This is a genomic window from Tsukamurella paurometabola (genome assembly GCF_900631615.1).
Lineage (GTDB): Bacteria > Actinomycetota > Actinomycetes > Mycobacteriales > Mycobacteriaceae > Tsukamurella > Tsukamurella paurometabola_A.
This window is the reverse complement of the sequence record NZ_LR131273.1, coordinates 1056473-1112728: the sequence shown is the minus strand read 5'-3', so window position 1 is coordinate 1112728 and position 56256 is coordinate 1056473. Positions and strand designations below refer to the sequence as shown.

The following is a 56256-nucleotide window of genomic DNA, read 5'->3' as shown; positions in this document are numbered from 1 at the left end:
CCATGATCAGCGGGAAGGAGAGCACGTAGAGGTACATCACGGGCACCTCGCCGGTGTTCTTCAGTCCGACGGCGTCGCAGTACTCGCCGACCCGCACGGGATCCACGTCGACGGTGAGCTCGACGGTCCGGTCCGGCAGCGGGGTCTCCGGCTTGAGCGGCCCCTGCTTGCCGATCACGGGCAGGATGCCGCGCAGCCCGCGCGTGAGCACGGACAGGCTCGACGGCGGCGCCTGCAGCACGGTGGTCTTGGTGCCCATGATCAGGCCCCCAGCAGGCTCTGCCCGCACACGCGCACGACGTTGCCGGTCACGGCCGCAGAGGCGGGCGAGGCGAAGTAGGAGATGGTCTCGGCCACGTCGACCGTCTGGCCACCCTGCTGCAGCGAGTTCATGAGACGGCCGGCCTGGCGGGTCGCCAGCGGGATCGCCGCGGTCATGGCGGTCTCGATGAAACCGGGGGCCACGGCGTTGATGGTGATGTTCTTCTCCGCCAGGACGGGGGTGTAGGCGTCGACGATGCCGATGACGCCGGCCTTGGTCGCGCCGTAGTTGGTCTGGCCGCGGTTGCCCGCGATGCCGGCGATCGACGAGACGTCGACGACGGCGCCGCCCTCGTTCAGCGCGTCTTCGGCGAGCAGGTCGTCGACCAGTTGCTTCGGCGCCTTGAGGTTGACGGCCATGACCGAGTTCCAGCGGCCCTCGTCCATGTTGGCGAGCAGCTTGTCGCGGGTGATACCGGCGTTGTTGACGACGATGTCGAGGCCGCTGTGGCGCGACTTCACCAGCTCGGCGACCTTCTTGCCGGCGTCCTCGGCGGTCACGTCGAGGGGCAGCGCCGTGCCGCCGACCTTGTTCGCGACGGCGGACAGAGCCTCGCCGGCGGCGGGGATGTCGGCGGCGATGACGTGGGCACCGTCGCGCGAGAGGACCTCGGCGATGGTGGCGCCGATGCCGCGGGCGGCACCGGTGACCAGCGCGACCTTGCCGGCGAGCGGCTTGTCCCAGTCGGCGGGCGCGGTGGCGTCCTTGTCGGTGATGCGGATGACCTGCGCGTCGACGTAGGCCGACTTGCCCGACAGGAGGAAGCGCAGCGTCGAGGCCAGGCCCGAGGCGCCGGTGGCGGCGTCCGGGTGCACGTAGACGAGCTGGGCGGTGGCGCCGTCGCGGAGCTCCTTGGCGACGGAGCGGGTGAAGCCCTCGAGCGCGCGCTGCACGATGTGCTCGTCGATGTCCTCGATGAGCTCCGGGGTGGTGCCGAGCACCACGAGGCGGGCGCTGTTGCCGAGGGAGCGGATCTGCGGGCCGAAGAACTCGTACAGCCCGACGAGCTCGTCGATCGACGTGATGCCGGTGGCGTCGAAGACCGCGCCGCCCAGCTTCTCGGCGCCGCGGGCGCCGCCGTTGTTGACGACGAGGTCGTAGTCCGCGAGCAGCTCGCGGACGGGCTCGACGAGGCGGCCCTTGCCGCCGAGGAGGACGGGGCCGGCGAGCGCGGGCTTACCGGCCTGGTAGCGGCGCAGGACGGGCGGCTGGGGCAGGCCGAGGCGGCTGGCCAGGAAGGAGCCGGGGCCCGACTTCACGAAGGCCGCGTAGAAGTCCGTGCTGGGTGCATCAGGCATGTGGGGTACCTCATCCGTGTGGGGTTCCGATAGGCTATCGACAAGCAACTTACTCCAGAGTAAGAATACTCGGTAGTAGCAACCCTCGATCACTGGGAGAAACCCGTGGCAAACATCGAAACCCGTCCGGTCGCCATCCTCGGCGGTAACCGGATCCCCTTCGCGCGTTCGGACCGTGCGTACGCGAAGGCCAGCAACCAGGACATGTTCACCGCTGCGCTCAATGGTCTCGTGAGCCGCTTCAACCTGCAGGGTGAGCAGCTGGGCGCCGTCGTCGGTGGCGCCGTGCTCAAGCACAGCCGTGACTTCAACCTGATCCGTGAGTCGGTGCTCGGCAGCCCGCTCAGCCCGTACACCCCGGCCTTCGACGTGCAGCAGGCCTGCGCCACCGGCCTCCAGGCGATCAACGCCGCCGCCCAGGGCATCCAGCTCGGCCGCTACGAGGCGGCCGTCGGCGGCGGCGTGGACACCACCTCGGACGCCCCGATCGGCGTCTCGGAGGGCATGCGCAAGGTGATGCTCGAGCTCAACCGCGCGTCGAGCACCGTCGACCGCCTCAAGCTGGTCGGCAAGCTCCCCGCCAACCTGGGCATCGACATCCCCCGCAACGGGGAGCCCCGCACCGGCATGTCGATGGGCGAGCACGCCGCCATCACCGCCAAGGAGATGGGTGTCTCGCGCGCCGAGCAGGACGAGCTGGCGTACCTCAGCCACACGAACATGGCGGCGGCCTACGACCGCGGCTTCTTCGAGGACCTGATCACCCCGTACCTGGGCCTGACCCGCGACGACAACCTGCGCCCGAACAGCTCGGTCGAGAAGCTCGCCACGCTCAAGCCCGTCTTCGGCGTCTCGCTGGGCGATGCGACCATGACGGCCGGCAACTCGACGCCCCTCACCGACGGCGCGTCGACGGTGCTGCTGTCCTCGGACGAGTGGGCGGCCGAGCGCGGCCTGCCCGTGCTCGCCTACCTCAAGGACGTCGAGTACGCGGCGGTGGACTACGTGGGCGGCAAGGACGGCCTGCTCATGGCGCCGACCTACGCCGTGCCGAAGCTGCTGGCGCGCAACGGGCTCACGCTGCAGGACTTCGACTTCTACGAGATCCACGAGGCCTTCGCCTCCGTCGTCCTCGCCACCCTGCAGGCGTGGGAGTCGCCGGAGTACTGCAAGGACCGGCTGGGCCTGGACAAGCCGCTCGGGTCGATCGACCGGAGCAAGCTCAACGTCAACGGCTCGTCGCTGGCGGCCGGGCATCCGTTCGCCGCGACCGGCGGCCGCATCGTGGCCTCGACCGCGAAGCAGATCAAGGAGAACGGCGGCGGTCGCGCGCTGATCTCGATCTGCGCCGCCGGCGGGCAGGGCATCACCGCCATCATCGAGGGCTGATTCCCCAACGGCACCTCGGGCCGTCCACGTGCTGCGAACGCACGTGGACGGCCCGACGTCGTTGCGGCCGTCCTACACTGAGGTCATGAGCGCGACGGACCAGACGATCGAGAAGATCCTGCGCGACTACGACACCATCACGGTGGTCGGGGCCAGCGCCGACCCGGCGAAGGCCGCGCACGACGTGCCCGCGTACATGCAGAACCGCGGCTGGCGGATCATCCCGGTCAACCCGCACGCCGACGAGATCCTCGGCGAGCGGGTGTATCGCACCCTGGCCGATGTGCCGGAACAGGTCGGCCTGGTCGACGTCTTCCGGCCCTCGGAGCAGACGCCCGAGATCGCGCGGCAGGCCGTCGCGGCCGGGGCGACGGCGCTCTGGCTGCAGCTGGGCATCCGTTCCGCGGAGGCGCGCGAGATCGCCGAATCCGCCGGGCTGCTCTACGTCGAGGACCGCTGCCTCATCATCGAACAGCGCCGCACGCGGATCTCCAGGAGGGGCGCATGACCTTCGGCATCGTGGTCGTCGCCGTGGTCGCGGTGGTGGCCGTGCTCCTGCTCATCGGCGTCGTGTGGTTCCTCCGCGACTCCAACAAGCGGATCAAGGACTTCGCCAACTCCGGCGACCTCATCCCCGGCCGCCCGGGCCGCGCGCCCGCCGAGTGGGCGAACGCCACCTCCACCGAGGCGCTCCTGCACCAGCGCACGCGCTACGCCATCGCCGACGTGCACCGCGGCGCCTTCGCCCCGGCCGTCCCGCCGCCCGCCGACTCCGCGATCAACGGGCCCGAGTCCGACCTCGCCGCCCTCGACGACGCGGTCTTCGCGCTCGACGACCGCATCATCGCCGCCGCCCAGCTGTCGGGCGAAGAGCGGACGAAGGCGCTGGGCGAGCTGGAACCCAAGGTCGCGGCCCTGGAAGGCCTCACCGGGAAGCTCTGGGAGGCCCCGTCCGCGCAGCGCCGCCCGATCCTCGACGCCGCCACCGCCACGCTCCTCCGCTGACCGACTCTGGGGCAGTAGTCGTTCCGAACAGCGATGCGTCCGGCGCATCCCCCCGTCCCCTGTCAGCGCCCGATGGCCGCCGCCCGCGGGCGACTCACCGCCGCACGGAACCGCTCCACCGCGCGGTGCAGTGCCCACGACAGCACGACGGTGATCGCGGTGGTCACCACGACGATCGGCCACGTCGAACCGGTGAACAGCGACCACCCGAACAGGTCGAGCACCACGAACTCCATGACGATCACGTGGATCAGGAAGAACTCGTAACTGATCGAGCCGAGCCACACCATCGGCCGCGAGCCCAGCACGCGCGACGGTCCCGTCGCGAAGGCCGCCACCAGAAGTCCCCCGATCAGGGCTTCGAGCAGGAACTTCGTCAGGCCCTGCGCGACGGTGGGCAGCCGCAGGTCGATCGGTCCGGCGAGGGGCGTGAGCAGGACGCCGTAGGCGGCGGCCGCCGCCAGCAGGAGCGGCCATCGCGGCAGCCGCACCCGGTCGACGAGCAGGGCCACCGCCATGCCCGCCGCGAACGCGGCGGCGAAACCCGGCGGCCAGGAGCGCGCGGTCTTGCCGAAGACCTCCGTGGCGATCGCCGGCACCAGCCACACCACCGAGACCGCGACCATCGCCGCCGGCACGATCCACGGCCGCCGCGTCCGCAGGAGCCACACCCCCAGCAGTGGGAGCACCAGGTAGACGGCGACCTCCACGCACATGCTCCACATCTGCGTCAGCCCGGTGTGCACGTGGCCCACCCCGTAGATCTGGGTGAAGGTCAGGTGGCGCAGGTAGGCGCCCCAACCGTGACCGTGCGGCGAACCGTCGGGCCGCCAGAGGTAGATCGCGTAGACGACGGTGACCACCGTCCAGTAGGCGGGCAGGATCCGCCACGCCCGCGCGACGGCGTACCGCCGCACGTCCGGCACCGCCCCTTCGGCCCGCGCACCGTCGGAAGCCCGGGCCCGCACCCACGGCCGCACCAGGAGGAATCCCGAGAGCGCGAAGAACACCGGTACGGCGGTCTCGAGCCGCGCGTACGCGGCGCCGAGGGCGTCGGGAGTGAAGTCCCCACCCCAGAACGCGGCGTGCGTGACGCACACCCCGAACGCCGCCAGCGCCCGCAGGCCGGTGAGGGCGGGGACGTGGCCGGGGCGCTGGGCGGGTGCGATGGTGCCTCAGATCTTGATCGCGGGGATGAGCCGGTCGAGGTTCCACAGCCGGTTCCGCCGCGCGGACAGGCACGACACGGTGACCGATGCGACCCACAGGAACAGCAGCACGGCGATCGCCTGCCACAGGCGATGGTCGATGCCGCCGAGGATCAACTGCCGCAAGCCGTTGACGCCGTAGGTCATCGGGTCGTACTTGTGCAGGATCTGGAAGGGTCTGGCGGTGGTCTCCACCGGATACATGCCGCCGGAGCTCACCAGCTGCAGCATCAGCAGCGCCATGATGAGCACGCGGCCCACCGCCGGCCCGACGAAGGCGTTCACCGCCTGGGTGAACGCGATGAAGGACAGCGAGACCCCCATCATGAAGAAGACCATCGCGATCGGATGGGCCACCTCGAGACCCAGGGCGAAGCGCACCACGCAGTACAGGATCACGGCCTGGAACAGGCCGATCGCCGCCGCCGGCAGGTAGCTCGCCATCACGACGCGGATCGCCAGCACCTCGGCCGCGATCGCGCGGTTCTGCAACGGCCGGAACACCATCCACAGCACCAGCGCGCCGAAGAACAGTGCCAGGGTGAGGAAGAACGGCGCCATGCCGGTGCCGAAGTTGGGGGCACGGTTCTCGTGCTGGGCGTCCAGCTGGACGGGGCCGCCGATGGTCTGCGCGACCTGCGAGGTCTGTTCCTGCGACCACTGGGGCACGGCGCCCGCGCCCTCGTGCAGCTTGGTCGCCAGCTCCTGGCTGCCGTCGCGCAGCGCCGTCGTGCCGGACGCGAGCCGGGTGGCACCGTCGGACAGCTGCGTGATGCCGTCGTCGAGTGTGGCATTGCCGGCGGCGAGTTGCTGCGCGCCGGAGCGGAGTTCGGTGAGCTTGGCGGTGAGGTCGCCGCCGGTCGCACCGATCTGCGCGAGCACGGTCTGCAGCGGGCTGCCCGGCGTGCGGAGCTGCTCGGTGAGTGTCGCGGCGCCGTTCGCGGCGGCGATGATCTGCTGTTTGGCCGCGGGCGTCACCGACGCCTGCGCGAGCTGCGCGCGCACCGCGCGCAGTCCCTCGGCGGACTGCCGGGCCACCGGGTCGGGGCTGGCGGCGAGCTGCCGGATCGCGGCGTCGATGCCGGCGAGCGCGGTGTCCTGCGTCTTGGCGAAAACGCCTGCCTTGTCGGCGGCCTCGACCAGCGCGGCCGCGCTCTGCTGCAGTTCCGCGGTGTTCCCGCCGAGCCCGGAGAGCGCCTTCGTCACGGCGAGCAACGGGTCGGTGGCCTGGGTGATGCCGTCGGAGAGCTGCTGTGAGCCGGCGCGCAGCTGCGCCGAGCCGGTCTTGGCGGTCCCGAGGCCCGTGGCGAGCTGGGCGGCACCGTCGTTCGCGGTCACGAGGCCGTCGTGCAGCTTCCCGGCCCCGTCGGCGGCCTGTTCGATCCCGGAGCCGGCGGTGATCATCATCGACAGCACCTGGTTCACGGCCTGCCCCGAGATGCGGGTGGAGACGGCGTTGAGAACCTGCGACATCGCCGTCTGCCCGATGGTGGAGCTGATGTAGTTGTTGGCGTCGTTGTAGACGGCCCGCAGCTGCGCCTTCTCGGGTTTGCCGCTCATGGGGGAGGCGATGGCGGCGGAGAAGTTCTCGGGCAGCTCCAGCATGAAGTAGTAGGTGCCGTCCTTGACGCCCTGCTGGGCCTCGGCGGGGGAGACGATGTTCCAGTCGAGGCTCTTGTCCTCGGCGAGCGACTTCTCCACCTCGGCGCCGGCGTTGATCTTCTGACCCTTGACCTCGGTTCCCTTGTCGGCGTTGACGAGCGCGACGGGCATCTTGTTGACGTGGCCGAACGGATCCCAGAAGGCCCACAGGTACAGCGCGCCGTACACCAGCGGCAGCAGCATCATCACGATGATCGCGGCGCGCGTGAGCCGGCTGCGGCCGAAGCGCTTGATCTCGGAGCCGAAGGCGAGGCCGGCGGCGATGGGGACGAGGCGGCTCTTCTTCTCGGACATGGGATCAGTCCTTCCGGGTCAGGGCGCGGCGGTCGTGCAGCGTGTGCTGCGGGGCGGTGCCGCCGAGGGGGTTGGTGACCCCGACGATCACGGTGTAGCGGGTGGAGATCGCGCCGAGCCGCTGCACGGCCTCGGCGCGTCCGGGATTGTCGCGGACCTGCTCGAGGTCGCCGACGACGAGGATCGGCCGGTTTCCCAACAGTGCCAGTGTGATCCGCAACAGGAACAGCTGCAGGTCGCTCAGCTCGACGATGCGCGTCTTCGGCCCGGGCCGGTCGACGTCGCCGAAGACCTGATCCATCTCCAGGCTGCCGGCGCTGAGCGGCACCATCGAGTACCAGGGCGCCAGCCAGCGCCGCTGCTCGGCGAGCACGGTCTCGACGGTGACCGACTCGTCCAGGTCGTCGATGTCCTCGAAGGCGGCGATGGCGCACTTCTTCCGGATCGCACCCGGGGTGGTCGCGCCCAGGGCGTCGACGGCCCCGTGGCTCGGCTTGAGCCGGCCGGCCAGCGTGAGGAGCAGGGCGTCCTGGTCGCGGCCCGCCGGCATCTGCACGGCGTGGAGGCCGGGGCCGAACGCGAGATCGATGCCCTGGAACAGCGGCCCGTGCTCCCCGTCGACGCCGAGATTCACCGCCGTGAGCTGTACGTCGTTCGGCTGGTCTTCGTCCATGCGGGGCACTCCGGAGGTCGTCGGCGCAGGTCGGTAGCAATCCTACGGTGGCTGCCCGACGGTGCGGCGCGCACGTCGGGCGCACCGTCGGGCCCGGGAACGGGTGAGGGCGCCCCGACCGGTGGTCGGAGCGCCCTCGGGTGCTCGTGGCTACGAGCCGACGATCAGAACGCGGCCTCGTCGAGGTCCATCGCCTGGTTGTCGATCGCGGCGATGACGTCCTTGGTGCCGGTGAGCAGCGGCAGCATGTTCGCGGCGAAGAACGTCGCGACGCCCACCTTGCCCTCGTAGAACGACTTGTCGGCACCGGTGGCGCCGCCGTCGAGCTTGGCCTGCGCGATGACGGCCTGGTGCAGCAGGCGCCAGCCGACCATCAGGTCGCCGAAGGCCATGAGGAAGCGCACCGAGCCGAGGCCCACCTTGTACAGCTCCTCCGGCTTCTCCTGCGAGGCGAGCGCGAAGCCGGTGAGGGTGGCGGCCATGGCCTGCACGTCCTCGGCGGCGGTCTTGAGCTGCGCGATCTGCGCGGCGAACGGGCCGCCGGCGTTGGCCTCGATGAACTTCGTGATCTCGCCGGCCACGTGGCCCAGGGCCGCGCCGCGGTCCCGGAGGATCTTGCGGAAGAAGAAGTCCTGCGCCTGGATGGCGGTGGTGCCCTCGTACAGCGAGTCGATCTTCGAGTCGCGGACGTACTGCTCGATCGGGTAGTCCTGCAGGAAGCCCGAGCCGCCGAAGGTCTGCAGCGACTCCTGGCCGAGCAGCGTGAAGGCGCGCTCGGAGCCGACGCCCTTGACGATCGGGAGCAGGAGGTCGTTGACCTTGTGCGCCATCTCCTCGTCGGCACCGGAGACGGGGGTCGCGGTGCGGACGTCCTGGTGCGCGGCGGTGTAGAGGTACACGGCGCGCAGGCCCTCGGCGTAGGCCTTCTGCGTGAGCAGCGAGCGGCGCACGTCCGGGTGGTGCGTGATGGTCACGCGCGGCGCGGTCTTGTCGGCCATCTGGGTGAGGTCGGCGCCCTGGACGCGCTGCTTGGCGTAGTCGAGCGCGTTGAGGTAGCCGGTGGAGAGGGTGCCGATGGCCTTGGTGCCGACCATCATGCGGGCGTGCTCGATGACCTTGAACATCTGCGCGATGCCCTTGATCTCCTCGCCCACGAGCCAGCCCTTGGCGGGCTTGCCGTGGCCGCCGAAGGTGACCTCACAGGTGGTGGAGGTCTTGATGCCCATCTTGTGCTCGACGCCGGTGACGTAGACGCCGTTCTCCTCGCCGAGGTTGCCCTCCTCGTCGAAGTGGTGCTTCGGCACGAAGTACAGGCCCAGGCCCTTGGTGCCGGGCGCGCCGCCCTCGGGGCGGGCCAGCACGAGGTGGAAGGTGGACTCGAACATGCCGTCCATCACCGCGGAGGTGATGAAGCGCTTCACGCCCTCGATGTGCCAGGAGCCGTCCTCCTGCTTGATGGCCTTGGTGCGGCCCGCGCCCACGTCCGAGCCGGCGTCCGGCTCGGTGAGGACCATGGTGGCGTTCCAGTTGCGCTCGGCGGCGATCTTCGCCCACTTCTTCTGCTCGTCGGTGCCCTCATCGAAGAGGATCTGCGCGAAGCCGGGGCCCGCGGCGAACATGAAGACGGGCGGGTTGGCGCCGAGGAAGAGCTCGCCGATGCCCCAGTACAGCGAGCGGGGCACGTCGGTGCCGCCCAGCTCGTCGTCGAGGCCGAGGTAGGCCCAGCCGCCGTCGGCGAAGATCGCCTGCGACTTCTTGAAGGCCTCGTTGATCTTCACCTCGTGGGTCTCCGGGTTGAACACCGGCGGGTTGCGGTCGGCCTCGGCGAAGGACTCCGCGATGGGGCCCTCGGCCTGCCGCGCCGCCTCGCGCAGCATCTCCTTGGCGGTGTCCTCGTCGAGGTCGCCGTACGCACCGGAAGCCAGCACCTCGCCGACGCCGAGGTCCTCGAAGAGGTTGAACTCGATGTCGCGGACGTTGCTCTTGTAATGGCCCATGGGGCTGTTCCACCTTCGTGATTTGAAAGCTGTCGGACTGTTACCTGCCGGTAAGTTACCGCTCGGTAATATGGACAGGATAACGCGCCCGCCCCGTGCGAACAAGTGCAAGCACCCCTAGGGCGCGATCGCCTGTTCCCGTCGACGACGTGCACGAACGGCCAGGTCAGTGCCCGTGCCGTGGTACGGATCACTCTCACGCCATTCCACGTGCTCCACCACCATGTCCTCGGGCAGTGCCTCGGACACCTCGGCGGCCCCGAAGGTCGGTAGGCCGGGATGGGTGTCCGCCTTCTCGTGTGCCAGCAGCAGGAGCAGCCCGCCGGGCGCCAGCGACCGTGCGACCTTGGCGATCGCCGCCGCCCGGTCCTCGGGATCGGGGTGCACGTACGCCCAGACGGCCAGGTCGTAGGGCTGATCGGGGATCTCGTCGACGGTGATGTCGAGCGGGGTCCAGTGCAGTCGCGCGCGGACGGTGCGCGGCGAGCGGGCCGCCACGGTCGCCGCCTTGTCGAGGCCGACGCGCGAGTAGTCGACGGCCGTCACGTCCCACGCGCGGGTGGCGAGCCACAGCGCGTGCCGGCCCTCGCCGGCGCCCACGTCGAGGGCGCGGCCGGGCGGCAGGATCGTCACCTGCTCGACGATCCACGGGTCGGGTGGCGTTCCCCACACCAGCTCGGTGGCACGGTAGCGGTCGTCCCACTCCTTCGCGCCTCGGAGCTGCTTCTCCCCGTGCGCGAGCTCGGCCGGGGAGAGCGGGCCGATGCCGCCCTCCTCGCGTTCCTCGTCGGTCCGGTCGATCCCGTCGGGGGTGGTGTCGGGCGTGCTCACAACAGGGCCTCCTTGAGGTACGCGACGTCGTCGGCGAGTCCCTCGGCCGGGGTCTCCAGGATGATCGGCGCCCCCGCGGCGCGGGCCACATCGGCCAGCAGATCGGGGTCGATGGTGCCGTCCTGGAGGTTGGCGTGCCGGTCGCGGGCCGAGTCGAACTCGTCGCGGGAGTTGTTCAGGTGCACCAGGTCGATGCGGCCGGTGATCGCCAGCACCCGCTCGACGATGCCCATCAGCTCCTCGCCGCCCGCCCATGCGTGGCAGGTGTCGAGGCAGAAGCCGGCGCCCTGGTCGCCGACCGCGTCCCACAGCCGGTCGATGGTCTCCAGCTGCCGCGCGATCGCTCCGTCGCCGCCCGCGGTGTTCTCGATGAGGATCGGCACGCCGAAACCGCCCTTCTCCTCCTGGCGCGTGAACAACTTGCGCCAGTTATCGATCCCCGCCTGCAGGTCTTCACCGTCGCGCAGGTGCCCGCCGTGCACCACCAGGCCGAAGGCGCCGAGGTCGGCGGCTGCGGCGGCCTGCTGCTCGACGGCCTTGCGGCTGGGCATCCGGAGCCGGTTGTTCAGGCTCGCGACGTTGATCACGTACGCCGAGTGCACCACGATCTCAAGCGGCGAGTCCTTGAGCGCCTGCGTCTGCGGGTGCGGCTCCGGTTTCTTCCAGCTCTGGGGGTCGGAGACGAACATCTGGATCACGTCGACCCCCAGCTGTTCGGCGGTTTCGACGGGGTGGGTGTCACTGCGGACATGGGCACCGATGCGCATGCGCCCAGCCTAGTGCGTCCGCGCCCGCGAGGCGTCGGGTCGGTGTGTTGTTCGGGAAAGCCATGCGCCGCGCGCATGGCTCTGTTCTCCCTGGTCAGAGGCGCGGATACGGGAGTCGGTCATGCGTCGGGCGCATGGCTCTTCGTCCTAGACCTCCGTGGTCCGACGGTGCGCACATCTTCCGAAGCGTTCTGCGACGAATCGGTCCGGCTGAGTCGCAGAACGCTTTGGAAGATGTGGCGGCGCGGGCGTCGGGCGGGCTGCCTGGCGCCCCTTCCGCCCGCCATCCCGCGGACTGCTGTCTTCGTGCCTGTGGAGGACCGCGGTCCTGTGGATGACGGCGCCTGTTCGGGACCGTCGTGGCCCGATCGCGGGAGTGCCGCGGCCTAGCGTGACGCCATGATGGTCATGCGGAGGACGGCGTGGCGGGGCGGAACCGCCGAGGCGTACGAGCGGTGGGCGCGGCTCGAGGACCGCGCGGCCGAGGAACTCGACGCGGCGCTCGAGCGGGCCGGCGCCGAGATCCGCAGCGGGGGAGGCGAGCTCGCGGCCCGCCTCGCCGCGATCGAGCTCCCGGCAGCGGTGCCGCTCGGCGGCGGGGGCCGGGCACCGTCGACCCCGGGGCGCGCGCCGGACCGCCCGGCGTCCGCCGCGCAGCGGGACCGGGAGAACCGCGCCCGCGTCGCCGCGGACCTGCGGGCGACACCGCCCGGGCCGCGCCGGCGGATGCTCGAGACCATCGACGCGCGGCTGCGGGAACTGGCCCGCGGCGGCGAGACGGTGCAGCTGTTCGAGTACGACCCGGACGCTTTCGGCGGCGACGGAGCGGTGGCGGTCGCCGTCGGCGATCTCGACACGGCCCGCGCCATCGGCGTCGTCGTCCCCGGCATGGGCACCACGGCGGCGTCGATCGGGGCGGTCACCCGCAACGCCGTGAATCTGCAGGTCGCGGCCCGTCGCGCGGACCCGACGACGCCCACGGCGACCCTGGCATGGATCGGGTACGACGCCCCGTCGGGCCGGGCGTCCGTCGCGCAGGTCCTCACCGGTGCCCACGCCCGACGGGGCGCCGCCGAGCTGCGGGCCGATCTCGCCGACCTCGCGCGGATGCGACCCGATGATCCGCGGGTCGTCGTCTACGGGCACAGCTACGGCGCCACGACGGTGGCGACGGCGGGCGCGGGCGGCGCGCTGGCGGGCACCGTCGATGCGATGGTTCTGCTCGGCTCCCCGGGCGCCGGCCCGGTGCGCTCCGCGGCCGAGCTGGGCATGCCGGTGTACGTCGCGCGCGATTCGGACGATCCGATCCCGCGGGTCGGCGCGACCGACGGTGCCGCACAGGGGCTTCGCCGGTGGTTCGGTGTGGAGCTGGGGCTCGGGGCCGATCCGGCGGCACCGTCGTTCGGGGCGACGGCGGTGGACGCCGAGGGACCCACCGGCTTCGGTATGGGGGCGCATTCGGGGTACTTCGACGAGGGCTCGCGGGCGCTGGACGCGTTCGCGGCGATCCTGACGAGAGGGGGAGCGGATGGCCGCCGATGAGGTCGATCCCGCGGAACTGGAGCGCGTCGCGGCCACCTGGGAGGACGCGGCCGAGGGCTTCGCCGAGCAGGCCGCGCGGTGGCGGGCGGCGACGGGACCGCCGGAGGTGCTGGCCTTCGCCGCCCGCGCGGCCGCGACGCTCACCGGCCATGCGGAGGCGGCGAGCGCCGCGGCGCGCGGGCTGCGGGACTACTGCGCGGCGGTCGCGGAGTCCGACGAGGACGGCGCCCGGAGCGTGCGGTGCGCGATCCAGGCCGCGGCGAGCATGAGCACCAGGCCGATCGCGGACGTCACGGAGACGCCGGCGTCGAACGCCTGACCAGCGGCCCGGACCAGGGCGTCGGCCGCCTCGGCGGGCAGCTGCGTCGCGACGTGGTGCGCCCCGGCGAGCGTCTCGCCGGCGTCGGCGGCCTGCTCGCCCGTGAGGCCCGCGGGCAGCACGAGCTTCGCGGCGTAGGCGCCGGCGAGGATCGAGCCGAGGACGGCGGTGCCGAGCACGGAGCCGAGCTCGTAGGCGGTCTCCGAGACCGCCGAGGCCGCGCCCGCCTTCTCCGCCGGTACCGACGAGACGATGAGGTCGTTCGACAGCGTCTCCGCGGCGCCGATGCCCACGCCCAGCATCGCGAAGGCGACGAGCACGGCGAGGGTCGAGTCCGGCGACGCGAAGGCGGCCACCACGCCGTACGCGGCGGCGGAGACCAGCATGCCGCCCACCACCACGGTCGACGGGGCGATCCACCGCACGACCCGCACCACGTACAGGCCCGCCACCATCATCGTGATCAGTCCCGGCACCAGCGCCCAGCCGGCGTCCATCGGGCTCATCCCGACCACCAGCTGGAGGTGCTGCGAGACGAAGAACATGAAGCCGACCAGCGAGAAGACGCTGAGCAGGTTCACCGCGACGGCGCCGGCGAACCGGCGATCCGTGAACAGCCGCACGTCGAGCATCGGGTCCGGGCGGCGGAGCTGTCGCCGCAGGAACAGGCCGGTCGCCGTCACGCCGAGCGCCAGCGCCGCCGCGACGACCACGAGGTCGCCGCCCTTGGCGAGGGTCTTCACCGCGTAGACGATCGGGGTCAGCGCGAGGAGCGAGAGCACGATCGACACCGGGTCGATGCGGCCCGGGTTCGGGTCGCGCGACTCGGGCACGAAGACCGGCGCCAGCACGAGGAGCGGGATCAGGACGGGCACGGCCATGAGGAAGACCGAGCCCCACCAGTAGTGCTCCAGCAGGAAGCCGCCCACGATGGGGCCGAGCGCGGCGCCCGCGGCGAAGCACGACGCCCACACCGCGATCGCCAGCCGCCGCTGCTGCGGATCGGTGAAGATGTTGCGCAGCAACGAGAGCGTGGACGGCATCAGCATCGCGCCGAAGAATCCGAGGCCCGCGCGGGCCGCGATGAGCGCGCCCGCGGTGGGGGCGTACGCCGCGACGACCGACATCGCCGCGAAGCCGGTGGCGCCCAGCAGGAGCAGGCGGCGCCGGCCCAGCCGGTCGCCCAGGCTGCCCATGGAGACGAGCAGGCCGGCCAGCACCAGCGGGTAGACGTCGATGATCCACAGCTGCTGCGCCGCCGTCGGGCCGAGCGTGCCGGCGATGGAGGGCAGCGCGAAGCCGAGCACGGTCCCGTCGATCGAGACGAGCAGGACGGGAAGCATCAGGACCGCGAGCGCACCCCAGTCGCGCACCGTGGCGCGCGCGGACGACGCGGTCGTGGTGGTGAGTGTGGTGGTCATGGCGGCACTTCCTGAGGAGTCGTGGATTCGAGGACTCCGTTACTGTACCAGCTGGACGGTATAGAAACGAGAGACCGCGATCACCCCTACGATGCGAGGTGTGCCACCCCCTCCCGCCGCCCGCGCCAAGCTGCTCGACGCCTTCGTGAAGATCCTCATCGAGCACGGCGAACGCGCCGCGACGCTCGAGGCCGTCGCCGCGGAGGCCGGCGTCAGCAAGGGCGGCCTGCTCTACCACTTCGGCTCGAAGAAGGCCCTGGTCGACGGGTTGTGTGACTGGCTCGACGAGCTCGTCGCCGCCGACGTGGAGCTGATGGCCGCCGCGCCCGAGGGGGCGGTGGAGTACTACGTGCGCACGTCGAACTACGACGATTCCGCGCTCGACCGCGCGATCGTCGCGGTGCTGCGGCTGAGTCAGGGGGCCGACGATCGCGCCGAGCGTGCGATCCGGTCGATGCAGGACCGCTTCCTCGCGACGGTGCAGGAGCAGGTACCCGACGAGGCCACCGCCCGTGCGGTCCTCCTCGTCGGCGACGGCCTCTACTACGACGCCGCCCTCAGCGGCGGCCGCCGCCGCGCCACGGACGCGCAGATGGCCGGCCTGCTCTCCGTCGTCGCCCGCATGGTCGACGGGGCGCCCTGACCCTCCGGCGGCCTCGTCCTGTTCGTTTCCCGCGACGGACGGGAGGTCGCTGCCGGCGACCTATGGATGGCGCGTCGACGTCAGCGCGCGCGGACCGCCCCGTCATCGACGGGGTCCCACACATCACCCGGCAGGTCGCCGGGGAGGTTCGGATTGCCGCGCCCGACGAACCGCTCGTCCACGCCGCGCCTGGTCATCGCGTCGTAATCACGCAGCGCCCCGAAGGCCCACGTGCCGAGCAGCGCGACCGCGACCAGGTTCACCGTCGCCATGAGCGCCATCGCGACGTCTGCGAGCATCCAGACGGTGTCGAGCTCGGCGAGGGTGCCGACGCCGACCGCGGCGAGCACGAGGGTCTGCAGGATCCGCAGGCGCTGCCCCTCGAGGCCGAGGAAGTTGAGGTTGATCTCGGCGTAGGAGTAGTTGCCGATGATCGACGAGAACGCGAAGACGAATACCAACAGGGCCATGGGCACCGTCGTCCACGTACCGAGGACGGCCGAGATCGAGTCCTGCGTGAGCACGGCCCCGCCGGACGCGGGCTCGCTGCCCGGCGTGTAGACGCCGGAGACCAGCACGATGAAGGCGGTCGCGGTGCACACGACGATGGTGTCGACGAAGACGCCGAACGACTGGATCAGGCCCTGCTTCACCGGATGGGAGACGGTGGCCGTTGCCGCGGTGTTGGGCGCGCTGCCCATACCGGCCTCGTTGGAGAACAGGCCGCGCTTCACGCCGTTGAGCAGGGCCGCGAGGATGCCGCCCGCGGTGCCGGCCAGGGCCTCGTCGAGCCCGAACGCCCCGGCGACGATCTGCCGGATCACCTCGGGGAAAGCGGTGATGTTGAGGGCGATGATGATCAGCGCGACACCGACGTAGATCAGCGCCATCACCGGCAACATCACCTCGGCCACCTTCGCGATGCGGCGGACGCCGCCGTAGAGGATCGGGGCGGTGATCACCATGAGGCCGACCGCGATCCACGCGGTGTCCATGTGGAAGGTGGCGGCGAGGGAGCCGCCGATCGTGTTGGCCTGCACCATGTTGAAGGCGAAGCCGAACGCGAAGATCAGCAGCACGGCGAAGACCATGCCCCAGCGGCGCGAGCCGAGGCCGCGCTGAATGTAGTACGCGGGGCCGCCGCGGAAGCTGCCGTCGGCGCCCCGCACCTTGAACATCTGCGCCAGCGTCGCCTCGACGAAGGCCGTCGCCATGCCGACGAGCGCGACGACCCACATCCAGAACACCGCGCCGGGACCACCGAGCACCAGGGCCACGCTCACGCCGGCGATGTTGCCCGTGCCGACCCGCGACGCGAGGCCCACGCAGAAGGCCTGGAACGACGAGATGCCGCCGTCGGCATCGGAGCGGGAGGAGCCGATCGCGCGGATCATGCTGGGGAGCAGGCGGACCTGGACGAACCGGGTGCGGATCGTCATGTAGGCCCCGACGCCCAGCAGGAGGTAGATCAGCACCCAGTTGTACAGGTTCGTACTGAGCCAGTCGATGACGGTGTTCACGTGGTCCACGAGCGGGGTCTCCGATCCTCGGGGCGATTGTTGCGGTGCCACGATGGTTTCACGCGCGCGACGACAGCCCCGTCGGGCCTCCGGAACGCGGGCCGGGCGCCGCCGCCACGCCCTAATTGAGTGATGCTCAGTAGGGCTTTACCCCGGCCTGACCAGCGGGTAGGTTGGACGCCATGCCATCGATCTTCATCTCCGGCGGTGCCTCCGGCATCGGCCGGGCCACCGCCCTGCGTTTTCTGTCCGAGGGGTGGACGGTGGGCGTCTACGACGTCAACGCCGCCGCGCTCGAGGAGCTGAAGGCCGAGCATCCCGCGATCGTGACGGGCACGCTCGACGTGACCGACTACGACCAGTGGGAGGCCGCGCTCGCCGACTTCACGCAGCACACCGGCGGGGGCCTGACGGTGCTCGACAACAACGCGGGCGTGCTGTTCGGCGGCGACCTCGAGGAGATCACGCCGCAGCAGATCAAGCTGCAGATCGACATCGACGCCCTCGGCGTCACGTACGGTGCCAAGGCCGCCCTGCCGTACCTCAAGGGGCAGCCGGGCGCGCACCTGGTGAACATCAGCTCGGCGTCGGCGATCTACGGTCAGCCCGGCATCGCCACGTACAGCGCCGCCAAGTTCTACGTCTCCGGCTTCACCGAGGCGCTGGAGTTGGAGTGGGAGAAGCACGGCGTCCGCGTCGTCGCGATCTGGCCGCTGTGGGCCAAGACGGCGCTCGCCGAGACCGACGCCAAGAGCACGCGCACCCTCGGCGTGAACATCACCCCGGAGGAGGTCGCCGAGCAGGTGTGGAACTCCGTGCACCCGGGGATCCAGCTGCCCTTCCTGCCGCGGATCCACTATTCCGTCGGAACCCTGACCACGCTGCTGTCCAATTCGAGTAAGTTCGCTCCGAGGTCGGTCGTGCGCCTGGTCAACCAGATCACCAGCCAGTAGTCCGCCGGCTGCAGTCCCCATCCGAGAAGGAGTCTCCACCACCGTGATTCAGACCACGATGCAGGACGGCGAGCTGACGATCGCCCGTCTCGTCGAGTACAGCCGCCGCGTCTTCCCCGAGGCGAAGATCACCACGTGGACCGGTGAGGGCCTGCGTGACCTCTCCTTCGCCGAGGTCGGCGACAAGGCCGCGCAGCTGGCCCACGCCCTCACCAAGCTGGGCGTCCAGCGCGGCGACCGCGTGGCGACGTTCATGTGGAACAACAACGAGCACCAGGTGGCCTACGCCGGCGTTCCCGCGATGGGGGCCGTGCTCCACACCCTGAACCTGCGCCTCTCGCCCGAGCAGGCCGTGTTCATCATCAACCAGGCCGACGACAAGGTGATCCTCGTCGACGCCTCCGTCGCGCCGCTGCTCGGCAAGTACCTGGCCGCGACGCCGAACGTGCAGCACGTCATCGTCGCGAACGGGCCGAAGGAGGCGCTTGAGGCGCCCGAGGGCATCACGGTGCACTCCTTCGACGAGCTGATCGCGGGCGAGCCCACCACGTTCGCATGGCCGGAGATCGCGGAGCGCGACCCCGCCGTCATGTGCTACACCTCCGGCACCACCGGCGACCCCAAGGGCGTCGTCTACAGCCACCGCAGCATCTGGCTGCACTCGATGCAGGTGAACTCGTCGTCGGGCATGGCGCTCGGTAACGCCGATTCCGTGCTGGCGATCGTGCCGATGTTCCACGTCATGTCGTGGGGCCTGCCCTACGCCGCGATGATGGGCGGCATCACGCTCATCATGCCCGATCGCTTCCTGCAGCCCGAGCCCCTGCTGCAGATCCTGGACGCCACGAAGGCCACCTTCGCCGCCGCCGTGCCCACCATCTGGGCCGGTGTCGCCGCGCAGCTCGCCGCGAAGCCGCAGGACATCTCCCACCTGCGCGAGGTCGTCGTCGGCGGCGCCGCGGTGCCCCCGTCGATGATCCGCACGTTCGACAAGCTCGGCACCCGTATCGTGCACGCCTGGGGCATGACCGAGACCTCGCCGCTCGGCTCCGTCTCCCGCCCGCCGTTCGGCATCGAGGACGAGACCGAGGAGTTCGCCTACCGCGTCACGCAGGGCCGCTTCCCCGCGTCGGTGCAGGCCCGTCTCATCGACGACGAGGGTAACGAGCAGCCCTGGGACGGTGAGGCTTCCGGCGAGCTCGAGGTCCGCGGCCCCTGGATCACCGGCGCGTACTACTCGCCCGAGGGCAACGTCTCCGACGAGTCGAAGTTCCACGACGGCTGGCTCCGCACGGGTGACGTCGCGTCGATCAGCCCGGACGGCTTCATGACGATCCGCGACCGTACCAAGGACATGATCAAGACCGGCGGCGAGTGGATCAGCTCCGTCGAGCTGGAGAACACGGTCATGAGCAATCCCACCATCGCGGAGGCCGCCGTCGTCGGCGTGCCCGACGAGAAGTGGGACGAGCGTCCCTTCGTGCTCGCCGTGGTCAAGGACGACGCCGACGCCGATGTCGAGAAGCAGCGCGCCTTCCTCGCCGACCTGCTGCCCAAGTGGCAGATCCCCGAGCGCTGGGCCTTCGTCTCCGAGGTGCCCAAGACCTCGGTCGGCAAGTTCGATAAGAAGCTCATCCGCGCCGAGTACGCCGACGGCACCTACACCGTGGTGGACTCGCGCGCCTGACGCGGACCCATGTGTTCGACGGGCCGTCGTAGCCGGAAGGCTGCGGCGGCCCGTCGTCTTTTGGGAGTTCTTACGAAACGATGAGCTGTCCCGGTGAGCGATCCGGATCGGCGGTCGCGCGTGCCACGCTGGACCCATGACCGAGGAGACCACATCACCGGCGGGGCGGCGCAGTCCGGCGTGGGCCGCCGCGCTGGCCGGTGTGCTCGCCGGCGCAACGGGGCTCGCGGTGGCGGAGCTCGTCGCGGCCGTCGTCGCGCCCGACGCCAGCACGCTGTTCGCGGGCGGGGCGGCGGTCATCGACGCGGCGCCGCCGTGGCTCAAGGACTTCGCCGTCGAGTCCTTCGGCACCGCGGACAAGGCGGTCCTCCTCGGCTCGATGGGCGCCGTCCTCGCCCTGGGTGCCGCAGCGGCGGGCCTGCTCGAACTCCGCCGGCCGCCCTGGGGCGCGGTGCTGTTCGGCGTCGTCGGGATCGTCGGCGCCGTGACGGCGGCCCTGCGACCGGACGCGACGCCGCTGTGGGCGGTCCCGAGCGTCGTCGGCGTCGCCGCGGCGATCCTCGTCCTGCGCCTGGCGATCCGCCGCCTCCGTCCCGCTCCCGGGGTCCGGGAGGAGGACGCAGGGATGGACCGGCGCGGCTTCCTTCTCGTCGCCGGTGCGGCTGCGGGCACGACGGTGCTCGCCCTCGCCGGCGCCCGCCTGCTCTCGGCGGGCGCGACGGCGGTGAAGGCGGCGCGGGAGACGCTCCGCCTGCCCGTACCGCGCACCGTCGCGCCACCGGCCCCGGCGGACCCGCCCATCGCCGGGCTCACCCCCTACGTCACGCCGACGGCGGACTTCTACCGCATCGACACCGCCCTGCGCGTGCCGCAGCTCGACCCGGCCGACTGGTCCCTGCAGGTGCACGGCATGGTCGAGGCGCCGTTCACCATCACCTGGGATGAACTGCTCGCGCTGCCGCTGGAGGAGCACTACGCGACGCTGGCCTGCGTCAGCAACGAGGTGGGCGGCGATCTGATCGGCAACGCCCGCTGGCTCGGTTATCCGATCCGGGCGCTCCTGGAGCGGGCGCGACCGCGCGCCGGTGCCGACATGGTGCTCTCGCGCAGCAGTGACGGCTTCACCGCGGGCACGCCCCTGGACGTCCTGCGGGATCCCGCCCGCGCGTCGCTGCTCGCGATCGGCATGAACGGCGAGCCGCTGCCCGTGATCCACGGCTTCCCCGCCCGGCTCGTGGTGCCGGGCCTGTACGGCTACGTCTCGGCGACCAAGTGGGTCACCTCGCTCAAGGTCACCACCTTCGCCGCGGACCAGGGCTACTGGACCCCGCGCGGATGGTCGGCACTTGGACCGGTCAAGGTGCAGTCGCGCATCGACGTGCCGCGAGGATCCGTGCCCGCCGGGGCGGTGACGGTCGCGGGCGTCGCCTGGGCGCAGCACACCGGCATCGGCGGCGTCGAGGTCCGGGCTGACTCCGGCGACTGGGTGCCCGCCCGGCTCGCCGAGACCGTCGGCCCCGACACCTGGCGGCAGTGGAGCGTCTCCCTTCCGCTCGACCGCGGCGAGCACACCCTCGAAGTGCGCGCCACCGACGCGAGCGAGACGGTCCAGACGGATGCGCAGGCGCCACCCGCCCCCGACGGTGCCACCGGGTGGCATCGCGTCGTCGTCACGGTTCGCTGATGGTGCGGAATTCTCAGTCCCGCAGGGGGTTCACCGCGCACAGGCTGGACGGGTCCTCCATCACCACGCGCACCCCGTAGCCCACGTCCGAGGCGAGCTGGGTCAGCAGGTAGGCCGCCACCGTCGAAATGCGGGTGACGTCGGTGAGATCGAGGACGATGGTGCTGCCGGACTGCGCGCGGCCCAGGCTCAGCGCCTCGTGCACGACCTCCTCCACCGCCACGAAGTCCACCTCGCCGCGCAGCCGCAGCACCGTCCGGCCGGTCGACGGGTCCGTGGTCACGGAGGCGACGGCGCTGACCGGGGTGATGGACCGGTTCAGCAGATGCAGGCCGAACTCGCTGCTCATCCGCTGCAACACGGCCACGCCGCGACTGGAGTTGCCGGCCTCGTCGAGCGGTGGGCTGAACACGCAGATGCCGTACTCGCCCGGCGTCGCCGCCACGATGCCACCGCCCACGCCCGACTTGGCGGGGATCCCCACCGAGACCATCCACGCGCCGGACCGGTCGTACATGCCGCACCCCGTCATCACCGAGAGCGTGTGCTGGGCGACCGCCGCGCTCACCACCCGCTCGCCGGTGACGGGATTGACGCCGCCGTTGGCGAGGGTGCCGCCCATCACCGCCACGTCGTGCGCGTCCACCAGCAGGGAGCACTGCCGGAAGTACGGGTCGAGCGCGTCCTCGATGGGGACGCGCAGCGCGTCGGTCGAGCGGGCGAGCGCGGCGAGGGCGAGATTGCGGAAGCCGGTCTCCGACTCCGACCGGTAGACCGCCTCGTCCAGCTCCAGGTCGCGACCCGCGAAGCGCGACAACCCCTCCCGGATCGCGGCGAACCGTTCCGCACCGTCGGCCCCCGGGATCAGGGAGGTCGAGACGATCGCCCCCGCGTTGATGAGCGGGTTCTCCGGCCGGCCCGACGGGTCGAAGCTGATGCCGTTGAAGGCCTCGCCGCTGGGCTCGACGCCGATCCGTTCCAGCACCGCCTCGGTTCCCAACGCCTCCAGCGCCAGCGCATACACGAAGGGCTTGCTCATCGACTGGATGGTGAACGGTACGCGGTAGTCGCCGGCGCCGTAGCTGTGCCCGTGCACCGACACCGAGGCCACGCCGAAGGCCTCCGGATCGGCCGTCGCCAGCTGGGGGATGTAGTCGGCGACGGCGCCCGGATGATCCTCGCGCCGCACGTCGTCGAGGACCCGGGCCATCGCCGCGTTGACGGGGTTGTCGGTGAACCCGGTGAGGCCGCCGGGCTGTCGGTCCGTGCTCGTCTCACTCATACTGCAAAGCTATCCGACGGTGCCCGCTCCCGCCGGGGCCGCAGAGCACGGAAGCCCCCGGAAGAGCCCCCGATCCGGCGAGTATCGTTGCAGTCACCGTGACGTGATCAGGTGAGCAGCGCATACCCGCGGATATCGCCAGATAAGCATTGCCGCAGACATTTTTCTTGGAGTAACAGCTATGACGAACACGCTGCCCGACGGCCGGACCCTCGACGACGCCATCGCCGCAGGGACCCGCGCCTACGAGCTCGACCGCGCCCATGTCTTCCACTCGTGGTCGGCGCAGGCGCAGATCACCCCCATGACCATCCTCGCGTCCGAGGGCTCCTACGTGTGGGACGGCGAGGGGCGCAAGCTCCTCGACTTCAGCTCGCAGATGGTCAACACCAACATCGGCCACCAGCACCCGAAGGTCGTCGCGGCCATCGCGGAGCAGGCCGCGAAGATCTGCACCATCGCGCCGCAGCACGTCAACGAATCCCGTAGTGAGGCCGCCCGGCTCATCGCCGAGCGCACCCCCGGCGACCTGGACAAGGTGTTCTTCACCAACGGCGGCGCCGATGCGGTCGAGCACGCCATCCGCATGGCCCGCGTGCACACCGGCCGCCGCAAGGTGCTCAGCCGCTACCGCAGCTACCACGGCGGCACCGAGCTGGCGATCAACGTCACCGGCGACACCCGCCGGTTCGCGAGCGACGTCGGCGGCGAGTCCGTCGCCCACTTCGACGGTCCCTTCCTCTACCGCTCGTCCTTCTATGCGGAGACCGAGGAGCAGGAGAGCCAGCGCGCCCTCGAGCACCTCGAGCGCACCATCGTGCTCGAGGGCCCGAACACCATCGCCGCGATCATCCTCGAATCGATCCCCGGCACCCCCGGCATCATGGTGCCGCCGCCCGGCTACCTCGCCGGCGTCCGCGAGCTGTGCACCAAGTACGGGATCGTCATGATCGCCGACGAGGTCATGGCCGGCTTCGGCCGCACCGGCAAGTGGTTCGCCATCGAGCACGCCGCCACCGCCGCGGGTCCCGTCGTGCCCGACCTGATGACCTTCGCCAAGGGCGTGAACAGCGGCTACGTGCCGCTCGGCGGCGTCGCCATCGGCGCCGAGATCGCGGCGACCTTCGCCGACAAGCCCTACCCGGGCGGCCTCACCTACTCGGGTCACCCGCTGGCCACCGCCTCCGCGGTCGCGACGATCAACGCCATGGCCGAGGAGGGCATGGTCGAGAACGCCGCGACGATCGGCGACGAGATCATCCGGCCGACCCTCGAGGGCTTCAAGGCGAAGCACCCGTCCGTCGGCGACGTGCGCGGCGAGGGCGTCTTCTTCGCCATCGAACTGGTCCGCGACAAGGAGACCCGCGAGCCGCTGGCGCCCTACGGCGGCAGCAGCCCCGCGATGAACGAGACCGTCGCCGCGCTCAAGAAGGGCGGCCTGCTGCCCTTCGCCAACTACAACCGCATCCACGTCGTGCCGCCGTGCAACGTCTCCGCCGAGGAGGCCCGCGAGGGCCTCGCCATCATCGACGAGGCGCTGAACGTGGCGGACGCGCACACCGTCTGACCTTCCCCACGCCAGGAGTAAGAGCATGCCCGCACTCAAGCCCGTCCTCCCCGCCGAACTGCAGGCCGGGCGTCCCGGCGTGTACGAGTTCTCGGTGCGCTCCGCGCGCCCCGTCTCCTGGGTGTGGGGTGAGCTGACCTCGGACCGGCCCCTGCACTGGTGCAAGGGGATTCGCAAGATCGAGTGGACCAGCCCGCGGCCCTTCGCCGCCGGCTCCACCCGGCGGGTGCACCTCGGCCCGGGAATCAGCGCGGACGAGCTCTTCTACTCGTGGGAGGAGTCGGAGACGCTGTGCGAGAAGGCCTTCTACGTCCAGTCCGCCACCGCCCCCGGCCTGGCCCGGCTCGCGGAGAAGTACCGCGTGGAGGCGCACCCCGACGGCGGCTCCGTGTTCACGTGGACGCTGCTCATCGAGCCGATCGGCGGCGACCGGGCGATCGGACTCAGCGGCCTCCCGGTGGGCCTGATCGTCAAGTGGCTGCAGCGCGACACCGAGCGCTACCTCGGCTCGGCGTAGCCGCACGCACAACGGGATCCGCATGACCTGAATCAGGTCATGCGGATTCTGCATTCTGCGCTATTCTCGGCGCATGTTCCCGACCACGCCCGAGCCTCAGCAGGACGGCTTCGCATCGTTCATGGAGACGGCCTTTCCGTACTTCTTCGGCGCGCTCGCCGTCATTGCGGTGGTCAGCCTTGTCGTGCGTGCGGCGATCTGGTTGAGCAATTACAACGCGGCGGCGAGCCGCGGTGAGGACTACTTCACCCTGGAGACCGACCTGCAGGTACAAGCTCTGCAAAGTCGCACGCTCGGCGCGGAGCGGTCGATCGAGGAGCGGCTCGCGGAGATCGACGACCTCGCAGAACGCGGCGTCATCGACGCAGACGAACGCGCCGCGGCGCGCGCGAAGATCCTCGCCGAGGGCTAGACCCAGACCGGTTGGGCGTCCAGGCCGCCGGGCAGGTCGTGATCGCCCGCCGCGCAGTCGCACGGCGCGGCGGGATCGGTCGCGGCGATCGTCTTCGCCAGCACGTCGGTCAGTCGTGGCAGGTTCGCGCGGAACTGCGCGAGCACGTCTTCGGTGCGTACGCCCTCGCCCGCCTCGATACCCGCGTCCAGGTCGGTGACCAGCGCGATCGAGGCGTAGCAGAGCTTGAGCTCGCGGGCCAGAGTCGCCTCGGGCAGACCGGTCATGTTCACCAGGTCCCAGCCCTGCGCGGCGTACCACCGGCTCTCGGCGCGGGTCGAGAATCGCGGGCCCTCGATGACGACCATCGTCGAATCGGCGCGGTCGGCGTGCGGGGCCGCCGCGGCGCGCAGGACGGGGCAGTAGGGGTCCGCGAAGCTCACGTGCACCCCGCCACCGTCGAAGTACGTGGACGGGCGGGAGAACGTCCGGTCCACGAGCTGCTCCGGGACGGCGATGGTGCCGGGGCCCGCGGCACCGTCGAGGCTTCCGACGGCGCACGGCGCGAGCACCTTGCGCACCCCGAGGCTGCGCAGCGCCCAGAGGTTCGCCCGGTAGGGCACGGTGTGCGGCGAGAACTCGTGGCCCAGGCCGTGCCGGGGGAGGAAGGCCACCTCGCGCCCCGCGACCTTGCCGACGGTGATCGGCGCGCTCGGCCGCCCGTAGGGGGTGTCGACGGTGCGCTCCTCGCTCCCGCCCGGCAGGAACCGGTACAGGCCGGTCCCGCCGATCACGCCGATCACGCGGCGCCTCCGAGCCTGACGCGCACGGCCTCGGCGACGTCATCGGGCCGCCCCACCTCGAAGAACTGCTCGGAACCGTCGCCGAGGGTGATGCACAGCCGCTGCCGGGTGCGCTTGAACAGGCCGGCCGTCACCTCGGTGATCCCGGCGCCCGCGACGTGCTTGAGCTGGACCGCGAAGGGCGTTCCCTGCACCTTCGCCGCGATGCCCGCCGGGCGGAATCGCAGGTGCGTATCGGTCAGCTCCAGGTGCCCGGGGACGGCGCCGGAGCGCTTCCCGATGCTGAGAACACGGGTGGCCGGCCAGCTGAGATCACTCACGCTGCCACAATAGGTCGATTCGGAAACGGGTTCGCGGTAGCATCGGCTATCCGTTTTCCTAAGGGTGGGGGTCAATATGCCGTATTTCGGTGCGATAGTGATGCTGCTGTGGGTCGCCGCGCTCATCGACGTGATCGTCTCGGACGAATACCGGGTGCGCCACCTGCCCAAGGGCGGCTGGCTCATCATCGTCATTCTCATCCCCCTCGCGGGCTCCCTCATCTGGTTCCTCCTCGGCCGGCCCGTCGGGTCCGTCGCGGGCGGCGGCGCACCGTCGCGCACCACGGGATTCCCCGAGTACGAGCGCCCGGGCCGGCACATCGCCCAGTACCCGGACGACGACGACGAATTCTTGCGGCAGTGCCGTGCGCGGGCCGAGGAGCAGCGGCGCCGCGCCAAGGAGCTCGACGCCCGCAACCGCGCCGACTCGCCCGAGGACAAGGACTGAGCACCACCCCGCCGCGCACGTTGATCGGCATCTACCGGTCCTCCGTCGCGGTCCTTCGCGCGAACCCCGGCTCCACGCTGGGAATCGCCGCCGTGCTCATCGCCACCATCGCGGTGCTGGGGGTACTCGCGCGACTGCCGCTGATCCGGAACCCGCGCTGGACCCCCATGGTCGACCGCGACAGCCTGCAGGTCGTCGTGACACTGGGCTTCTACCCCGCCGGCACGATCCTGGTGACGCTCGTGTGGATGCTCGTCAGCGTGGCCGTGACGGCGATCGGCTCCGTCGTCGCGTACCGCCACCTCGCCGGCGAACACACCCCGCTGCGCGCCGCGTGGCGGGAGGCCAAGCCGCGCCTGCCGGCCGCCGTGGGGCTCGGCTGCCTGGACGTGGCGGTGGTCGTGGTGCCGGTCGTCACGGCGGCCGCGCTCGCGATCGCGCTCGCCGTGCGCGCCGCGCCGGAGTCCGCCCGCCTCACCGCGACGGTGCTCCTCACCCTCGCCGCCGCGGCGGTACTCGCCGCCCTGCCCACACTCGCCATCGCCGGCCCGATGCTCGTCCTCGAGAAGATGCGGCCCGTCGACGCGCTGTGGCGCGCGCTGGCACTGCAGCGGCGCGGCTACTGGCGGCTGTTGGGCCGGGTGATCTGCACCTATGTGCTGGTGACCGTGGTCTCCACGGTCGTGGGGCTGCCGTTCAGCCTCGCCGCGATCGCCGCGCGACCGGGAGACGACATCGCCTCCCAGACCCTCGCCAGCCTCGTGCTCGCGACCGTCGGATGGGTCGTCGGGCAGCTCGCCGTCCTCCCGTTCCTCATCGTCACCAACGCGCAGCTGTACCTCGATCAGGTCGCGCGGAGTGCGAATCCGGAGCCCGCGGCGGCCTGACGGCGGGGCGGTGGGCTGCGGTCCATACGCAGGCGGGATGCGGCGGACCCCGCGTCGCGCGGGGCGGGTGGAGCCGATGACGGGAATCGAACCCGCGCTACCTGCTTGGGAAGCAGGAGTTCTACCATTGAACTACATCGGCAGTCGCGGCACCGTCATCGACGGCGTCGCGCGTACCGGCAACAGTAGCACGGGCGTCGTCGGCGCCGACGGGCCGTCACCACCGATCGAAACGCTGCGCCGAGACGAAGAAGCCGTGCCGGCCCCGATCGCAGGTCACACCGCGACTCTCCGACACGCAGGTCATGCCGCCCGCGGTCACGCTGTGCCCGTACTCTAGCGTCTTCTGCTCCGGGATCACCATGAAGAACAGGCCCTGGTTGAAGCACGACGGCTCGAACGGGCCGCCCTGCAGCGAGAAGTACCCCTTCGACAGCCGATCCCGCGGCATCGTGCCGCGGTCGCAGTCGGCGCCGGGCGGGATCACGGAGGTCGTGAAGACCTGGCAGCCCACCGTCCCGGCATCGAGGCCGCACGCGATGTTGCGGCTCGGGGTGAAGAAGTACACGCCGTCGCCGTTGGCCGGCCGATACCGGTCGGGCGGGTCCGCCACGGTCGCGGCCGGGGACGGTGCCGCCGACCGCGGCGGGTCGACCGGGTCCGATGCCGTGACCGGCGCCGATGTCGTGATTCCGGGGTCCGTGACCGGTGGTGGCACGGTGGCCGTGGGCGGACCGTCGGCCCCGGAACCGCAGGCGGACACGACGACGGCCAGGAGGGCGGGGAGCACGATCCGCGCGGGCTTCATGCCCTGTGGTCGCCGCGCGCCCGCAGATCGTTACCCGTGGCAACGCTCGCGGCCCGGATGGCCTGCCTTACGCTGAACCCGTGCTGCTCTCCGATCGCGACATCCGCGCCCACGTGGAATCCGGCCGCCTGGGGATCGATCCCTTCGACCCGCAGATGGTGCAGCCGTCCAGCGTGGACGTGCGGCTCGACGGCCTGTTCCGGGTGTTCAACAACACCCGCTACACGCACATCGACCCGAAGCAGCGGCAGGACGAGCTGACCTCGCTGGTCGAACCCGCCGAGGGGGAGCCGTTCGTGCTGCACCCCGGCGAATTCGTACTCGGCTCCACGCTCGAGGTGTGCACGCTGCCCGACGACCTGGCGGGCCGCCTCGAGGGCAAGTCCTCGCTGGGCCGACTCGGCCTGCTGACGCACTCGACCGCCGGCTTCATCGATCCGGGCTTCTCCGGGCACATCACGCTGGAGCTGTCGAACGTCGCCAACCTGCCGATCACGTTGTGGCCGGGCATGAAGATCGGCCAGCTGTGCCTGTTCCGGCTCACCAGCCCGGCGGAGAACCCCTACGGCAGCTCATCGGTGGGGTCGAAGTACCAGGGCCAGCGCGGCCCGACGCCCTCGAAGGCGTACCTCAACTTCCAGAACTGACCGCACGCCGCCATCGCCGCGGGCGTCGCCCTCCGTCGTCCTAATCGGCCGAATGCCGGCCCCGCCGCGGCGGCGGGTCCTGCACCGGCGGATCCGGCAGCACCGGCGGGCGCGGCTGTGGCCGCGGGGGCGCGGGGGTCGGCTCGTCCGGCAGGCGCCGGCGACCCGGCCGCGGAGCCGGGGTCGACGGCGAAGACGGGGCCGCCGGCGGCGCGACCGGCCGGGGCTCGGATCGGCCCTCGGACCGGGGCGCCGCGGGGCGCGATGCGACGGGGAACTGGCCCGTCGGCGGCGCGACGGGCAGCTGCCCGGTCGCGGGCTGCGGCTCCGCCGGAGTCGCGGGCTGGGGCTCGCCCTCGGCGCGACGCTCCGCCGCGGCCCGGCGCACGGGTGCCGAACCGGCGGCACCGTCGGACGACGACGCGGACGCCGCCGCCCGGGCCGTCGCGCGACGTTCCCGCACCCGGATCTCCGACGGGTCGGCGTCGGGATGGCTCTGCGTGTACCGCTTGGCGGCCTCGGCGCTCACGGCCACCCGCTTGGGCTTGGCGAGCAGCGTCGCGATGGCGGTGGTCAGCGGCACGGACAGGGCGAGGCCGATGCCGCCGACGAAGGCGCGGACCAGCTCGATCGCCACCGAGTCCGACGTGAGCACCTGCCCCAGCGGCCGGCCCGCGATGGAGAACAGCAGCAGCAGCGGCAGCGCGGTGCCCACGTAGGCGAAGACCAGGGTGTAGACCGTCGACGCGATGTGGTCGCGGCCCACGCGCATCGCCGAGAGGAAGGTGCGGCGCCGCGACGACTTCGGGGAGAGCTTCGCCAGCTCGAAGGTCGCCGACGACTGCGTGATCGTCACGTCGTTGAGGACGCCGAGCGCGCCGATGACGAAGCCCGCGAGGAGCACACCCGAGGTGGAGACCGTGGATGCGTAGGCCTGCAGGTTGGTGGTGTCCTCGCTGCTCAGGCCCGTGACCTGCGTGGTGATCGTCGCGAGCCAGGCCAGCGCGGCGCACACCGCCAGCGAGCACAGCGTGCCCAGCAGCGCCGCCGACGTGCGCAGCGAGACGCCGTGCGCCAGGTACAGCACGAGGTACAGGATCACCGCCGAGGCCACCAGCGCCACCCAGACGGCCGAGTGCCCGTCGAGGATGGACGGCAGCGCGAAGAACACGATCACCACGCCGGAGAGCGCCAGGCCGAGCAGCGCCCGCAGGCCGCGCCACTGCGCCACCGCGATCACGACGGCCGCGAACACCAGGCCCCACACCCACAGCGAGACGCCGCGCGCGTAGTCGTAGAAGGCGTAGTTCGACGGCGAGCCGGCCACGCCGCCGCCGTTCCAGCTCATCATGATCTTGGTGCCGGGCGAGAGATCCGGCTGCCCGGTGCCGGGGGTGGCGGGGCGCGAGACGTCGATGCCCGACGGTGCCGCGTCCGGCGAGGTCTTCCCGGGCACGGCGGAGACGTTCATCCGCTGCGTGCCGATGGAGAACATCGTCCACTTGCCGGCGTCGGGGCCGCTCGTGATCTTCACGGAACTGTTGAGGCAGCCACCGTCGGGATTGAGCACCGGGTGCGGCTCGGTATCGCTGAGCTGGCCGTTCCCCGACGGGGAGAAGTTGCAGTCGCCGACCAGCTGCTCGGAGACCTCGCCCTTCGCCAGCGTCGGCGTCGGCGGCCCCGAGGGCACGCTCACGCGGATCTGGGACGGCCACAGCAGGATCACGCCCGCCACGACCAGGACTCCGATCACGGCGAGCAGGCCGACCACGACCCGCGACGCCCATCTACCGAGGGAGATGGAGGTCAGCGAGTGGCTGTGCACGTGCGCTGCGGCGTCGTCGTGCACGTCGTGGTCGTGGTCGGCTGTCACGCCGACACCCTACTTCTGCTTGTAGGAACTCAGGAAGTTGCCGAAACGATCGAGAGCCTCCGCGAGGTCGCGCGCCCACGGCAGGGTGACCACGCGGAGGTGGTCGGGCGTGGGCCAGTTGAAGCCGGTGCCCTGGACCAGGAGGATCTTCTCCTGGTTGAGCAGGTCCAGCACCATCTGCTCGTCGTCGCGGATCTCGTGCACGTCCCGGTCGAGCTTGGGGAAGGCGTACAGCGCGCCCTTCGGCTTCACGCAGCTCACCCCGTCGATCGCGTTGAGCTTCTCGTAGGCCACGTCGCGCTGCTCCAGCAGCCGCCCGCCGGGCAGGATCAGGTCGTTGATCGACTGGTAGCCGCCGAGCGCCACCTGGATCGCGTGCTGCGCGGGGACGTTGGGGCACAGGCGCGTCGACGCCAGGAGCGTGAGGCCCTCGATGAAGCCGGAGGCGTGGTCCTTGGGGCCGGTGAGCACCATCCAGCCGGCGCGGTAGCCGCACACGCGGTAGGCCTTGGACAGGCCGTTGAACGTGCACACCAGCAGGTCGGGGGCGAGCTCGGCGATGGAGATGTGCTGCGCATCGTCGTAGAGGATGCGGTCGTAGATCTCGTCGGCGAGCACGAGCAGCGAGTGCTTGCGCGCGACCTCGACGATCTGCTGCAGCGTCTCGCGCGAGTAGACCGCGCCCGTCGGGTTGTTCGGGTTGATCACGACGATCGCCTTGGTGCGCGGTGTGATCTTCGCCTCGATGTCCTCGACGGACGGGTTCCAGCCGTTGTCCTCGTCGCACAGGTAGTGCACGGGCGTGCCGCCGGACAGCGACGTCATGGCGGTCCACAGCGGGTAGTCGGGCGCGGGGATGAGCACCTCGTCGCCGTTGTTGAGCAGCGCCTGCAGCGTCATGGTGATGAGCTCGGAGACGCCGTTGCCCAGGTACACGTCGCCGATGTCGAAGTACGGGAAGTCCGCGACCTCCTCGTAGCGGGTCACCACGGCCCGTCGCGCGGAGGCGATGCCCTGCGACTCGCTGTAGCCCTGCGAGGTGGGCAGCGCGTGGATCATGTCGCGGACGATGGAGTCCGGCGCCTCGAAGCCGAAGGTCGCCGGGTTGCCGATGTTCAGCTTGAGGATGCGGTGCCCCTGCGCCTCCAGCCGAGCCGCCTGTGCCACCACGGGTCCACGGATCTCGTACAGCACGTTCTGCAGCTTGGCGGACTGCGGGAGCGGCTTGAGTTCAGTGCGGATGTGGGGCACGTGCGGTCGGCTCATGGGCTATATCGTCGCAGGCCGCAGCAAATCCTTTTCGCTCACCTCGCCCGTGTCCGACGGTGCGGTCCGCTCCGCCCGGTGCTTGGCCGCGCCGATCACGAGGAGGCCGTAGCCCACCACGATCCAGGCCCCGAGCACCGCGTAGGCCGCGCCGGCTCCGGCACCGATCAGGGAACCGTCGGCGAAGAAGGCCGCGCTGCGCAGCGCCGTGCCCGTCGCGCCGATGGGCAGGCTCTGGCCGAGGACGGCCCACACGTGGGGCAGGAACTCCGGCGGCATCGCGATGCCGGCGAGCGGCATCCCGACCAGCATGAACAGCAGCGCCGCCGGCCCGATGCCCTTCGTCCCCGCCAGCTGCACCAGTCCCGCGACCGTCGCGCCGATCGCGAGCATGCCCGCGCTCATCGCGAGCCACTGGCCCCAGAAGCCGCCGGGCAGGACGCCGACCCACATGGCCGCGCCCACGGCCGCGGCGCCGACGATCGCGGCGCCGACCGGCAGGGCCACGGCGACGATCCTCGGGTGGCCGCCGATCATCACGGTGGCCAGCGCCAGCACCATGCCGGAGAGGAAGACGGGCATCACGATCGAGCCGAAGCCGGCGCCGCGAGGATCGTCGGCGGACAGCGGCGCGACCTCGACGGTCTGCACCTTCTGGCCCTGCGCGAGCGCGGTCGCCATCTGCGTGATCATCGGTGCGACGGCGGGGGAGGCGCCGCTGGCGACGACGGCCCTGGTCTGTACGCCCGGCGTGGCGGTACTCGCGGGGACGATGCCGCCGTAGACCTCGCGGTCCTTCGCCGCCTGGACCAGTGCTGCCTCGGACTCGTAGGCGTGCACGGCGAAGCCGCCGGGTTGCTGCGCGTCGAGCCGCTGCTCGACCTGCTGCGCCGCGGCGGCCGGGCCGACGACGCCGATCGGCAGGTCGTGCGGCTCGCCGTGCGAGGCGGGGCCGGTGAACAGCAGGACGATCAGGGGGATGGCGATCGCGAGCCCGGCGAAGGCCGCAGCGAGCCGGGCGTGGGACTTGCTCGTGGGAGCACCTCCAGGGAATTCAACGTGTGATGAACCCAGGCTACGACCGGTGCCGAGAGAAGTCAACGGGTGTTGAAATAAGGTAGGATCGGACCCATGGCTACGGGCAGGCGGGCGGGTACCAGCACCGCGAAGGCGGACATCCTCGAGGCGGCGCGCGAGCTGTTCGCCGAGGTCGGGTACGACCGCGCGACGATCCGCGCCATCGCGGCCCGTGCGGGCGTCGACGTGGCGCTGGTGTCGTACTACTACGGCAACAAGAAGGGGTTGTTCCGGGGCGTGATGAGCATGCCGGTCGACCCGGAGGAGATCTTCTCCGCCGCGCTCGACGGGCCGCGCGAGGGCGTGGGCGAGCGGCTGGTGCGGGCGGCGCTCACGGTGTGGGAAGGGCCGGAGACCTCGGAGGCGTTCCGCGCGCTGCTCCGCGCCGCTGTCGATGCGGACGAGGGCGCGTCGAAGACCTTCGGCGAGTTCCTCTCGTCGGTGATGATCCCGACGCTGACGGCGCGGTCGGGGATCTCGATCGAGACGGCGCGCGTCGTCGCCAGCACGATGTTCGGGCTGGCCTTCATGCGGTACCTGATCGGGGCGCCGCTGTTCCTCGAGCCGTCGGTCGAGGAGTTGGTGGCGACGTACGGCGCCGCGATCCAGCGCGTCGTCGACGGCGACGCCGGCTGACGCGTCGCGAAACCCCGCCGGATTCGGGCCGGCGATCGATGTACAGCGCCTGAGCCGGGAATCGGCCGGTTTCTAGAGCCGGTCGCCCGGCGCGGGCAGGACCTCGGTCGGCTCGATGGCCTCGGCTGCCGGGGCGGAGGGCGCGGCCGCGGGGGTGGCGGCCTGCGGGTCGTCCCCGTCGCCGAGGTTGTGGAACGCGCGCCCCAGCTCCTCGGAGACGTTGATGATCCGCGCCTTCTTCACCTCGGGCTTGTCGATCTCCTCGGCCACGTACTGCGCGATGAAGCGCCGGATCTCCGAATCGACGCTGGCGACCACACGCACGATCGACCCGCGGATCGTGCGCGATTCGACGTCGACCCACACGTCCCTGGGCCGCGGCGGGTCCACCTCGATGCGCAGCTCCAGCGGGGCCGCGGCGCGGACCGTGAGCGGCAGCGTGATGAGGCCGGCGACGTCGTAGCGGATCCGGTCGACCTTGAGGTCGATCAGCAGGCCGATGCGCAGCGGGATCTTCACCGTGAACGTGATGAGCTCGCCCACCTGGCGGGTGAGCTGCGGCTCGTCGATCTCGACCTGCGCCCACACCTTGGCCATTCCACCGGGGCCCGACGGGATCGGGCCCACGGTGAAATCGCCGCCGGCGATGTCGGAGAACGCGGAGCCCACACGCTCCTCGTTCACGGCGATCTCGAAGAACCGCCGCCCGAACTCCTCGTAAGTCACGTACTCAGGCACGCGTACATCCTGCCGCAGATGCGATAGTCAGTCGGGGAGCTTCGATCACTTCCGGCCGCCGGGACGCTTCGCGCCCGCCGCGATCCCGAAGCCCTTGGCCTTCGACTCACCCTCCGTCGTCACCGTCCGGTCACTCCCGCCCGACGGTGCCTTCGGCTGGTCAGCGGGGGTTTCCGGGGTCGAGGGTGTCTCCTCCGCGGCCGCCTCGGGCGCCGCCGCGGGAGCCTCGGCCGCAGGGGTCGGTGTGACGGGCGTCTCAGCCGCGGGCGGCGTCGAATCCGTCACAGGTGCAGCTTTCGGCGCACCCGGCTTCTTCGCGCCCGGTCGCTTGGCGCCCGCCGCGATGCCGAAGCCGGCGGCCTTGGATTCGCCCGCCGTCTTCAGCGTGCGGTCCTCGGCCGGAGCCGACGGCGCAGGTGCCTCGGCGGCGGGCTCAGCGGCGGCCGCAGGAGCTTCGGGAGCGGCCGGTGCCTCGGGAGCGGCAGGTGCCTCGGGGGCGGCAGGTGCCGCAGCCTTCGGTGCGCCCGGCTTCTTCGCGCCGGGGCGCTTGGCGCCGCCGGCGATCCCCAGCCCGACCGCGGGCTTCGCCGGCGCCGCCGGTGCGGCGGGCGCCTCCGCCGCCGGAGCGGCCGGGGCTTCCGCGGGGGCGGACTCGGCGGCCGGCGCTGCCGGCTTGGCACCGGGCTTCTTGGCGCCCGGTCGCTTCGCACCGCCGGCCAGGCCCAGGCCGACCGCGGGCTTCGCCGGAGCGGCGGGGGTCTCCGCCGCCGGAGCGGACTCGGAGGCCGGGGCCGACTCGGCTGCCGGAGCGGCCGGGGCCGCGGCGGGCTTGGCGCCGCCGGGCTTCTTCGGGCCACCGGGGCGCTTGCCGCCGCCGGCGAGGCCGAGGCCGACCGTCGGCTTCGCATCCTTCTTCTCCGCGGGTGCCGCCGGGGCGGTCGCGGTGGCGGTCGCCGCCGGTGCGGCGGCCGGAGCCTCGGCCGGAGCGGCCGGCGCCTCGGCGAGGGCGGTGGCACCGTCGGACACCTTGCGGTTCGGGTTGCCGACGACGATGCCCTCGGGGAGGCCGCGCTTGACGGACTCGAGGAGCATCTGCGCCACGTCGACGACCTCGGGCGCGGCGGCCTCGTTCTCGGCGGTCTGCGCGGTCACGCCGTCGGAGAGCATCACGCGGCAGAACGGGCAGCCGGTGGCGATCTTCTTCGGTGTGGCCTCGGAGGTGCTGGAGAGGGTGTTCAGCGCCTCGTCGACGCGGTCGATGTTGATGCGCTTGCCGAGCTGCTCCTCCATCCACATGCGGGCACCGCCGGCGCCACAGCACATGGACCGCTCGAGGTGCCGAGGCATCTCCTTGAGCGTCGCGCCCGAGGCGCCGATCAGCTCACGCGGGGCCTCGTACACCTGGTTGTGGCGGCCGAGGTAGCAGGGATCGTGGTAGGTCACGTCCTCCGACGGGGGCGCGACGGGCACGAGGCGCTTCTCGCGGACCAGCTTGTTCAGCAGCTGCGTGTGGTGGACGACCTCGTAGTCGCCGCCGACCTGCGGGTACTCGTTGCCGAGCGCGTTGAAGCAGTGGGCACAGGTCACGACGATCTTGCGTTGCTGCGCGGGCACGCCGTCGAAGACCTCGTCGAGCTGCTCGATGTTCTGCTGCGCCAGCATCTGGAACAGGAACTCGTTGCCCGCGCGCCGGGCGGAGTCGCCGGTGCACGTCTCGCCCTGGCCCAGGACCAGGAAGTTCACGGCGGCCACGTCGAGGAGCTCGGCGACGGCCTTGGTGGTCTTCTTGGCGCGGTCCTCGAAGGCGCCGGCGCAGCCGACCCAGAACAGGTACTCGAAGCCGTCGAAGGACTCGACGTCCTGGCCGTAGACCGGGATGTCGATATCCATCTCGTCGATCCAGGCGGTGCGCTGGCTGGCGTTCTGGCCCCAGGGGTTGCCCTTGTTCTCGAGGTTCTTGAACAGGCCGGCCAGCTCGTGCGGGAACTCCGACTCGATGAGCACCTGGTAGCGGCGCATGTCGACGATGTGGTCGACGTGCTCGATGTCGACGGGGCACTGCTCGACGCAGGCGCCACAGGTGGTGCAGGACCACAGGACCTCGGGGTCGATCACGCCGCCCAGCGCGCCGTCCTCGCCGGCGGGGCCGACGAGCGAGCGCTCGGCCTCGGCGCGGGCCTCGGCCGGGATCTTGTCCAGCTTGGCCTGGTCGATCTCGCCGTCCTTGCCGACGAGGCCGATCTCCTCGCCCGACGGGTCGGTGCGGCCGCCGGCCAGCAGGTACGGGGCCTTGGCGTAGCCGTGGTCGCGCAGGCCCATGATGAGCAGCTTCGGGCTCAGCGGCTTGCCGGTGTTCCAGGCGGGGCACTGGCTCTGGCAGCGACCGCACTCGGTGCAGGTCGTGAAGTCCAGCCAGCCCTTCCAGGAGAAGTCCTCGATCTTGCCGGCGCCGAGGTTGTCGACGTCCGGATCGGTGTTCTCCATGGTGAGGACCTTGCCGTTGGAGACCATCTCCTTGGCGGCGCCCAGCGCGCGGCGGCTGCCCAGCTCGCGCTTGAAGTAGATGTTGAAGAAGGCCGAGAAGCGGTGCCAGGCGACGCCCCAGGTGAGGTTGCTGCCCACCAGGATGAGGAACATGACGCCCGACATCAGCTTGATGAAGGCGAAGATCGTGACCATCGTCGGGCTCGCGGGGAGCAGCTCGGCCACCTGGCGGGTGAAGAAGTCGGTGACGGGGCTGGACTCGCCGGTCATGGCGATCTTGCCGGCCTTCACCATGATCATGCCCAGGCCCTCGAACAGGACGATGGCCTCGATCGTGTACGCGGGCAGGAACTTGCTGCCCGAGAAGCGCGAGAACAGCGCGGGGTTGCGCGGGTGCTTGACCTGGCGCACCACGATGAGCACGAGGATGCCGAGGAAGGTCGCGATGCCCAGCAGCTCGTCCAGCAGGTGGTAGAAGGGCCACGAACCGATGACCGGCCAGTGGAAGTAGGGGTCGAAGCTCTGCGGGAGCGCCTCGAACCACAGGATCATGCCCGCCAGGAAGCCGACCATGACGAACCAGTGGGCGATGCCCACCGTGCGGTTCTTGATCATCTTGGTGTGGGCGAGGAACTCGACCACGACCTCAGCGGCGCGGGGGATGAAGGGGAGCCAGCGGTCCTTGGCGGACTGTCCCTGGGCGATGATCCGCACCATGCGGAATGCGCCGCGGAAGAAGACCGCCCAGGCGACGACGAAGGCGATGGCGCCGATCGTGCCGAGAGCGATGTTCAGCGGGGTGATGTCGGACTCGGCGGCGGCCAAATACGTCTGGTCCACGTCGTGCACCTTTCTGCCTCGCGGGCTGGGTAGCCACTCATGTTACTCGTCAGTAACATGAGTGCGAAACCACTGCGTCTGGCCTAACGGTAGATCGCGGACCAGCAGGCCTTTGCGCGAAGGTTCACCTAACTACCTGCTCAGTAAGATGTACTCATGAGTTCCGTCGCGTCATCGAGCGCACGTCCGGCCGGGCGGGTGCGCTCCGTCGTGACCGGCATCACGGGAATCGGTCCCCTGTACGCGCCGGAGGCGGCGCCGTCCGCGCCCGTCGCGATCGCCTTCGGGGCGTCAGTTCGGGGTGGGCGTCCGGGCTCGTTCGTGGAGGGCCGGCTGGAGGCATCGCTGCAGCTCCTGCGGCTGGGCACGGTGGAGAAGATCCTGGTCTCCGGCAATGCCGGCGGCGAGTCCGGTGACGAGATCGCCGTCATGACGGGATGGCTCCGAGACCGGGGCGTCCCGGAGTCGGCGCTGCTCACCGACGGTGCCGGGCTCGACACCTTCCTCGCGTGCCGGAGGGCGCGTGATGAGTTCGGGCTGGGTCGCGTCCTGCTCGTCTCGCAGTTCTTCCATGCCCGACGGGCCGCCGCCCTCGCCCGGCACCTCGGCCTCGACGCGGACGCCGTCCGCGCGTCGTGCGGATGCACCAGGCGCGCGTGGGTCCGCAACCTCGCCCGCGAGTACTTCCTCTCACGCCCCAAGGCCGCTCTCGACATCGCCCGTGCGCGGTGATCGGCGCCGCGGTGGGGCTCGCGGCCCTCGTCTTCGTCGGACCCGAGCGCTTCGTCGCCACGGTCCGGGACGCCGTCGTCGGCCGGCGCCCGGCGTGACGGACTCGGCCGGCGGGCGACATCACGGCGGTAACGGTTACACGAGCCGCGGTGTGATTCTGCGGAACGCGCTGCAGATCGTGTCCTTCTCGTCGGTGCTCGTGGGGTGCGGGGCGATCGGGTACGGCGCGTGGGTGTGGATGCATCTGGCCGCGATCGACATCTGTGGCATGGCCGTCGACGCGGGTGGCCGGATGGCCGTCAACTTCCTGGGGCTCCTCGGGATGGGGGCGTCGGTGGTCCTGGGCGGCGCAGTGGGTGGCCTCCTCGTCTACGGGGAGACCCGCCGCCACCGTGTCGCCGCCCTGGTGCCGTTCCTTCTTCTCGTCGTGGTCCTGGCGCTGATGCAGTGGTGGAGCGCGTCGTCCTTCGACGCGTCCTGCGGCGGCGCTCGCTGAATCTCCGCCCGATTGCGGGGCTAACATTGTTAGCTTACGCTGTGGCTAACAGTGTTAGCCAAGGAGGGTGTGTGAGGCGGAATCTGATCCTGTCCGTAGCGGCGGTGATCGCGCTGGTCGTGGGCTCGCTGGTGGTGCTTCATCGCGAACGCACGGTGGAGCGATCGATCGAGATCGCCGCGCCGCCCGGCGAGGTCTGGCGCGTGCTCGTCGACTTCGCGGCGTACCCGCAGTGGAATCCGTTCGTGATCCGCGCGGCAGCGCCCGACGGAGTGACGGTGGGGCGCGACCTCGATGTGCGGATCAGTAGCGGCGGCTCCGAGACGGCCTTCCGGCCCGAGGTGCTGGCGGTGGAGCCGGAACGCGAGCTGCGCTGGGTGGGTCGGGTGCTCGTCCCGGGCCTGCTGGACGGTGAGCACTCGTTCCGGCTCGAGGCCGTCGCCGGAGGCACGCTGTTCACGCAGAGCGAGCGGTTCCGCGGCGTCCTGGTCCTGCCGGCCGGGGCGTCGATCGACGTGGCGGACGGTTTCGACGCGATGAACGCGGCGCTGCGCGACCGGGTGCTGGCTACGATCGGCCGGTGATCCCCGAGGAGCTGGACCCCCTGCGTGCGGCGACGCCGCGTGCGCGCCAGATCGTGGAGACCGCCCGCACGCTACTGGAACGCGAGGGCTGGGAGCGGATCACGATGCGCGACCTCGCCGACGAGGTGGGCATCCGCGCACCGTCGCTCTACAAACACTTCGCCAGCAAGGACGCGGTGAAGGCGGCCCTCGTCGGGGCGGCGCTCGCCGAGTCCGGCGCCGCGTTGCGGCCCGTGACGGATGTCGCGGCGCTGCTCCGGGACTACCGGGAGGTCGCGCGGCGAAGCCCGAACCTGTACCGGCTCGCCACCGTCGGGCCGCTCGACCGGCAGGCCCTTCCGGAGGGCCTGGAGGAGTGGTCGGGGCGCCCGTTCTTCGAGGTCACCGGTGATCCGCACGCCGCGCAGGCACTGTGGGCCGCCGCGCACGGTATGGCGATCCTGGAGATCGACGGGCGGTTCCCCACCGGCACCGCGCCGGATGCCACCTGGGCCGAGCTCGCGCGGCGTTTCACCCTCGGCTGACGATCGCCCGCGCCGTCACGGATCGATCGGGGCCCGAAAATCGGCTGGTTCCGCGAGCGCCCCGGAGCGTAGGGTGAGGCGCATGAACCGAGGAGGAGTGTCCGGCGCCCTGCGCCACGGCAGATGACCCCGCCCCGCAGCCGATCCACCGGACCGGCTGCGCAGCTCTGCCCACACACTCCTCTCCCCGGCGCCCGAGCCCGGGGAGCAACAGAACGGTTCACTCATGGATTCCGTATCCCAGCAGCAGGTCATCGACGCCTTCCGCGGCGCCACCAAGAGCGAGGTCAAGCGCGTCACGTTCCCGGCGGACTTCGACGAACTCGACTTCGCCAAGCTCGAATTCGTCGGCTGGCGCGACAAGAAGATCCCGCGTCGCGCCTACGTCAGCGTCCCCACCGACGACGGGCTGGTCACCCTCCTGCTCACCCAGGCCGAGTCCAAGCCCAAGGCGAAGGCGATTTGCACCTGGTGCCGCGACGTCAACCTCTCCAGCCAGGCCGTCCTGTACACGGTCCGACGGGGCGGCTCGGCCGGGCGCAAGGGCGACACCATCGGCGTGCTCATCTGCGAGGATTTCAGCTGCGCCGCGAACGCCCGGAAACTGCCGCCGGCGTTCCACAAGGGCACGGACACCGACCTGATCCGCGAGCAGAATCTCGCCGACCTGCGACGCAGGGTGACGGGGTTCGTGGCCGAGGTGCTCAGCACCGAGGACTGATCAGCGGTAGGCGGGCTTGCCGTAGTTCGGGTTGTTGCCCGTGGGGATCTCGATGTTGATCGGCCGGAACTCGCCGAGGTAGACCAGTTCCAGTGTCTTCGCGATGGAATCGGTCAGGTGGTAGAGGTCCGGCGGGAGGGCGTTCTGCGTGAGGGCGCCCTCCCGGATCGCGACCGCCGTCGGCCACGAGGCCTCGATCAGCGGTTGCCACAGCGGTTGACGGGGAAGCTGCATCCAATCGGTCAGCTTGTCGCCCAACGAGTACCGCGTGAACGCCTCGAGTACGGGGCGCGACAGCAGCGTGCCGTCCGCGGAGCGTCCGAGGTCCATGAGCATGTTCGCGATCTTCACCCCCTCGGGGGTGGGCCCCATGATGGTGTCGAGGTCCACCTGCGCCTGCTGCTCCGCCTGCTCCCAGCTCGACGGGATGTACGCCTCGTCGATGCCCAGCATGTACCCGTTGACCTGCCAGGAGTGCAGCAGGCCGTCGATCTCGTCCTGGGGGAGGTGCACGCCCCAGTTCCGCATGATCCGCATGCCCATCGTGGCGAGCGTGTGCCACGTGACCATCATGTCGGCCTGCGAGATGGGCTTGGGCTGGTCGGCGACCTTCTTCCAGTGCGGCGACTGCGGGAGCAGGTGCCGGACGGCACCGTGCGTGAGCCGGACCTTGACCGCGGTCGTCGCGGCCCGGCCGTGCGGGCCGTAGGCGCCGACGGCGATCTGGTCGTAGACCAGCCGGTACGTCTTGGCGATGCGGTCCTTCATGTTCGCGCCGCCCGCGGACCAGTAGACCGCCCGCGATTCGCGCGGGATCACGGACATCATGACGCCGCCCGTGAAGCCGATGATCACCGACAGGTAGAAGCTGCGGGTGGTGTAGAACTTGTCGGCGCCCTTCATCAGGCGCGGGTCGAGCCAGTCGGGGAGTCTGCGGGCCTCCTCGATGAAGTCGCGCACGTCCGACGGTACGCCCACCGGCACCGGCTGCGCGTTCGTCTCCCACTGCGCGAGGGCGCGATTGATCCGTCCGGCGTCGCCCCGCTCGAGCACCGACTTCATCAGCGCATCGCACTCCGGGTCCCACCGGTTCTTCGAGTCCGGGGTGTCCGGGGTGCGGACTCCGGGCGCCGCCGAGGCGAGGCCCGTGCCCAGGGTGCCGGCCAGTGCCGCGATTCCGGCGCCCGCCGCTCCCATGCCCGCGGCGCGGAGTACGCCCCGCCGGCTGATGTCCTGCTCAGCGATCCTGCTGCCCACGCCCGCTCCTCTTGCCCATGATCTCGGCGAAGAGTAGCGAGCACTGTCTTGCTATTGCAACATCGGGTGGTCAGTCCTTGGCCTGGGGGAGCTTCGCGCCCCTCGGCGAGACGCGGCCGGCCGAGGGCGGCGGCACCATCGGGCCGACGTCCCCGTCGGGCGCCGTGTCCAGATCGAGCATGACGGGCGCGTGGTCGGACGGGCCCTTGCCCTTCCGCGCCTGCCGGTCGATCCACGCTGCGGCCGTGCGGTCGGCGACCTCGCCGCTGGCCAGGATGAGATCGATCCGCATGCCGAGGTTCTTGTTGAACATGCCGGCGCGGTAGTCCCAGTACGAGAACACCTGCTCGTGCGGCCAGTGCTCGCGCACCACGTCGCGGAGGCCGAGCGCTTCGAGGGCGGCGATCGCCCCGCGTTCGGGCGCGGTGACGTGGGTGTGCCCGACGAAGGCCGCGGGGTCGAAGACGTCCTCGTCCGTCGGGGCGATGTTCATGTCGCCGCAGACCAGTTGGGGCACGGTGTCGGCCCGCACCTGCGCGGCGAGGGCGGCGAGCCACTCCAGTTTGTACGCGTAGTGGTCGGAGTCGATCTCGCGACCGTTCGGGGTGTACAGCGAGTGCACCCGGATTCCGTCGCAGACGCCCGAGATGGCCCGGCCCTCCACGATCCCGTCGAACGCCGGGGCGCCGGGGATGCCGACGACCACGTCCTCGAGGCCGACCTTGGAGAGCAGTGCGGAGCCGTTCCACTGCGGCTGGCCCGCGGTGGCGAACTCGTAGCCGCGCTCCTCCAGGTCCGGACCGATCAACGTGGCGAAGGCGTCGTCCGTCAGCTTGAGTTCCTGCAGGCAGACGACGTCCGGCCGGCGCGAGTCCAGCCACTCGAGCAGCCTGCCGTGCCGCTGCTTGACCGAGTTCACATTCCAGGTGGCGACGCGCATGCACCCACCGTATCGGGGTGCCCTGACGGGTCGGTTCTCGCGGTCGGGACACTGGTGGCATGGATTCGAGTGAGCGGTACAGCCGCGCCGCCGTGGCGGCCTCCGCGGTGGTGATCCGCGACTATTCCACCTCGTTCTCCCTGGCCGCGCGCCTGATGCCGCGTCGCGTGCGCGAGCACATCACGTCGATCTACGGCCTGGTGCGGGTCGCGGACGAGGTGGTCGACGGTGCCTGCCCCACCGACCCCCGAGCGCATCTCGACGCGCTGGAGGAGGCCGTGGAACGCGCGATCGACGAGGGTTTCAGCGCGAACCTCGTGGTGCACGCCTTCGCCCGCACCGCCCGCGCGACCGGCTTCGGCGCCGAACTGACCAGGCCCTTCTTCGCCTCCATGCGTGCGGATCTGACGCCGGCGCCGCACACGGCAGAGTCGCTCGCCGCCTATATCCACGGCTCGGCCGAGGTCGTCGGGCTGATGTGTCTGCGCGCCTACCTGGTGGGGGTCGCGCCGTCGGACTACGACCGGCTCGCCCCCGACGCCCTGCGTCTCGGCGCTGCCTTCCAGAAGGTGAACTTCCTCCGCGACCTCACCGACGACGAGCTGCGGCTCGGGCGCGCCTACCTGCCGGAGCTCACGCAGCGCGCCTTCGACGATGCCCTCGATGACGCCGCCTCCGACCTCGCCGCCGGCCGCGCCGGCATCGCGCGACTCCCGCGGGACGTCCAGCGCGGCGTACGGGCCGCCGCCGACCTCTACGGCGAGCTCCTGCAGCGCCTCCGCGCCGCCGGGCTCGACGGTGCGCGGTCCGGCCGCGTCCGCGTCCCGGCGCCGCGGAAGGCGACGGTCCTCGCCCGCTCGCTCGTGGCCTCGCGGTGAAGCGGTCGTCGCGCGCGACAGCCATGCGCGCCGCGCATACCTCGGAAAACTGCAGGTAGGAGCGCCGCGAAAGACGCGCGGGGTATGCGTCCCGCGCATACCCCGCGGCGTCGGCCCGTTGCCTGCGCGCGCCTCCACTGGCTATATCTAGATACAAATCCGATCTAGGTAGGAGTAGTGATGGCCGTCGACGACTGGCCCGAGGGGGACCGGCCTTGGGCGGCGCGGTACATCCTGGGTCTGGCGAAGGCCGGCGTCTCGTTGGACGTCAGCAGCAGCCGGCAGGAGGAACTCATCACGGCCGTCGAAGCAGCTGAGGAACCGGCGGCCGAGTTGTTCGGGAACCCCGATGTCCTCGCGGCGGAGGATGCTGCCGAACTCGCGGTCTCCGATGCGGAGGCGATGGCCACGGAGAGCGCCGGGGTGCGCGACGCGCTCGAGTTCGGCGGAGTGTCGCTGATCTTCGTGGGGTTGATCGCGGCGGTCATGGTCCTGCTGGGCGGCGGACGGGTCGACGTCACGGTGGGGCGGGTCGCGTTGGTGTCCGCCATCGCGGCGGCGGTGGTGCTGGGCGGTGCCGCATCGATGCAGTTCATGGCCGGACGCCTCAAGGTTGCGGGGCTACTGGCCGCGCTCGCCGTACTGGCGGTGGGCGTCGGCGGATCGCAGGTCGAGTGGTCCGGCCGGAGCACGGTGCTGATCGGCGGCCTCCCGGCGTGGGCGGCCGCGATCGGTCTCCTCCTCCCGGGGGTGGTCGTGCTCGTGGTGGCGCGGGCCGTACCTGCGCGGGTACCGCGCACGACGTTCGACGACGAGGAATGGTTCTCCAGGTTCCGCGGCGTGCTGCTGGCGAAGGGCACGCCGCGCGCCGTCGTGCGCGAGCACGAACGCACGCTGCGGGAAGGGCTGAGTACCAGAGCCTTCGACGAGTACGGCCGGCCCGATGCTCTTGCGCTCAGGCTCGTGGCGGACGATCCCGCGACGCCGAGCAGGCGACTGTGGTGGGGCGCGGCTGGGTGGTTCGGTTTCGCGCTGCTCCACGCCTCGTTCCTTCCTGACAGTTCGGGCTTCTGGCTCGTGCTCCGTGTCGTGGTGGTCGGTGGCCTGCTCTGGTTGTCGATCCGGAGCGCCCTACGCGCGCGGCGGGCACGGCCGGCATCGTCGTCGAAGACTCCGGCATGAGCACGGCGGCGTGGCAGCGGGCGACACTGCCGTTGCTCATCCTCGGGGTATTGGAGGCGGCGCCGAGGCACGGGTACGGGGTGTCGGCGGCGCTGGTGGAGGTGGGGCTGCAGCCGATCAAGGGTGCGCAGCTGTACCCGGCTCTGGTGAAGCTGGAGAACGACGGCTACATCGCCGCGGAGTGGGAGCAGAGCGAATCCGGTCCCGCCCGGAAGGTCTACGAACTCACGGACGCCGGACGCACCGAACTGGCCCGCCTGCGCGAGGAGTGGCGCGCCTTCACCGCCGCCGCCGCGAGCCTCGGCGCGGCGCCGGCACGCTGACCCGGTCGCTGATCGCGGCGTGCTGCCGTCCGGCGGCCGGGGTATGCGCGCGACGCATGCCCCGGTCCCGTGGAAACGCTTCTGAACTGCGAAAACGGAGGGTATGCGCTGAACGCATACCCTCCGTGAACGAGAAGCCACCGCGCGGGGCGGAGCTACTGCGACGCGGCCCGCGGCAACTCGGCGACGGGATTCCGCTGCAGGAAAGCGGTGAGCAGCGCGACGAACTCGCGGGTGCACTCGAGCTGCGGCATGTGGCCGACGCCCGGAATCAGGTGCGTCTCGGCGTGCGGGATCAGCCTCCGCGCGGCGTCCAGGTGCGCGGGCGGAAGCACCTTGTCGCGGTCACCCCACAGCACCATCGTGGGCCGCGGCGTCAGCGCGATGGTCCGGTGCAGCTCGTCGCGCCAGTCCTGGCGCACGCCGCCCAGCACGGAGCCGAGCGCGTCGGCCGTCTTCCACGCGGTGAGACCGGCGTCGGTCTCACGGGCGATGGCCATGGCGTGGTCGATCCGTGCGCGGGTGGCGTAGGACTTGTCGGCGAAGATCAGCCGCTCCTGCACGATGGCGCCCGGACGGCTCGGCGTGGTCGCGATCAGCTTGCCCAGCACGGGAAGCCCGAGCAGGCGCAGCAGCGGCGTCACCTCCTTGCCGAAACCGGCGGGATCGACGAGCGTCATCGACGCGACCAGCTCCGGGTGCCGCGCGAGCAGCGTCATCGTGACCGCCCCGCCCAGCGAATTGCCCGCGACGTGCACGGGACCGGAGACCCCGAGCGCGGCGAGCGTCTCCGCCACGCCGTCGGCGAGCGCGGCGAGGCCGGCACCGTCGGGATGGGGTGCGGACCAGCCGTACCCGGCCAGGTCGGGCGCGATGAGCCGGTACTCGCCCTCGAGTGCCTCGAACGTCGGGTCCCAGTCCTCCAGACTGCGCGTGATGCCGTGCAGCAGAAGCAGAGTCGGCAGCGACGCTGCGCCGGATTCGCGCACGCGCACCCACCGGCCGCGGACGGGGATGCGGCGGATCATCGGTTGGCCTCGACCCACTCGAAGGTCGCGTCGGCCAGCGGGCCGGGGTTCTGCGCGACCACCCAGTGCCCGCCGGGCACCGAGACGTGCCGCGACTTCGGCGACTTGTCCAGGCCCGCCAGCTGCAACGGCGGCGTCACGAACAGATCGCCCTCGGGCGTGATCACCTGCACCGGCACGGAGGTCGTGGCGTCCGCCGGCTTGAGGAACGGGGCGGGCATGTTGGCGCGGTACAGGTTCAGGCCGTTGGTGAAGTCGCGGTCGCTGCGCGTGTACCCCTCGGCCACCTTGCCGCCGGTGCCGCGCTTCTCGAGCGTCTCGATCAGCTTCTGGCCCCAGCCGCGCTTGTACAGCGAGTCGGCCAGCCCGGGGACGAGGAAGAACGGGATGTACGTCGAGCCCGCCGCCTGGCGCAGGCGCGCCGGGAGGTCCTTCGCGCTGCGAACGCCCTGCAGGTACTCGCCCGCGTGGTTCAGGTTCGGCCCGGAGACGGAGGTGTACGAGGCGGTCTTGTCCGCCACCGCGGGATCGACGACGGCGTGCCAGCCCTGGATCGAGCCCCAGTCGTGGCCGATGAGATGCAGCTTCGAGCGGTCGCCGCTGACCTCGCGCACCGCGTCGATCACCCGCGAGATGTCCGAGATGAGGCGGTCGAACCGGTATCCGGCCTTGCCCGCGGGGGCCTCCGACTCGCCCGCGCCGCGCACGTCGAACGTGTAGACGTTCGCGCGACCCTCGAGGGCCGCGGCCACGCCGTCCCACACGTGATGGTTGTCGGGGTACCCGTGGATCGCGAGCACCGTGGGGCGGGCCGCGTCGTGGGTGCCGTAGCGGAAGCCCGCCAGGGTGAGGCCGTCCGACGTGGTCACGTCGAACCGGTGCTGCTCAGTCATGGTGTGCGCCTTACAGATCGATGGTCAGATGCGAGCCCTTCGCGCGCGAGACGCAGGTCAGCATCTGGCCCTGCTCCCGCTCGAAGGGGGTCAGGGTCTTGTCCCGGTGGTCGACGGTGCCCTCGGTCACCGTCATCCGGCAGGTACCGCAGAAGCCCTGCTTGCAGGAGTACGGGGCGTCCGGCTTGGCCTTGAGGATCGCGGCCAGCAGGGTCTCGTCGGCGGCCACGTCCAGGGTCTGTCCGGACTTGGCCAGGGTGGCGGTGAACGGCTTACCGTCGACCACCGGCGGCGCGGAGAAGCGCTCGTAATGCAGCTCGACGTCCGTGCGGCCGATGAGGCCCACGCGGAGCGATTCGAGCATCGGGATGGGGCCGCACGCGTACAGCGCCGTCGGGCCGGGGGTGTCGCCGATGAGGACCTCGGCGGTGGGGATGCCGTGCACGTCGTCGGTGCGGACCTCCACCTTGTCGCCGAAGCGCGCCACCTCGGCGATGAACGGGATGGTGTCGGTGGAGCGGCCGGTGTAGAGCATCGACCAGCTCAGGCCCAGGCGCTCCGCGGCGATCATCATCGGCAGGATCGGCGTGATCCCGATACCGCCGGCGACGAACCGGAGGTGCTCGGCGGAGGAGCCGTGTCCCGGCACCGCCATCGGCATGCCGTTGCGCGGGCCCTTGACGGTCACCGTCGACCCGACGTGCAGGGTCTCGTGCACCTCGACGGAACCGCCTCCGCCGCCGGGGATCCTGCGGACGGCGATCCGGTAGGTGTCGGAGTCCGCGGGGTCGCCGCACAGCGAGTACTCGCGCATGCGCCCGGACGGCAGCAGCAGATCCAGGTGTGCGCCCGGGGTCCACCGGGGGAGCGGGCTGTCGTCCGCCGAGACGAAGGTCAGCGCGACCACGTCCTTGTCGTGCGCGACGATCTCGCGCGATACCACCCGCAGGTCGCGGCTGGTGCTGGGCTCGGCCAGGTTCCGCGGCTTCATCAGGTGCGCGAACGCGGGAATCGTCGTGCCGAAGAAGGCGTTGGCGAAGCGCAGCAGCGGATCCCGCTTCCACCGGCCGTACAGGTGCGGGGGGATCTCGGTGACGGGCTCGCCCCAGGGGCGGAAGACCGACGGTGACTTGCGCTCGCCGGTCATCCGTTCGCCGCCCGAGCTGCGGGCGAGGTGGCGAGGTAGGCCACGGCCTGTGCGGTCGAGCCGATCGACGCCGGGTCGAAGTTCGGCTTGAAGTAGATGAGCGTGAACTTCACGACGTCCCGCAGCTTCGGCAGGATGTTCTTGTGCGAGCCCTTGAGGTACTCCCACCACAGGCGCGGGTAGGAGTAGCTGAAGTTGGGGTCCTTGCGCAGCATGTAACCCGACGTGCGGTGCAGCGCCAGGACGAGGAAGACGACGCCCACGATCATCGCGCGGCAGCGGTGGAAGTAGCTGGGGTCGAAGTAGTTCGCCACGTCGTGCGCGACGGACCGGTGCTCGACCTCCTCGGCGCCGTGCCAGCGACAGATGTCCGCCATGGTCGGGTCGACGTCGTACTCGTCCCAGGCGTTGTTGAGTGCGAAGACACCGAGGATGGCCGTGTAGTGCTCGACGGCCGCGATGAGCCAGAGGCGCTGCACCATGTCGTTGTACTGCGCGCGGTCGGAGTGGTAGGTCCGCGGCGCGAGGACCTTGCGGAAGACGTACTCGAACTGCCGGGCCACGGGCTCGGTGTCGATGCCGCACCGCTGCAGGTACTCGGAGAGGGCGCGGTCGTGCGACTCGGCGTGCATGGCCTCCTGGCCGATGAAGCCGCGCATCGTGCGGGCGAGGTCCTCGTCCTTCACGTACGGCAGCGCCTCGGTGTAGACCTCGCAGAACCAGCGCTCGCCCTCGGGGAGTACGGAGTGCAGGATGCTGCTGATGATGTCGCTGGCCACGGGCTCGCCGGGGATCCACTCCAGCGGCACGTCGTCCCAGTCGAACTCCACGTTCCGGGCGTGGATCTCGACCTCAGCGGGCTCGTGCTGCTGAGCCGATGTGCGCGAACTCATCGTCCGACTCCTTCCACGTGGGTGTCTTGACATTCAACACCCTGATGTCCAGTGAGCGCTACCGGCGGTGAGAGCACTCGGCACGAAACCTATCACTCGCAGGTGGTCGCGCCGAAGCTCTTGCCGGGCGGATGTGACGGCGGTAACGTACAACCTGATGGTTGTAGATGAACTGGCGCCGGACGAGGCGGACCGCCTCTTCCACGCCCTCGCGGTCCGCACCCGGCGTGACATCGTCGTCCGGGTGATCGAACGGGAGAGCTCCGTCTCGGAGCTCGCCCGCGGCTACGAGATGAGTTTCGCGGCGGTGCAGAAACACGTGGCGGTGCTCGAGAAGGCAGGCCTGGTCGTCAAGACCCGACGGGGCCGCGAGGTCCTGGTCGGGCCGGACATCGAGACCATCGCGCGCGGCACCCGATTGCTGCGCGGCTACGAGGACCTGTGGCGGGGGCGAGTGGCGCGCATGGACGCGCTGCTCGATCCGCCGACCGAGTGAGGAGTTCCGTCATGCCCGTGCTCACCACCGGCGCCGATCGCGAGGCGCTCACCTTCACCCTCGAGGCCGAGTTCGCGGCCCCTCCCGAGCGCGTCTGGCAGCTGTGGGAGGACCCGCGGCTGCTGGAGAAGTGGTGGGGTCCGCCCGGATGGCCCGCCACGTTCGTCCGCCACGAGCTGCGGCCGGGCGGCGAGTCCCGGTACTACATGACCGGCCCGGACGGCACGCGGGCCGGCGGCTGGTTCGCGACGGTGTCCACCGACGCCCCGTCGACCTTCACGTTCCGCGACGGCTTCGCGGGGGAGGACGGCGAGCCCGTCGACCCCGAGGACTACTCGACGACCACCGTCGTGCTCACCCCCGTCGGCGCCGCCACCCGCATGACGCTCACCGCCACCCACCGGTCGCTCGACCAGCTCGAGCGCGTTCTCGAGATGGGCATGGAGGAGGGCATGACCGAGGCGATGAACCAGATCGACGCCCTGCTCTGAGCGGTGCGGTGGATGGTGCCCGCCCAGCGGGCACCATCCACCGCACGGCGACCCCGGAAGGGTCACCAGCCCCAGAACGTGCGCTGCGCGGCGACGGCCCAGGCGTCGATCCGCTCCACGTCGGCGCGTTCGGGAAGCGCGCATCCGCCCGCCAGCAGCGTCCGGACCGCGGACTCGAGGCGCGCGATCTCCATGGAGACGTCGTCACGGGGGATCTCGCCGCGCTTGACGGCGAGCACGTGCTCGCGTTCCGCCGCGGGCATCGGCAGCGTCAGCGTGCCGCGCGCGGCGATCTCGTGCCCCTGGTACGCGAGTCGCAGCGCGTGGCTCCCGTACTTGACGTCCCAGCCGTAGCGGCTGACCAGCTCCGGCCGGTTCGGCACGCCGCTCGCGCGGCCCAGCATGCGTTCGTGCTGCGAGTGCATGTAGCCGAGGAACCGTTCCACGGCCCGCCGCGACAGGAACGCCGAGCGCATCGCCCGCAGCGACCGACCCGCTGCGGTCTCGGTGATCACGGACTCCTGCGGCGCGTACAGGGGCAGCAGCACCGTCGGGTTGCCCTTGACGGCGAGCCGGAGGTACTTCCGCAGGCCGTACATCACCAGGTCGGTGTCGCCGGGGCCGCTGCGGACGCCCTCGGGCTGCGTCCGCCAGATGTAGTCCTCGCGGCGCGGTTCCACGCCGAGCAGGTACACCGGGGGCTCGAGGTAGACGCCGAGTTCGTCGTGGTCGTCGGTGCCCGCGATCGCGATGCCGTGCACGCCGGAACCCACGACGGTGCGGAGGATCTCGCCTCGCAGTGCCGTGTCGCGGTCGCCGTACTCGACGTTCTGTCGATCACTCATGGTCGGTGACGGTAGGCGCGAGTGGACCGTCCACTCAAGTGAATTTCGGTTGGCCGGTGATGCGCTTCCCTGCACAATGACGGGGTGTATCTGACCGTCTCCACCACGCACGTACCGGCCACCGACCTCGGCTTCCTCCTGCACAAGCACCCCGATCGGGTGCAGGAGTTCGCCCAGCCCTTCGGCACGGCCACGGTGTTCTACCCGGAGGCGACGGAGGCCCGGTGCACCGCGGCGCTGCTGCTCGAGGTGGATCCGATCGCGCTCGCCCGGCGGCGCCGGTCCACGCCCGACTTCGCGCTCGCCCAGTACGTCAACGACCGCCCGTACGCGGCCTCGTCGCTGCTCGCGGCCGCGCTGGCGGACGTCTTCCGCAGTGCGCGGGGCGGCCGCGGCGGCAGCCGCCAGGACGTCGCCGACGGGCCGATCCCGCTGGAGATCGCCGTGCCGGTGCTGCCGTGCCGCGGCGGCCCGGAGCTGGCGCGGCGGCTCTTCGGTCCGCTCGGCTGGGTGGTGCACGCCGAGACCGTCCCGCTCGACGCGGCGATCGCCGAGTGGGGCGATTCGCGCTACCTGCGCCTCCGTCTCACGGGCGAGGTTCGGCTCGCCGACGCGCTGAACCACCTCTACGTCCTGCTGCCGGCGCTCGACGAGTCGAAGCACTACTGGCAGGGCACCGACGAGGTGGACAAGCTCCTGCGCTCCGGCGCCGGCTGGCTCGAGACGCACCCGGACCGGGAGCTGATCACCCGCCGCTACCTCGGCCGCGGGCCGGGCCTTGCGGCGCGGGCGCTCGAACGGCTCGCGGAGATCGACGACCTGCCCGGCGAGGCGCAGGACGACGGTGCCGCCGACGACGCGCCGAAGCCGCTGAACACGGTGCGCCACGACGCCGTGCTGGCGGAGATCGTGGCGAGCGGCGCGACCTCGGTCATCGACCTCGGTTGCGGGCCGGGGCAGTTCCTCGGCCGCCTGCTCGCGACCGGCGGGATCGACCGCGTCGCGGGGTGCGACGCCTCGGTGCGCTCGTTGCAGCGCGCCGCCCAGCGGCTGCACCTCGACGACATGACCGAGCGCCAGCGCGCGCGGATCGACCTGTTCCAGGCCGCGCTCACGTACGAGGACGACCGGCTCGCCGGGTTCGAGGCGGCGGTGCTCATGGAGGTGATCGAGCACGTCGATCCGTCGCGACTCGGCGCGCTCGAGCACGTCGTGTTCGGAGCGGCCCGGCCCGGCACCGTCGTGGTCACGACGCCCAACAGCGAGTACAACGCGCTCTACCCCGAGCTCGCCGGGATGCGGCACGCCGACCACCGGTTCGAGTGGGATCGCGCGCAGTTCGCCGCGTGGACCGCCGGGGTCGCGGACCGGCACGGCTACGTCGTGCGTCACGAGGGCATCGGCGACGCCGATCCCGAGCGCGGAACCCCCACCCAGATGGCCGTTCTCACCCGGAAGGAGTCCGCCCGATGAACGCCGACACCGTCATCACCGTCCCGATGCGCGGCCTGATCCTGCTGGCCGGCGCCTCGGGCAGCGGCAAATCGACGTTCGCGCGCAAGCACTTCCGGCCGACGGAGGTCGTCTCCAGCGATGTGTGCCGCGGCCTCGTCGCCGACGACGAGAACGATCAGGCGGCCACGTCCGACGCGTTCGACCTGCTGCACCACCTGGTCGGCATCCGCCTGCGCCGCGGCCTGCTCACCGTCGTCGACGCGACCAACGTGCAGCGGTCGTCCCGGGCCTCGCTCGTGGCGCTCGCCCGCGAGCACGACGTCCTCGTCGACGTGATCGTCTTCGACCTCCCGGACGAGATCGCCGTCGAACGGAACCGGCGGCGCAGCGACCGCACGTTCGGCCCGCAGGTGATCACGCGCCAGGCGCGGGAGCTGCGCCGGTCGCTCAAGGGCATCAAGAAGGAGGGCTTCCGCCGCGTCCACGTGCTCCGCGACGCCGCGCAGGTCGACGGTGCCTCCATCGTCCGCGAGCGGCCGTGGAACGACCGCACGGACCTCACCGGCCCGTTCGACGTGATCGGCGACGTGCACGGCTGCGCCGCCGAGTTGCGGTCACTGCTCACCGAACTCGGCTGGCGCGTGCGTGCCGACGGCGCGGATCACCCGGAGGGGCGGACGGCGGTCTTCGTCGGCGACCTGGTGGACCGCGGCCCGGACACCCCGGGCGTGCTGCGGCTCGTCATGGGCATGGTCGCCGCGGGGAACGCGCTGTGCGTCAGCGGGAACCACGAGAACAAGCTGGTGCGCGCGCTCAAGGGGAACGCGGTCACCGTTGCGCACGGGCTGCAGGAGTCGCTGGACCAGTTGGCCGCCGAGCCGGAGGAGTTCCGCGGCGCCGCACTGGCGTTCATGGACGGGCTGCTCAGCCACTACGTCCTCGACGGCGGCCGGCTCGTCGTGGCCCACGCCGGGCTCAAGGAGGAGTACCACGGCCGCGCGTCGCGGCGCGTGCGCGCGTTCGCGCTGTACGGCGACACCAGCGGCGAGACCGACGAGATGGGCCTGCCGGTGCGCTACCCGTGGGCGCGGGACTACCGCGGCCGCGCGGCGGTGGTGTACGGCCACACGCCGGTCACCGAACCGCAATGGGTCAACAACACACTGTGCATCGATACCGGTGCGGTGTTCGGCGGCGCCCTGACCGCCCTGCGCTACCCGGAGCGCGAGATCGTCTCCGTCCCGGCGGAGCAGGAGTGGTACGCGCCCGCCCGTCCAGCGGTGGAGGCACCGTCGGACGACCGGGCCGCCTCCGTCCTGCGGTACGACGACGTGGCAGGCACCCGCTGGCTCTCGACCCGCACGGCGGGACGGGTGAAGATCGAGGGCGACAACGCTGCGGCGGCGCTCGAGGTGATGAGCCGGTTCGCGGTGGACCCGCGCTGGTTGGTGTACCTGCCGCCCACCATGTCGCCGGCGTCGGTGGCGCGCGAGGGCGGCTTCCTCGAGCACCCGGCACGCGCGTTCGACGACTTCGCGGGCTGGGGCGTGGAGCGGGTCGTCTGCGAGGAGAAACACATGGGCTCGCGGGCGATCGCCGTGATCGCGCGTGATTCCGCCACTGCCGCACGGCGGTTCGGCATCGCCGACGGCAGCACCGGCGCGGTGTACACCCGCACGGGCCGCGCGTTCTTCGACGACGGCGAGCCGCTCGTGGACCGCCTCCGGCGGGCCGTGGCCCCGCTGTTCGACCGCCTCGAGACCGATTGGCTCGCGCTGGACTGCGAGCTGCTGCCGTGGTCCGCGAAGGCGGGCGAGCTGATCCGCGCGCAGTACGCGTCCGTGGGCGCGGCGGCGCGCGAGGTGTTCCCGGCCGCGCTCGCGGGCCTCGACGCCGCCGCGGCGCGGGGACTCGACGTCGCGGCGCTCCGGGCGCGCACCGCGCGGCGGGCCGTGAACGCGAACGCCTTCCGGGACGCGTACGCGCGCTACTACCGGCCGACGGACGGGCTCGACGGGGTCACCGTCGCGCCGTTCCAGGTGCTGGCCGCGGAGGGACGGGTACTCGCCGAGGAGTCGCACGAGTGGCACATGGCGGTGCTCGGCGAGCTGGACGACCCGTTCCTGACGCCGACGCGGCACCGCGTCGTCGAGCTGGGATCGGAGACGGATCGCGCGGAGGCGTGCCGGTGGTGGACCGGGCTGACGGACGCCGGCGGCGAGGGCATGGTGGTCAAGCCGCTGGGCGATGTGGGCCGGAAGGTGCAGCCGGGCCTGAAGGTTCGCGGCCGCGAGTACCTGCGCATCATCTACGGCCCCGACTACCCGGACTCGCTCGAGGTGCTGCGCGAGCGGAACCTCGGCCGCAAGCGGACGATGGCGCTCGCGGAGCACGCCCTCGGCCGCGACGCCCTGGCGGCGTTCGTGGCCGGCGAGCCGCTCTGGCGCGTGCACCAGTCGGTGTTCGCGGTGTTGGCGCAGGAGTCGGCGCCGGTGGACCCGCGGCTGTAGGCGCCGCTCGCGACGAATCGGCCGATTCCGCGTCGGCGATCGCCCTGAGCGTTCCCGTCGCGGATTCGGCCGGTTTCACGAGGAACCGAGCGCCTGCGCGGCGAGCCGTCCGGAGATCAGTGCTGGCGGCACGCCGACACCGGGGTGCGTCATGGACCCGGCGAGCACGGCGTTCGCGATGCCGGGGACGCGCTGCGGGCGGCGTAGCGGGCCGGTCTGGGTGAGGGTGTGCGCCGCGGCGAACGGGGTGCCCGCGGACATGCCCTGCCGCGCCCAGTCGGCGGGCGTGTCCACGCGGAGGATCTCCGCGGAATCGATGCCGCGGTAGCCGCGGCCCGCCAGCGTCCGCAGCACGTCGCGCACGTAGTCGGGGCCGATCGAATCCCATTCGAGCGGCGCCGATTCCAGGTTCGGGCACGGCGCGAGCACGCTCACCGGGCCGGGTTCGCCCGTCGTGACCGACGGCCGGGTGATGAGGAACGACGGGTCGCTCATGAGCCGCCCGCGGCCCCGCGTCGCGGTGATCTCGGCGAAGGTCTGCTCCCACGCCGCGCCGAAGTCGAGTGTGTGGTGCGCCTGCGTCGGCCAGTGGTCCTGCAGGTCCGGATCCACGTCCAGGTGCGCCACCACCGCCGACGGCGACAGCCGCACCCGCCGCGGCGCCCGCCCGCCGAGCGGCGCGATGAGCCGGTCGGTGACGGGCGCGTCGGCCGTGAGCACCACCCCGTCGAACGACAGTTGGTGCACGCGCGCCGACGTCCGGGCCCGCAGGCCCGTGACCAGGCCGCGCCGGCCGTCGAGACCGATCACCTCGTGCCCGAGGAGGAGCGCGCCGCCGGCGCGCCGCACCTGGTCCGCCATCACGGACGCGACCCGACCCATCCCGGCCCGCGGGTACCAGACGCCCAGGCCGACGTCCATGTGCGAGATCACGGCGTACACCGCCCGCGCCGCCGACGGCGCGACCCCGGCGTAGAGCGCCTGGAACGTGAGCATCCGGCGGGCGCGCGGGTCGGCCACGCGGCGGTCCACCTGGTGCTGCATCGATCGCAGCGCACCCAG

54 protein-coding genes and 1 tRNA gene (2 of these 55 only partly in view) are annotated in these 56256 nt (G+C 71.2%); 27 read left to right on the top strand and 28 right to left on the bottom strand.

The genetic code is table 11. From position 1 onward, the window contains the following. Both ELY19_RS05790 and ELY19_RS05785 read right to left on the bottom strand, forming a co-directional pair. Positions 1-259: the 5' end (the start) of a MaoC family dehydratase gene (locus ELY19_RS05790; protein WP_126195365.1), read on the bottom strand. The gene continues 632 nt to the left of window position 1, outside the view; the window shows 259 of its 891 coding nt (coding positions 1-259); it begins with the start codon at positions 257-259; its stop codon lies off the left edge, out of view. A 2-nt stretch (positions 260-261) separates the two neighbouring features. Further along, positions 262-1620, bottom strand: a complete 1359-nt coding sequence (locus ELY19_RS05785) for a 3-oxoacyl-ACP reductase (RefSeq protein WP_126195364.1) — start codon at positions 1618-1620, stop codon at positions 262-264. 105 nt (positions 1621-1725) lie between these two features. On the opposite strand from ELY19_RS05785, the gene ELY19_RS05780 reads away from it, so the two are divergent. The 3 genes from ELY19_RS05780 to ELY19_RS05770 all read left to right on the top strand — a co-directional run bounded on the left by ELY19_RS05780 (position 1726) and on the right by ELY19_RS05770 (position 4014). Further along, on the top strand, positions 1726-3009 hold the full coding sequence (locus tag ELY19_RS05780) for an acetyl-CoA C-acetyltransferase (RefSeq protein WP_126195363.1): 1284 nt from the start codon (positions 1726-1728) through the stop codon (positions 3007-3009). A gap of 85 nt (positions 3010-3094) precedes the next feature. After that, positions 3095-3517 (top strand): CoA-binding protein, encoded by a 423-nt coding sequence (locus tag ELY19_RS05775; RefSeq protein ID WP_126195362.1) that lies wholly within the window; start codon positions 3095-3097, stop codon positions 3515-3517. Beyond that, the gene (locus tag ELY19_RS05770; RefSeq protein ID WP_126195361.1) at positions 3514-4014 is read left to right on the top strand and encodes a hypothetical protein; all 501 of its coding nucleotides are present in this window, start codon (positions 3514-3516) and stop codon (positions 4012-4014) included. The genes ELY19_RS05775 and ELY19_RS05770 overlap by 4 nt, the downstream gene beginning before the upstream one ends. A 62-nt stretch (positions 4015-4076) precedes the next feature. On the opposite strand, the gene ELY19_RS05765 is transcribed toward ELY19_RS05770, so the two are convergent. The 6 genes from ELY19_RS05765 to ELY19_RS05740 all read right to left on the bottom strand — a co-directional run bounded on the left by ELY19_RS05765 (position 4077) and on the right by ELY19_RS05740 (position 11446). Beyond that, a complete protein-coding gene (locus ELY19_RS05765; protein WP_232015601.1) occupies positions 4077-5114 on the bottom strand; it encodes an acyltransferase family protein in 1038 nt (345 codons plus the stop codon). Positions 5115-5189: 75 nt separating this feature from the next. Beyond that, complete coding sequence (locus tag ELY19_RS05760; RefSeq protein WP_126198712.1) at positions 5190-7148, bottom strand: YhgE/Pip domain-containing protein; 1959 nt, start codon at positions 7146-7148, stop codon at positions 5190-5192. Between the two features lie 34 nt (positions 7149-7182). Continuing rightward, positions 7183-7851: a hypothetical protein gene (locus ELY19_RS05755; protein WP_126195359.1), complete on the bottom strand. Its 669-nt coding sequence runs from the start codon at positions 7849-7851 to the stop codon at positions 7183-7185. Positions 7852-8015: 164 nt separating this feature from the next. Continuing rightward, positions 8016-9848: an acyl-CoA dehydrogenase gene (locus tag ELY19_RS05750; protein ID WP_126195358.1), complete on the bottom strand. Its 1833-nt coding sequence runs from the start codon at positions 9846-9848 to the stop codon at positions 8016-8018. A 117-nt stretch (positions 9849-9965) separates the two neighbouring features. Next, complete coding sequence (locus tag ELY19_RS05745) at positions 9966-10679, bottom strand: class I SAM-dependent methyltransferase (protein ID WP_126195357.1); 714 nt, start codon at positions 10677-10679, stop codon at positions 9966-9968. Next, entirely contained in the window at positions 10676-11446 is a 771-nt protein-coding gene (locus ELY19_RS05740) for a deoxyribonuclease IV (RefSeq protein ID WP_126195356.1), read from the bottom strand. Before ELY19_RS05740 ends, ELY19_RS05745 begins: the two co-directional genes overlap by 4 nt. Before the next feature lie 399 nt (positions 11447-11845). On the opposite strand from ELY19_RS05740, the gene ELY19_RS05735 reads away from it, so the two are divergent. Beyond that, positions 11846-12988 carry an alpha/beta hydrolase gene (locus ELY19_RS05735; RefSeq protein ID WP_126195355.1) on the top strand — a complete coding sequence of 381 codons (1143 nt, stop codon included), beginning with the start codon at positions 11846-11848 and terminating at the stop codon, positions 12986-12988. A gap of 189 nt (positions 12989-13177) precedes the next feature. Here ELY19_RS05735 and ELY19_RS05730 read toward each other — a convergent pair whose 3' ends face one another. Beyond that, the gene (locus tag ELY19_RS05730; RefSeq protein WP_126195354.1) at positions 13178-14728 is read right to left on the bottom strand and encodes an MFS transporter; all 1551 of its coding nucleotides are present in this window, start codon (positions 14726-14728) and stop codon (positions 13178-13180) included. A 91-nt stretch (positions 14729-14819) separates the two neighbouring features. Between ELY19_RS05730 and ELY19_RS05725 the strand changes: the two genes are divergently transcribed. Continuing rightward, positions 14820-15371: a TetR/AcrR family transcriptional regulator gene (locus ELY19_RS05725; RefSeq protein ID WP_416222725.1), complete on the top strand. Its 552-nt coding sequence runs from the start codon at positions 14820-14822 to the stop codon at positions 15369-15371. Between the two features lie 80 nt (positions 15372-15451). On the opposite strand, the gene ELY19_RS05720 is transcribed toward ELY19_RS05725, so the two are convergent. Then, positions 15452-16900, bottom strand: coding sequence for an alanine/glycine:cation symporter family protein (locus ELY19_RS05720; protein WP_126195352.1), 1449 nt, complete (start codon positions 16898-16900; stop codon positions 15452-15454). A 173-nt stretch (positions 16901-17073) separates the two neighbouring features. Here ELY19_RS05720 and ELY19_RS05715 point away from each other — a divergent pair, with 173 nt between their 5' ends. The 3 genes from ELY19_RS05715 to ELY19_RS05705 all read left to right on the top strand — a co-directional run bounded on the left by ELY19_RS05715 (position 17074) and on the right by ELY19_RS05705 (position 21215). Then, positions 17074-17844 (top strand): SDR family oxidoreductase, encoded by a 771-nt coding sequence (locus ELY19_RS05715; protein ID WP_126195351.1) that lies wholly within the window; start codon positions 17074-17076, stop codon positions 17842-17844. 43 nt (positions 17845-17887) lie between these two features. Beyond that, positions 17888-19531 (top strand): long-chain fatty acid--CoA ligase, encoded by a 1644-nt coding sequence (locus ELY19_RS05710; protein WP_227967211.1) that lies wholly within the window; start codon positions 17888-17890, stop codon positions 19529-19531. A 136-nt stretch (positions 19532-19667) separates the two neighbouring features. Beyond that, positions 19668-21215 carry a molybdopterin-dependent oxidoreductase gene (locus ELY19_RS05705; protein ID WP_126195350.1) on the top strand — a complete coding sequence of 516 codons (1548 nt, stop codon included), beginning with the start codon at positions 19668-19670 and terminating at the stop codon, positions 21213-21215. A 13-nt stretch (positions 21216-21228) separates the two neighbouring features. Here the strand turns inward: ELY19_RS05705 and glsA are convergent, their stop codons facing one another. After that, positions 21229-22497 carry a glutaminase A gene (gene glsA / locus ELY19_RS05700; protein WP_126195349.1) on the bottom strand — a complete coding sequence of 423 codons (1269 nt, stop codon included), beginning with the start codon at positions 22495-22497 and terminating at the stop codon, positions 21229-21231. A 181-nt stretch (positions 22498-22678) separates the two neighbouring features. On the opposite strand from glsA, the gene ELY19_RS05695 reads away from it, so the two are divergent. From ELY19_RS05695 to ELY19_RS05685, 3 genes are all read left to right on the top strand, one after another. Continuing rightward, positions 22679-24064: an aspartate aminotransferase family protein gene (locus tag ELY19_RS05695; protein ID WP_126195348.1), complete on the top strand. Its 1386-nt coding sequence runs from the start codon at positions 22679-22681 to the stop codon at positions 24062-24064. A gap of 25 nt (positions 24065-24089) precedes the next feature. Continuing rightward, complete coding sequence (locus ELY19_RS05690) at positions 24090-24581, top strand: SRPBCC family protein (protein WP_126195347.1); 492 nt, start codon at positions 24090-24092, stop codon at positions 24579-24581. A gap of 73 nt (positions 24582-24654) precedes the next feature. After that, positions 24655-24993 (top strand): hypothetical protein, encoded by a 339-nt coding sequence (locus ELY19_RS05685; protein ID WP_126195346.1) that lies wholly within the window; start codon positions 24655-24657, stop codon positions 24991-24993. Here ELY19_RS05685 and ELY19_RS05680 read toward each other — a convergent pair. Further along, a complete protein-coding gene (locus ELY19_RS05680) occupies positions 24990-25775 on the bottom strand; it encodes an S-methyl-5'-thioadenosine phosphorylase (RefSeq protein WP_126195345.1) in 786 nt (261 codons plus the stop codon). The genes ELY19_RS05685 and ELY19_RS05680 overlap by 4 nt on opposite strands. Then, positions 25772-26095 (bottom strand): hypothetical protein, encoded by a 324-nt coding sequence (locus ELY19_RS05675; RefSeq protein ID WP_126195344.1) that lies wholly within the window; start codon positions 26093-26095, stop codon positions 25772-25774. The genes ELY19_RS05680 and ELY19_RS05675 overlap by 4 nt, the downstream gene beginning before the upstream one ends. Before the next feature lie 76 nt (positions 26096-26171). Here ELY19_RS05675 and ELY19_RS05670 point away from each other — a divergent pair, with 76 nt between their 5' ends. Both ELY19_RS05670 and ELY19_RS05665 read left to right on the top strand, forming a co-directional pair. Continuing rightward, positions 26172-26543: a PLD nuclease N-terminal domain-containing protein gene (locus ELY19_RS05670; protein ID WP_126195343.1), complete on the top strand. Its 372-nt coding sequence runs from the start codon at positions 26172-26174 to the stop codon at positions 26541-26543. Positions 26544-26563: 20 nt separating this feature from the next. Next, a complete protein-coding gene (locus tag ELY19_RS05665) occupies positions 26564-27430 on the top strand; it encodes a hypothetical protein (RefSeq protein WP_126195342.1) in 867 nt (288 codons plus the stop codon). A 68-nt stretch (positions 27431-27498) separates the two neighbouring features. On the opposite strand, the gene ELY19_RS05660 is transcribed toward ELY19_RS05665, so the two are convergent. Continuing rightward, positions 27499-27572, bottom strand: a tRNA-Gly gene (locus ELY19_RS05660). A gap of 75 nt (positions 27573-27647) precedes the next feature. Beyond that, positions 27648-28238 (bottom strand): hypothetical protein, encoded by a 591-nt coding sequence (locus tag ELY19_RS05655; RefSeq protein ID WP_126195341.1) that lies wholly within the window; start codon positions 28236-28238, stop codon positions 27648-27650. An 80-nt stretch (positions 28239-28318) separates the two neighbouring features. Between ELY19_RS05655 and dcd the strand changes: the two genes are divergently transcribed. Further along, positions 28319-28885 carry a dCTP deaminase gene (gene dcd, locus ELY19_RS05650; protein WP_126195340.1) on the top strand — a complete coding sequence of 189 codons (567 nt, stop codon included), beginning with the start codon at positions 28319-28321 and terminating at the stop codon, positions 28883-28885. A gap of 40 nt (positions 28886-28925) precedes the next feature. On the opposite strand, the gene ELY19_RS05645 is transcribed toward dcd, so the two are convergent. Genes ELY19_RS05645 through ELY19_RS05635 form a run of 3 tightly spaced genes read right to left on the bottom strand, consistent with a single transcriptional unit; the run spans position 28926 to position 33125 of the window. Further along, a complete protein-coding gene (locus ELY19_RS05645) occupies positions 28926-30758 on the bottom strand; it encodes a YibE/F family protein (protein WP_227967206.1) in 1833 nt (610 codons plus the stop codon). Between the two features lie 9 nt (positions 30759-30767). Beyond that, a complete protein-coding gene (locus tag ELY19_RS05640; protein WP_126195339.1) occupies positions 30768-32024 on the bottom strand; it encodes a pyridoxal phosphate-dependent aminotransferase in 1257 nt (418 codons plus the stop codon). Positions 32025-32027: 3 nt separating this feature from the next. Continuing rightward, on the bottom strand, positions 32028-33125 hold the full coding sequence (locus ELY19_RS05635; protein ID WP_197715989.1) for an ABC transporter permease: 1098 nt from the start codon (positions 33123-33125) through the stop codon (positions 32028-32030). A 30-nt stretch (positions 33126-33155) separates the two neighbouring features. Between ELY19_RS05635 and ELY19_RS05630 the strand changes: the two genes are divergently transcribed. Next, positions 33156-33737: a TetR/AcrR family transcriptional regulator gene (locus ELY19_RS05630; RefSeq protein WP_126195338.1), complete on the top strand. Its 582-nt coding sequence runs from the start codon at positions 33156-33158 to the stop codon at positions 33735-33737. Between the two features lie 72 nt (positions 33738-33809). On the opposite strand, the gene ELY19_RS05625 is transcribed toward ELY19_RS05630, so the two are convergent. Both ELY19_RS05625 and ELY19_RS05620 read right to left on the bottom strand, forming a co-directional pair. Beyond that, positions 33810-34475, bottom strand: a complete 666-nt coding sequence (locus tag ELY19_RS05625) for a hypothetical protein (protein WP_227967204.1) — start codon at positions 34473-34475, stop codon at positions 33810-33812. Between the two features lie 45 nt (positions 34476-34520). Next, complete coding sequence (locus ELY19_RS05620; protein ID WP_416222733.1) at positions 34521-37763, bottom strand: heterodisulfide reductase-related iron-sulfur binding cluster; 3243 nt, start codon at positions 37761-37763, stop codon at positions 34521-34523. A gap of 192 nt (positions 37764-37955) precedes the next feature. On the opposite strand from ELY19_RS05620, the gene ELY19_RS05615 reads away from it, so the two are divergent. The 5 genes from ELY19_RS05615 (at position 37956) to ELY19_RS05595 (ending at position 40856) form a co-directional block, all read left to right on the top strand. After that, positions 37956-38531 (top strand): SanA/YdcF family protein, encoded by a 576-nt coding sequence (locus tag ELY19_RS05615; RefSeq protein WP_126195336.1) that lies wholly within the window; start codon positions 37956-37958, stop codon positions 38529-38531. 151 nt (positions 38532-38682) lie between these two features. Continuing rightward, positions 38683-39027: a hypothetical protein gene (locus tag ELY19_RS05610; RefSeq protein WP_126195335.1), complete on the top strand. Its 345-nt coding sequence runs from the start codon at positions 38683-38685 to the stop codon at positions 39025-39027. Positions 39028-39098: 71 nt separating this feature from the next. After that, positions 39099-39611, top strand: a complete 513-nt coding sequence (locus ELY19_RS05605) for an SRPBCC domain-containing protein (protein WP_197715988.1) — start codon at positions 39099-39101, stop codon at positions 39609-39611. Next, positions 39608-40135: a TetR/AcrR family transcriptional regulator gene (locus ELY19_RS05600; RefSeq protein ID WP_164711526.1), complete on the top strand. Its 528-nt coding sequence runs from the start codon at positions 39608-39610 to the stop codon at positions 40133-40135. The genes ELY19_RS05605 and ELY19_RS05600 overlap by 4 nt, the downstream gene beginning before the upstream one ends. A 226-nt stretch (positions 40136-40361) precedes the next feature. After that, positions 40362-40856: an FBP domain-containing protein gene (locus ELY19_RS05595; RefSeq protein ID WP_126195334.1), complete on the top strand. Its 495-nt coding sequence runs from the start codon at positions 40362-40364 to the stop codon at positions 40854-40856. Here ELY19_RS05595 and ELY19_RS05590 read toward each other — a convergent pair whose 3' ends face one another. Continuing rightward, complete coding sequence (locus tag ELY19_RS05590) at positions 40857-42113, bottom strand: oxygenase MpaB family protein (protein WP_227967202.1); 1257 nt, start codon at positions 42111-42113, stop codon at positions 40857-40859. 70 nt (positions 42114-42183) lie between these two features. Then, on the bottom strand, positions 42184-43053 hold the full coding sequence (locus ELY19_RS05585; protein WP_126195333.1) for an exodeoxyribonuclease III: 870 nt from the start codon (positions 43051-43053) through the stop codon (positions 42184-42186). A gap of 59 nt (positions 43054-43112) precedes the next feature. Here ELY19_RS05585 and ELY19_RS05580 point away from each other — a divergent pair, with 59 nt between their 5' ends. The 3 genes from ELY19_RS05580 (at position 43113) to ELY19_RS05570 (ending at position 45436) form a co-directional block, all read left to right on the top strand. Then, positions 43113-43931: a phytoene/squalene synthase family protein gene (locus tag ELY19_RS05580; RefSeq protein ID WP_126195332.1), complete on the top strand. Its 819-nt coding sequence runs from the start codon at positions 43113-43115 to the stop codon at positions 43929-43931. Positions 43932-44111: 180 nt separating this feature from the next. Further along, positions 44112-45113: a hypothetical protein gene (locus ELY19_RS05575; protein WP_126195331.1), complete on the top strand. Its 1002-nt coding sequence runs from the start codon at positions 44112-44114 to the stop codon at positions 45111-45113. Next, positions 45110-45436, top strand: a complete 327-nt coding sequence (locus ELY19_RS05570) for a PadR family transcriptional regulator (RefSeq protein WP_126195330.1) — start codon at positions 45110-45112, stop codon at positions 45434-45436. Before ELY19_RS05575 ends, ELY19_RS05570 begins: the two co-directional genes overlap by 4 nt. Before the next feature lie 155 nt (positions 45437-45591). Here the strand turns inward: ELY19_RS05570 and ELY19_RS05565 are convergent, their stop codons facing one another. From ELY19_RS05565 to ELY19_RS05550, 4 genes are read right to left on the bottom strand one after another with little or no spacing between them, the layout of a single operon-like run. Continuing rightward, positions 45592-46464, bottom strand: a complete 873-nt coding sequence (locus ELY19_RS05565; RefSeq protein ID WP_126195329.1) for an alpha/beta fold hydrolase — start codon at positions 46462-46464, stop codon at positions 45592-45594. After that, a complete protein-coding gene (locus tag ELY19_RS05560; RefSeq protein ID WP_126195328.1) occupies positions 46461-47357 on the bottom strand; it encodes an alpha/beta fold hydrolase in 897 nt (298 codons plus the stop codon). The genes ELY19_RS05565 and ELY19_RS05560 overlap by 4 nt, the downstream gene beginning before the upstream one ends. A gap of 10 nt (positions 47358-47367) precedes the next feature. After that, positions 47368-48504, bottom strand: a complete 1137-nt coding sequence (locus tag ELY19_RS05555) for a PDR/VanB family oxidoreductase (protein WP_126195327.1) — start codon at positions 48502-48504, stop codon at positions 47368-47370. Beyond that, complete coding sequence (locus tag ELY19_RS05550) at positions 48501-49397, bottom strand: metal-dependent hydrolase (protein WP_126195326.1); 897 nt, start codon at positions 49395-49397, stop codon at positions 48501-48503. The genes ELY19_RS05555 and ELY19_RS05550 overlap by 4 nt, the downstream gene beginning before the upstream one ends. Positions 49398-49554: 157 nt before the next feature. On the opposite strand from ELY19_RS05550, the gene ELY19_RS05545 reads away from it, so the two are divergent. Together ELY19_RS05545 and ELY19_RS05540 are read left to right on the top strand one after the other, a co-directional pair. Then, entirely contained in the window at positions 49555-49893 is a 339-nt protein-coding gene (locus ELY19_RS05545) for an ArsR/SmtB family transcription factor (protein WP_197715987.1), read from the top strand. 11 nt (positions 49894-49904) lie between these two features. Continuing rightward, entirely contained in the window at positions 49905-50384 is a 480-nt protein-coding gene (locus ELY19_RS05540; RefSeq protein ID WP_126195325.1) for an SRPBCC family protein, read from the top strand. Between the two features lie 62 nt (positions 50385-50446). Here the strand turns inward: ELY19_RS05540 and ELY19_RS05535 are convergent, their stop codons facing one another. Then, on the bottom strand, positions 50447-51229 hold the full coding sequence (locus tag ELY19_RS05535; protein ID WP_126195324.1) for a nucleotidyltransferase domain-containing protein: 783 nt from the start codon (positions 51227-51229) through the stop codon (positions 50447-50449). Positions 51230-51313: 84 nt separating this feature from the next. Here ELY19_RS05535 and ELY19_RS05530 point away from each other — a divergent pair, with 84 nt between their 5' ends. Together ELY19_RS05530 and ELY19_RS05525 are read left to right on the top strand one after the other, a co-directional pair. Then, positions 51314-52702: a 3' terminal RNA ribose 2'-O-methyltransferase Hen1 gene (locus ELY19_RS05530; protein WP_126195323.1), complete on the top strand. Its 1389-nt coding sequence runs from the start codon at positions 51314-51316 to the stop codon at positions 52700-52702. Continuing rightward, entirely contained in the window at positions 52699-55194 is a 2496-nt protein-coding gene (locus ELY19_RS05525) for a polynucleotide kinase-phosphatase (protein ID WP_126195322.1), read from the top strand. Before ELY19_RS05530 ends, ELY19_RS05525 begins: the two co-directional genes overlap by 4 nt. Positions 55195-55269: 75 nt before the next feature. On the opposite strand, the gene crtI is transcribed toward ELY19_RS05525, so the two are convergent. Beyond that, positions 55270-56256, bottom strand: the 3' portion of a protein-coding gene (gene crtI / locus ELY19_RS05520) for a phytoene desaturase family protein (RefSeq protein ID WP_227967201.1). It continues 501 nt past the right edge of the window; 987 of the gene's 1488 nt are visible here — the last part of the coding sequence; the start codon falls outside the window, past its right edge — the gene reads right to left on this strand; its stop codon occupies positions 55270-55272.

Excerpts from the sequence above, each read along its gene's own strand:
- ELY19_RS05785 (WP_126195364.1), bottom strand. The coding sequence starts at position 1,620 with ATGCCTGATGCACCCAGCACGGACTTCTACGCGGCCTTCGTGAAGTCG.
- ELY19_RS05775 (WP_126195362.1), top strand. The coding sequence starts at position 3,095 with ATGAGCGCGACGGACCAGACGATCGAGAAGATCCTGCGCGACTACGAC.
- ELY19_RS05770 (WP_126195361.1), top strand. The coding sequence starts at position 3,514 with ATGACCTTCGGCATCGTGGTCGTCGCCGTGGTCGCGGTGGTGGCCGTG.
- ELY19_RS05755 (WP_126195359.1), bottom strand. The coding sequence starts at position 7,851 with ATGGACGAAGACCAGCCGAACGACGTACAGCTCACGGCGGTGAATCTC.
- ELY19_RS05750 (WP_126195358.1), bottom strand. The coding sequence starts at position 9,848 with ATGGGCCATTACAAGAGCAACGTCCGCGACATCGAGTTCAACCTCTTC.
- ELY19_RS05740 (WP_126195356.1), bottom strand. The coding sequence starts at position 11,446 with ATGCGCATCGGTGCCCATGTCCGCAGTGACACCCACCCCGTCGAAACC.
- ELY19_RS05735 (WP_126195355.1), top strand. The coding sequence starts at position 11,846 with ATGATGGTCATGCGGAGGACGGCGTGGCGGGGCGGAACCGCCGAGGCG.
- ELY19_RS05730 (WP_126195354.1), bottom strand. The coding sequence starts at position 14,728 with ATGACCACCACACTCACCACCACGACCGCGTCGTCCGCGCGCGCCACG.
- ELY19_RS05725 (WP_416222725.1), top strand. The coding sequence starts at position 14,820 with ATGCGAGGTGTGCCACCCCCTCCCGCCGCCCGCGCCAAGCTGCTCGAC.
- ELY19_RS05715 (WP_126195351.1), top strand. The coding sequence starts at position 17,074 with ATGCCATCGATCTTCATCTCCGGCGGTGCCTCCGGCATCGGCCGGGCC.
- ELY19_RS05705 (WP_126195350.1), top strand. The coding sequence starts at position 19,668 with ATGACCGAGGAGACCACATCACCGGCGGGGCGGCGCAGTCCGGCGTGG.
- glsA (WP_126195349.1), bottom strand. The coding sequence starts at position 22,497 with ATGAGTGAGACGAGCACGGACCGACAGCCCGGCGGCCTCACCGGGTTC.
- ELY19_RS05695 (WP_126195348.1), top strand. The coding sequence starts at position 22,679 with ATGACGAACACGCTGCCCGACGGCCGGACCCTCGACGACGCCATCGCC.
- ELY19_RS05690 (WP_126195347.1), top strand. The coding sequence starts at position 24,090 with ATGCCCGCACTCAAGCCCGTCCTCCCCGCCGAACTGCAGGCCGGGCGT.
- ELY19_RS05685 (WP_126195346.1), top strand. The coding sequence starts at position 24,655 with ATGTTCCCGACCACGCCCGAGCCTCAGCAGGACGGCTTCGCATCGTTC.
- ELY19_RS05670 (WP_126195343.1), top strand. The coding sequence starts at position 26,172 with ATGCCGTATTTCGGTGCGATAGTGATGCTGCTGTGGGTCGCCGCGCTC.
- ELY19_RS05655 (WP_126195341.1), bottom strand. The coding sequence starts at position 28,238 with ATGAAGCCCGCGCGGATCGTGCTCCCCGCCCTCCTGGCCGTCGTCGTG.
- ELY19_RS05640 (WP_126195339.1), bottom strand. The coding sequence starts at position 32,024 with ATGAGCCGACCGCACGTGCCCCACATCCGCACTGAACTCAAGCCGCTC.
- ELY19_RS05630 (WP_126195338.1), top strand. The coding sequence starts at position 33,156 with ATGGCTACGGGCAGGCGGGCGGGTACCAGCACCGCGAAGGCGGACATC.
- ELY19_RS05615 (WP_126195336.1), top strand. The coding sequence starts at position 37,956 with ATGAGTTCCGTCGCGTCATCGAGCGCACGTCCGGCCGGGCGGGTGCGC.
- ELY19_RS05595 (WP_126195334.1), top strand. The coding sequence starts at position 40,362 with ATGGATTCCGTATCCCAGCAGCAGGTCATCGACGCCTTCCGCGGCGCC.
- ELY19_RS05585 (WP_126195333.1), bottom strand. The coding sequence starts at position 43,053 with ATGCGCGTCGCCACCTGGAATGTGAACTCGGTCAAGCAGCGGCACGGC.
- ELY19_RS05580 (WP_126195332.1), top strand. The coding sequence starts at position 43,113 with ATGGATTCGAGTGAGCGGTACAGCCGCGCCGCCGTGGCGGCCTCCGCG.
- ELY19_RS05575 (WP_126195331.1), top strand. The coding sequence starts at position 44,112 with ATGGCCGTCGACGACTGGCCCGAGGGGGACCGGCCTTGGGCGGCGCGG.
- ELY19_RS05570 (WP_126195330.1), top strand. The coding sequence starts at position 45,110 with ATGAGCACGGCGGCGTGGCAGCGGGCGACACTGCCGTTGCTCATCCTC.
- ELY19_RS05565 (WP_126195329.1), bottom strand. The coding sequence starts at position 46,464 with ATGATCCGCCGCATCCCCGTCCGCGGCCGGTGGGTGCGCGTGCGCGAA.
- ELY19_RS05560 (WP_126195328.1), bottom strand. The coding sequence starts at position 47,357 with ATGACTGAGCAGCACCGGTTCGACGTGACCACGTCGGACGGCCTCACC.
- ELY19_RS05555 (WP_126195327.1), bottom strand. The coding sequence starts at position 48,504 with ATGACCGGCGAGCGCAAGTCACCGTCGGTCTTCCGCCCCTGGGGCGAG.
- ELY19_RS05550 (WP_126195326.1), bottom strand. The coding sequence starts at position 49,397 with ATGAGTTCGCGCACATCGGCTCAGCAGCACGAGCCCGCTGAGGTCGAG.
- ELY19_RS05545 (WP_197715987.1), top strand. The coding sequence starts at position 49,555 with ATGGTTGTAGATGAACTGGCGCCGGACGAGGCGGACCGCCTCTTCCAC.
- ELY19_RS05540 (WP_126195325.1), top strand. The coding sequence starts at position 49,905 with ATGCCCGTGCTCACCACCGGCGCCGATCGCGAGGCGCTCACCTTCACC.
- ELY19_RS05535 (WP_126195324.1), bottom strand. The coding sequence starts at position 51,229 with ATGAGTGATCGACAGAACGTCGAGTACGGCGACCGCGACACGGCACTG.
- ELY19_RS05525 (WP_126195322.1), top strand. The coding sequence starts at position 52,699 with ATGAACGCCGACACCGTCATCACCGTCCCGATGCGCGGCCTGATCCTG.